Source organism: Flagellimonas amoyensis, from assembly GCF_003058265.1.
Taxonomy (GTDB): Bacteria; Bacteroidota; Bacteroidia; order Flavobacteriales; family Flavobacteriaceae; genus Flagellimonas; species Flagellimonas amoyensis.
In genome coordinates this window covers 403,333-461,003 of record NZ_QBUK01000001.1, presented here as the reverse complement: position 1 = coordinate 461,003, position 57,671 = coordinate 403,333, and the positions used below count along the sequence as shown (strand labels likewise).

Below are 57,671 nucleotides of genomic sequence, written 5' to 3'. Positions count from 1 at the left end.
GAAGTGGAAATGCGGGCCGTTCGGGAATCTGCGGAACGGGTGAACGGAAAAGAAGTATACCTGATCCACGAACCTATGGCTGCGGCCATTGGTATCGGACTGGACATTATGCAGCCCAAGGGCAACATGATCGTGGACATCGGTGGGGGTACCACCGAAATTGCCGTGATCGCGCTTGGAGGCATCGTTTGTGACAAATCAGTGAAAATTGCAGGGGATGTCTTCACCAACGACATCATCTACTATATGCGAACCCAGCACAACCTTTATGTAGGGGAAAGCACCGCAGAAGCTATAAAAATTGAGATCGGTTCCGCAACGGAAGATTTGAAATCGCCCCCGGACGACAAGTCCATTCAAGGGCGTGACCTCTTGACCGGGAAACCCAAACAAGTCCAAGTCTCCTACCGTGAGATTGCCAAGGCACTTGACAAGAGTATCCTACGGGTTGAGGACGCAGTTATGGAGACCCTTTCCCAAACACCCCCCGAACTGGCAGCGGACATCTATAACACGGGCATTTATTTGGCCGGAGGTGGATCAATGCTCCGTGGATTGGACAGAAGGCTTTCACAAAAGACCGACCTTCCCGTGTACATAGCGGAAGATCCTTTGAGAGCTGTGGTACGTGGTACAGGGATTGCCCTTAAAAACTTGGAACGCTATAAAAGTATTTTGATCAAATAGTTCCGTCTTCAAGACGGTTCCATTACCTTGAAGGCGTTCAAAATTTTCTTAACGATACGATTGCATGCAACGCATCATCAACTTTATCCTACGCTATAGAAATGCATTTCTCTACTGCTTTCTTGCGCTCATTTCGTTGGTGATGACGGTCAGGTCACACTCCTACCATCAGTCCAGGTTCTTCAATTCCTCCAAATGGATTTCAGGAAGCATCTACGCTTCGGGAGCGGATGTATCCTCTTATTTTGGCCTTCGCGAAGAGAACAGAAGATTGGTTGGGGAAAACGAGTACCTGCGGAAATTGCTCTTCAATTTGGAGAACGACAGCGTTCAGCCATTGGATTCCAGCATGGTCAGCTATGAGGTGATCAGTGCCAAGCTGATCAAGAACAGTTTTGTTTCTCCCAGAAACTATCTTACCATAGACAAGGGAAGGAATCAAGGCGTGAAGCAGGACATGGGTGTCATCACATCCCAAGGCATCTTGGGGATTGTGGAAAATGTTTCCAACAATTTCTCCACGGTCCAGAGCATCCTCAACTCAAAGTCCAACATCAACGCCAAGATCAAGGACACCAATTATTTTGGATCCCTGATCTGGACCAGCCAAGACTACACCATGGCCCAACTGATCGACATCCCACGTTTGGTACCTTTGGTAGTGGGCGATACCATTGTGACCGGGGGAATGTCCAGCATCTTCCCAGAGAACATTCCCATCGGGACCATCAAAAAATATGACCTGAACGAATCCAAGAGTTTCTACAATATTGATGTGGAACTCTTCAACGATATGGCGAACATCAAAAATGTGTACCTGATCGAGAACAAAAACCGAAAGGAGATCGAAGAACTCGAAGCAAAGACGACCAATGAATAGCACCATTTTATTGAACATATTCCGTTTTGTGCTATTGGTCCTCGCCCAGGTCTTGATTTTCAACACCTTGAATTTCATGGATTTCATCAACCCGATGGTCTATGTCATCTTCTTTTATTGGTACCCCCTCAAAAGCAACAGGGCCCTTTTTATGGTTGTTTCCTTCCTGTTGGGTTTCATCATCGATGTTTTTTCAGACACTCTGGCCCTCAATGCCATTGCATCTTTGACAGTGGCCTATGCAAGGCCCGTGATCATGCGGTTCTGCTTTGGGGTGAACTATGAGTTCCAGAATTTCAGTTTCAAGAACACCACCAAGATCCAACGGGTTACCTTTTTGGCCCTTTTGATTTTGATCCACCATTTGCTATTCTTTTCGCTGGAAATTTTAAGTATCGCCCACTTCCTTTTAATTTTGAAGAAGGTTTTTGCCACAGGTATCGTAACTTTAATACTTTGTACGCTGTTCAGCTCACTTTTTAGTCCCAAAAGCGAATAAAATTGAAGTTGCTTCGTTGAAATACAAAGAACTGAGAGCTCAACTCCAGTCAATTGATTATGAAAAAGCTGTTATTGTCATCCATTATCGTCATCATAGGGTTCACCTTCATTGGGAGGCTCTCCTATTTACAGCTTTTTCGTTTTTCCCCAGATCAGATATTGGAGGACCCTGCCATCAAAAAAATCTATGATTATCCGGAACGTGGGTACATCTATGATCGGGACGGGAAACTCATGGTGGGCAACCAACCTGCCTATGACGTCATGGTCATCCCTAGGGAAGTCAAGCCTCTGGACACCCTTGAATTCTGCACGCTCTTGGGCATAGACAAGGCCACTTTTGTGTCCAAGATGAATGTTGCTCGGCACTATTCGCCCCGTCTGCCCTCTGTACTGGTCCCCCAACTTTCCAAGGAGGACTATGCCAAGCTCCAAGAAAAAATGCGCCATTTTACGGGCTTCTATATCCAAAAAAGATCGTTGCGCTATTACAATACCCACAGTGCAGCCAATGTACTGGGCTATATCAGTGAAGTGAACGAATGGGAGCTCAAGAACAATCCCTACTATGTGGCCGGGGAACTCAAGGGACACACCGGCATTGAAAAACAATATGAAGAGGAACTAAGGGGCAGAAAAGGCGTAAAGCATATCCAAAAAGACCGTTTTAATCGTGATATCGGCCCTTACAAGGAAGGTAGATTGGATACCTTGCCCATGCCTGGAAATGAGATACAGATCACATTGGACAAAGAGCTCCAGGAATATGGCGAGCAACTCATGCATGGCAAACGGGGTGGCGTTGTCGCCATAGAACCCAAGACAGGTGAGATTTTGGCCATGATTTCCGGCCCCACCTATGACCCTGCGCTACTGGTGGGCAGGGAACGCTCCAAAAACTACAGCAAACTGCACTACGACTCCATCGCAAAGCCTACTTGGGACCGTTCCATTTTGGCACAACCCTCGCCCGGATCGCCCTTCAAGACGCTGAATGCCCTGATTGCCCTTCAGGAAGGGGTGGTGACCCCAGAGACCACCTTTAGGTGCTACCATGGTTTTTATGTGGGGAACACGTTGAGGGGCTGCCACTGCGGCGGTGGGATAAAGAATATGAACTCTGGAATATATGAATCCTGCAATGCCTATTTTGCCGGGGTGTTCCGAAAAATCTATGAAAAATACCCTACCACAGATCAGGGAATGGATGCTTGGGAAAAACACATGAAGAGTTTTGGCCTTGGCGGTTATTTGGGCACCGATCTTCCTACAGGGGCTCCAGGCAGGATTCCGGACAAAACCTATTATGACAAATGGTATGGTGATGGGCGATGGGCCGCATCCACTATCATTTCCAATTCCATTGGGCAGGGGGAAATTGCCGCGACCCCATTGCAATTGGCCAATATGACGGCCGCCATTGCGAACCGCGGCTATTTTTACACCCCCCACATCATCAAAAAAATAGGAGGCTCCGGGGCTATAGATCCCAAGTACACTGAACCCAATTATACCACGATTGACCGAAAACATTTTGACCCCGTTATCGAGGGAATGGCCAATGTGTATCAGTATGGTACCGCAAAATGGCTCAAGATTCCTGGAGTGGACATTGCAGGAAAGACCGGCACGGTGGAAAACTTTGTGCGGATAGACGGTGAACGCATGCAGCTCACGGACCACTCGGTATTTGTTTGCTTCGCTCCGGTGGAGAATCCACAAATTGCCATAGCGGTTTATATTGAAAATGGCTATTTCGGCGCACGTTATGCAGGGCACATTGCCTCTCTTCTCATTGAAAAATACATCAACGGGGAAATCACACGGACCGATCTGGAAAAAAAGATGTTGGAAAAAACCTTGGAGCACGAATATGCCAAACCCTACAGTGGGGAACCTTTCAAAATAAATCAGCGTGAGTGGTAAGGGTCCCTTTGGAAGAATTGACTGGATATCGGTTATTTTGTATTTGCTTTTGGTCTTTATTGGGTGGATCAATATCTACTCCACTTCTTTGACCGACTCCGACGGTTCCATTTTTGATTTCTCCACACTTTACGGAAAGCAACTTTTCTTTTTCGGCATTGCCGTGCTTGGGATTATTTTGGTGCTCTTTGTGGAATCCAATTTCTTTGAACGGTTTTCGTCCATTTTTTATATGGTTTCCATTGCACTGCTATTGGGTCTCTTCGTATTTGGAAAAACCATAGCAGGGGCCACTTCATGGTACAATCTTGGGTTTTTCAACCTACAGCCCTCCGAGTTGGCAAAAGTGGCAACGGCACTTGCACTGGCAAAGTTCCTCAGTGATATTCAGACAGACATTCGGACCCGAAAGCACCAAATGTACGCCTTGGTGATCATCCTGTTGCCCGCATTGCTCATACTGCCGCAACCCGATCCCGGTAGTTCCCTGATCTATTTCTCCCTGTTCTTTGTACTCTTCCGGGAGGGATTCCCCATTTATTATCTGGGCATCCTGTTGGTCATGGTAGCGCTGTTCGCTACCACGCTGATGTTCGGGACGGTCTGGGTGAGCATTGGGTTGGTGATACTCGCCCTACTGATCTATACCTTCAAAAAAGCTTCCGTAAAGATTCCCATCCTGCCTGTGGTCGGGGCCATCATCGTGTCCATTCTCTTCTCACTTTCGGTAAACTTGGTGTTTGAGCATGTTTTTGAACAGCGCCACAGAGATCGCTTTGCCCTTTGGTTGAGTTTGGAAAAGGATGAAAAGAAGTTGGAGGAAATCCGAAAGACCATTGGGTACAATACCTACCAGTCTGAAAAAGCCATTGAATCGGGCGGCTTTTTTGGAAAGGGTTTTCTGGAAGGCACCCGGACCAAGGGCGATTTTGTGCCGGAACAGCACACGGATTACATTTTCAGTTCCGTGGGTGAGGAATGGGGGTTTTTGGGGACCATGACCGTTATTTTACTGTTCTCCATTTTCTTTTTACGGCTCATCCATCTCGCGGAGCGTCAAAAAAGTGATTTCAGCCGGATGTATGGGTATGGGGTCATCTCCATTTTGGTGTTCCACTATTTCATCAATATCGGAATGGTGATCGGACTGCTCCCCACCATAGGTGTTCCCCTTCCTTTCTTCAGTTATGGAGGCTCTGGGCTCATCTTTTTCTCCATGCTGCTGTTCATCTTCCTGAAACTGGATTCCAACCGTCTAAAGGACGGTATCTAGAAATCCCAGCCCGAAGCATCGACTGTTTTCTCCACCCGGTCTTGCCAAGATTGAGGCTGTTTCTGGAAAAAATCCACTCCTGTCCGCGTTTCCAAAGTGGCAATGGGCACCAAAAAAGTATCCAATGGGGCTTGACTTTCCCTAGCGTCCATCAAAAAGGCCAAGGCCTTTACCTGCTCCCCCTCTTTTCGAAGGACTATTTTATAAAACGCTCTGGGCACATCCACATCCTCTTCCCCTATCTCTTCCAATCCATCTTCCAGCACTCCACCAGTGATGACTATCAGGTCCCCATATGTTCTGCACCAATTGCGGACCTGCTGCTCCAACCGGTTCCATACGCCTGCATTGAACTCCCTGTCCTGCGGGCTGATGTTGCTGGTGTAGAAGGTCTCATTATATGCCTGTTCCGAAAAACGTCTGTCTCCTGCTGGACACAGATGCCCCCTATCGTAGCCTGAGCCCCTGTAGTTTCGCCAATCCGCAGATTTGGTGGAGACCTCGGGGTCTTCAATAAAATAGGGCCGTTTTCGGTCATCATTGGTCAAATGGCTTTTTTTGAGTTCATAGGCCACCCACTCCGCTTGTTCGTGCGGTTCACTATAGGAAAGGGTATAAAATTCATGGTTGACCACTTCTCCCGTGGTGGAACTGGGCAAATAATCCATTTCTATTTTTGAAGTGCCGGTACCCTTCGGATTAGAATAGGTATCCGGGGTATAAAAATTCTCAAACAACCAAAAGCCGATGATACACAGGGCAATAAGAAATGTATATGTGGTCTTCTTTTTCATTTATTTGCAAATAAGTCTGTAAGTTTAATAGATATTGTACTTGATTGTCCGACCGTTAAACTCGAAACAAAACCATGAAACATTTTCTGCTCATTTCCATCTTGACCCTTTTTCTGATGTCCAACGTTCCAGCCAATGCACAAACATACCAACCTTCTGCGGAAAATCTGAAAAATAGGGAGTGGTTTCAGGATGCCAAGTTTGGAATGTTCATCCACTGGGGGATCTATTCGGTGCTCGGGGTGCATGAATGGGTCATGGAAACCCAGTCCATTGACAAGAAAACGTATGAAAAGGTGGCCTCGTTCTTCAATCCTACAGCATTCAACGCAGAAGAATGGGTGCTGCTGGCCAAGGCCACTGGGATGAAATACATCACCGTAACCACCAAACACCATGATGGGTTTGCTCTATTTGACAGTCAACTCACCGATTGGGACATCATGGACAGGACCGTTTACCAACAGGATGTGATCGGGGCATTGGCCAAGGCCTGTGAAAAGCATGGCATAAAGCTCTTTTTCTACTATTCGCAACTGGACTGGCACCACAATGACTATTTTCCCAGAGGACAAACCGGAAAGGCTGCTGGAAGGTCGGACGCCGGAAATTGGAACAACTATATTGACTTTATGAACGGCCAGCTCACCGAACTACTGACCAACTATGGCGATGTAACGGGGATTTGGTTTGATGGTTGGTGGGACAAAAAAGATGCGAATTGGCAATTGAGAAAAACCTACGACCTGATCCACAAGATACAACCCCAGACATTGATCGGCAGCAACCACCACCAGACCCCAAAAGAGGGTGAAGATTTCCAAATGTTCGAAAAAGACCTGCCCGGTGAAAACAAGGGTGGGTTCAGCGCAGAGGCGACGATAGGCCGATTACCTCTTGAGACGGCGGAGACCATGGCCCACAGATGGGGCTTTTCCCTTCAGGACAAGGCTTATAAATCTTCCAAGGAATTGATCCATTATTTGGTGAAGGCCGCGGGGCACAACAGCAACTTTCTTCTCAACGTAGGGCCCATGCCCAACGGCAAGATACAGCAGGAATTTGTAGACACCTTGAATGTGGTCGGTCAATGGACTTCCAAATATGGCGAATCCATTTTTGGCACTCGGGGAGGCCCTATTGCACCCCAGACCTGGGGCGTTAGTACACAACGGGACAACACTGTCTTTGTCCATATTCTTGATTGGCGGTCCAATACTTTCCTGATCTCTGGGTTTGACAAAGAAATAAAGTACATAAAGGCGTTCGAAACCAAAATGGACCTGCCTTTTGAGGTTACCTCCTATGGCATTTTGGTGGCCTTGCCCAAAAATTGGGAAAACCAGACTGATTATATCCTCGAAATTGGGACAGAATAAATCTCATGTTTCCCAATATGTGGAACAGGATGATTCCTGATTTCACACGGAAAATCACAAACAAAAAAGGCCGACCCTAAAGGGTCGGTCTTTATATTTTATGGGAAACTGATCATCCTTTTACGCTGGCCAGTTTTCTTTCTCCATTCTTGATGTTGTTCATGTGAAGGTCTTTCAACACATTCACGGCCTCTTCCACATAAATGTCCTTGGCCAGTTCCTTGTGCCATCTGTCCCTTTTCTCCCTAAGCACAGAATCCTGCACGAAGAGTTCGGTTTCATACCTGAGTGAACCGAAGGACAGTTTGGAATCATAATCCCTTAGGCTCTTGAACTTATCGGAACGCTTTTTGGCTTCATCCGCTTTTTTCACGTATGCATCATAGCTCAAAGGAATCACATTTTCATCCTGTTGCTCCTTGATCCATTTTGCGTTTTCCTCTATCAATCTGATCTGTTCATTGTTGGCCATTCGTTTCTTGCTGTTTTCCACGGCAGTCTCAAAATCGATATAACCATCCCAGACTTTGTAATCTGCAGGGGTAATCTTGTCCCAGCCCAACGGATTCTGTTGATCCCTCTCACCCAGGTCGATGTAACTGTACCGGTCCGGAACAACGATATCACTCTTGACACCTTCCAACTGGGTAGAGCCCCCATTGATCCTATAGAATTTTTGGGTGGTCAACTTAATGGCCCCAAGATCCCCATGTTCATTGCTTCGCACGATGTTGTCCAAAGGAATCACATTTTGTACGGTTCCCTTACCGAAGGTCTGCTTGCTGCCGATTATGACCGCTCTTTTATAGTCCTGCATGGCCGCTGCCAAAATTTCCGAAGCGGATGCGGACAGTTCGTTCACCAATATCACCAACGGACCATCCCATTGGATGCGTTCGTCCTTGTCCTCATGGATCTCTTTTCGCTGTCCGGAAGAGCGAACCTGCACAATCGGGCCGTCCTTGATGAACAGTCCTGCCATTTCCACCACAGTCTTCAAGGAGCCACCTCCATTGTCCCTAAGGTCCAAAATAATGCCTTCCGCGCCTGCTTCTTTCAAACGCTCAACTTCCATGGCCACATCGGTAGCTGCATTGCGCTCGGTATAATCTTCAAAATCCACATAGAATTTTGGAAGATTGATCAACCCGTATCTGATGTCGTCCCTATCTATCGTAGCTGATTTTGCGTAGGATTCCTCAAGCTCCACAACGTCCCTGGTAATGGAAACGGTCTCGATGGTCCCATCCACTCTTCTAACGGTAAGGTCCACGATGGAACCTTTAGGGCCCTTGATCAATTTTATGGCATCGTCAAGGCGCATTCCCACAATGTTGATGGGTTCCTCTCCTTCTTGTCCCACTTTCAATATCTCATCGCCCACTTCAAGGGTCTGGTCTCTCCAGACCGGACCGCCTGAAATGATCTCGACAATTTTGGCGCCTTCGGGCTTTTTCTGCAACCTGGCCCCAATCCCTTCAAACTTACCGGACATGCCAATATCGAACTTCTCCTTTTCATCGGGGGCAAAATAGAAGGTGTGGGGGTCAAATTCCTCCACTATGGTATTGAGGTATTGCACAAACCAATCTTTTCTCTCAAGGTCGTCAACAAAATCGAAATACTCGTCCAAAGTGGTCTCAGTCACCTCTCTGGCCTCTTCCTCGGTAAGTGCCTTATCCACGCTTCCGGGGATATCGCTGAATGCCAAAGAAAAATCGCCAGGGGTTTCGGTGTTATCCGCAGCATCGGAAATCCTATTCTCTATCTTGTCCTGAAAAACGGTCAAGGTGTTGTACTTGAGCTGCTTTCTCCAACGTTCCTTAAGCTCCTTTTTGTTGGAGGCAAACTCTTGGTCGGCATAATCAATGTTGATGGTTTCGTCCGCAGTATAGTCAAAAGGCTCGGAAAGCACTTCTTTGTATATTACCTTGGCCTCTTCCATACGGACCATCAAACGTTGGTACACGATATTGAAAAAAGTGATGTCGGTGTTCTTGATCTCGTCATCGATCATGAAGCGGTATTTTTCAAATTCCTTGACATCGCTTTCAAGGAAATATCTTTTTGTGGGATCCATGATATCGATGAAATCATCAAATACATTGGAACTGAAACTATCGTTCAAATCCTTGGGCTCATAGTGTCCCCTTTCCAAAACATAAGTGATCAATTCCAGCAATAACTTGTCCTTGTCATCATTTTCAAAGGACTTATTGGTAAAACTACAAGAGGCAACTGCCACAAGAATTACCAAAAGTGCCAAGATGAAGTTCTTTTTCATAAATATGGTTTTATTCGGGAGCGAAATTATCTGACCTCATACCGTCAAATCTTCATTACGTCATCCGTCGTTTCTACTTGTACGAATTCCCTAAGATACAGAAAAAACCATGCCAGTTCTGTATGGAGGTTCAAATTTTTTGTTAAACGACCAGGGCTTCATATCCTTTTGAAAAACGTATTTTTATGCCAATAATTATACGGAATGGAAAAACCGCTCATACTGGTCACCAATGATGATGGAATAACCGCCCCGGGGCTCAGGGCCTTGATACGCACCATGAAGGAACTGGGCGATGTGGTCGTAGTAGCGCCGGACAGTCCACAATCGGGCATGGGGCACGCCATTTCGGTGGACAGCACCCTTTTTTCCAAAAAAGTAGTAGTGGACCAAAAGGAAGGCGCCCCCATTGAATACAGTTGTAGCGGCACTCCTGCCGATTGTGTAAAACTGGCCCTTCGGGTCATTTTGGACAGAACGCCGGACATCTGTGTGAGCGGCATCAACCATGGGTCCAATTCATCCATAAACGTCATCTATTCAGGTACCATGAGTGCTGCCATCGAGGCAGGGATCGAGGGAATCCCCGCCATCGGTTTTTCCCTGTGCGACTATTCTTGGGAAGCCGACTTTGAACCATCGCTGGGAGCCATCAAAAAAATTGTTTCGGAGGCGTTGACCAATGGGATTCCCAAGGGAACCGTGCTCAATGTGAACATTCCCAAGACCAAGACAGCGCCCAAGGGCATCAAAATCTGCAGACAGGCCAGGGGCAACTGGAAAGAGCAGTTTGACAAGCGCACAAGCCCCTCTGGGAAGGACTATTATTGGCTCACCGGCGAGTTTGAACTATTGGACAAAGGAGAGGACACGGACGAATGGGCCTTAGGCCAAGGCTATATTTCGATTGTCCCCACACAATTTGACCTAACGGCACATCATGCCATACCACAAATAAACAACTGGAACTTAAATGGGTAACAATAAAGAGATTTTGATCGGTTTTATCGTAGGCATCATCGCAAATACCTTTGGCACGCTACTTTATATACTGCTATTTTCGGACCTCGGCATCGTGGACACCTTCAATGCAGCCGTAAGCCAAGGACATATTGGCAGTTTATTGGCCCTAGGAGCCATCTTGAACCTGATTGCTTTTTTTGGCTTTCTGCGGATCAAACGGGACCTTAGAGCAAGAGGGGTCATGCTGGCCACCTTGATCACAGCTTTGGTAATTTTGATCTATAAGGTAATGGCATAAAGCCTAAAAACCAGCACAAGTTCAACGATAATAGGACTTTCCTAAATTTACTTTTGAACTTGATGTTTGAATTTGACAGTTACAAATGAAGTATTACATCATAGCCGGCGAAGCATCTGGGGACCTGCACGGGTCCAACCTCATCAAGGCCTTGAAAAAGGAAGACCCATCGGCCGAAATCCGTTGCTGGGGCGGTGATCTGATGCAAAAGGCCGGCGGCGAATTGGCCAAACACTACAAGGACATGGCCTTCATGGGTTTTTTGGAGGTGATCAAGAACATTCCCACTATCTTTAAAAACATTGCCTACTGCAAGGAGGACATCCAGAAGTTCCAGCCCGATGTCGTTATTTTCATTGACTTTTCCGGATTCAACCTTCGGATAGCCAAATGGGCCAAGGAAAACGGGTTCAAGACCAACTATTACATTTCTCCACAAATCTGGGCCTCAAGGGAAGGTCGGATCAAAAAAATCAAACGGGACATCGATGCCATGTATGTGATCCTTCCCTTTGAAAAGGATTTTTATGAGAAAAAACACAACTATCCCGTTCATTTTGTGGGCCACCCATTGATCGATGCCATTGCGAGCACCCCTCTTCAGGACAATGAAACTTTTAGAAAGGAGAACGGCCTGGACCCCGATAAACCTATCATCGCGCTGCTTCCTGGCAGTAGAAAACAGGAAGTACAGAAAATGTTGGACGTAATGCTCTCGGTCAAAAAAGATTTTCCCGACCATCAATTTGTCATTGCCGGAGCGCCGAGCCTTTCGGACGATTTTTATGCGCCATTTCTGAAAGGGGATACCGTGAACTATGTTTCCAATAAGACCTATACCCTGCTCAAGCATTCGCATGCTGCATTGGTCACCAGCGGAACGGCAACCTTGGAGACCGCTCTTTTTGGCATCCCCCAAGTGGTCTGCTACAAGGGTAACTGGATTTCGTACCAAATCGCAAAGCGAATCATCACTTTGGACTACATATCCTTAGTTAACCTCATCATGGACCGTGAAGTTGTCAAAGAATTGATTCAGAATGAATTGACAACAAAAAATCTTCAAAAGGAACTCTCCAAGATTGTTGAAGGTCCCGAACGTGAACGTATCCTTTCCGATTACAAGCTGCTTAAAGAAAAATTGGGTGGAGAGGGAGCCAGTCAATTGGCGGCCCGATTAATCGTTGAAAATGCGTAGTTTTATCATCCAAGAAAGTAAATCTATTCTTGGATGTTACGAAAAACCATAATCTTACTACTTATTTTTACCGTTGCGGCCTGTGGTCCCGGTAAAAAGAAACGAACCTACAGCAAGACCCGGACCATTACGGTAGAGGGGTCTACCCAAGACACTATCTCCTTACCCAAACCCAAAAAGGAAGAGCGAAGAAATGGAAAGGCCGAGGCCATTATTTCCACCGCGATGACTTTTTCTGGCACCCGGTACAAGTATGGAGGTATCACCAACAAGGGCATGGACTGCTCTGGTTTGGTGTATGTTTCCTTAAAGGAAAATGACATCCTTTTTCCGAGAGCTTCCCATCAAATGGCCTTGGAGGGCCAAAAAATAAATGTGGAAGAGGTGCAAAAGGGCGATCTACTCTATTTTCAGACCTCAAAAACAGGTAATCGTATCAACCATGTGGGCCTTGTGGTGGAAGTGGACGGCGATGACATACAGTTCATCCACGCCACGACCTCAAGGGGCGTCCTGGTATCCTCGTTACGGGAAGGGTACTGGAACCATGCTTTTGTAAAGGCGATGCGTATCCTTTAGTGCAGCAACTCAATTTTGTGTCCATTAAACTCACGCTGTGGGTCATTTTGGGCATTGTTGTCGGTTTTTATGCCGATGTCGCACCGCTCGTGCCCTTGGCCTGTTTGGTCTTCTTGCTGCCCGTTCTTTTTTGGACAGGCAAAAGACAAGCTAGGGAAGGGGTCCCGTATTTTGAGCTGGTGACCATGGCAACTTCATTGTGTCTGGGCATCTTCGTTGTTGGAATGGCAACATTGAATGGTATGCCGCGCCATTATTCCGACCAAGAGCTGGTCAAAGAAAGCCTGTGGCACCTGAAGGTGAGGGAAGTGCTGAAGCCCAATCCCTATACCCAGCGCTATATGGTCCAAGTGAATTCCGTAGGGAATGAAGAAAAAAAGGGCAGCCTGCTCTTGGTGCTTCCTTCGGATTCGGGAAGGACCAAACTCAGGGTCGACGATGAAGTGTTTGTACTGGCAAGACCAGAGACCATCCAACCACCCTTGAACCCATATCAGTTCAATTACAAGGACTATCTGAAAAAACAAGGGGTCTATCATCAGATCAGGTCCAACCGTGAATCCATTGTCCTAGAAAAAAATCCATCCCCGACTCTTTTGGGTAAAGCCCAAGGATTCAGGGGACACATTATTTCAAAATTGAAGAAGGAAAATTTCGGGGACGATGAACTCGCAGTAATCCAAGCTCTCTTGCTGGGCCAACGGGACGACATTTCCGAAAGCACCTATGAAAACTACAAAAATGCAGGCGCGGTACATATCTTGGCGGTTTCTGGGCTCCATGTGGGGATTTTGCTGCTGTTGCTGCAATTTCTTTTGACCCCATTGGAACGTTTGCCCAAAGGCAAAACCTTAAAACTGGTCTTGATTGTACTATTGCTCTGGACCTATGCCTTTGTGGCAGGGCTATCCCCTTCCATTGTACGCGCAGTGACCATGTTTTCCTTTTTGGCCTACTCCATGTCCCTCAACCGTCCCACCAACTCGTTCAACATTATTGCGCTTTCCATGTTGTCCATATTGCTGGTGAAACCATTGTTCCTGTTCCAAGTGGGATTCCAGATGAGCTACGCGGCGGTTCTCGCCATTGTCTGGATCTATCCAAAACTGCAACGGTTCTGGTTTCCGGAAAATATTGTTATCCGAAAAACGTGGCAGTTACTTTCGGTAAGCGTCGCGGCCCAGTTGGGGGTGCTGCCCATCAGTTTGTTCCATTTTCACCAGTTTCCTGCACTTTTCTTTGTTTCCAATCTGCTCATTATTCCTTTTTTGGGATTGATCTTGGGCCTCGGGATTTTGGTCATCACATTGGCATTGACCAATTTGCTCCCCGTTTTTTTGGTTGATGGGTTCAACTGGACCATCCGGATGATGAATTCCATTGTGGGATGGGTGGCCCGGCAAGAAGGTTTTATCATCAAGGATATCCCGTTCGATGGTGTACAACTGGTGTTGGGCTATTTCATCGTCATAGCCTTGGTCGGCTATTTGTCCAAACCCAAATGGAAAATGGCCTTGGTACTCTTTGGCGGGATCATCGCTTTTCAAACTTGGAACATTTGGAACGAGATCCAACTGCAACAAAAAGAAGCTTTGGTGCTTGCCCATAAATCCCGGAACACCGTCCTGTTGCACCAAACGGGCAGGAATCTCAAGGTCTTGTCTGCCGACACTACCAATCTGGGAAGTCTGACCATGGACTACGCTGTTGCGGAGCGCATCGAAAATACGAACCTGTCACCACTCAAAAACAGCTATCTGATCGGTCAAAAAAAGCTCTACATTATGGACAGCCTCGGTCTATTTCCTTTGGAAAAACGGCCCGATTATGTGCTGCTGACCCAATCGCCAAAAATCAACCTGGGGCGTTTGTTGGATTCCATTGGTCCTAAAATGATCTTGGCCGATGGCAGCAATTACAGGAACATGGTCCGCCAATGGCAAAGGACCTGTGCCCAAAAAGAAATCCCTTTCCACTACACGGGTGAAAAGGGATTCTATATTTTCGATATGGAGGATGATTAAGCCCTTTCTATGGTCTCGACCTCATCTTCAACAGAGACCGTGGTCTCATTGTCTTCCGCTCCATGTGTCAATCGTTTCAATGGTTTCATTAGCAGTAGCACCAATATTCCAAATAGCACAGCAAAAACAAAGAGTCCTCCAAAGACCTTCAGTTCGCCTGCCTTTACCGAACTCTCCCCTACTATTCCGGCCACTTTGTTCCCCAATCCGGTCGCGGCCCAATAGACTCCCATCATCAAGGCCATGTACCTCGCTGGAGCCAATTTGGTAAAGAACGATAAGGAAACCGGTGACAAACATAGCTCTCCAAGGGTATGAAAGAGATACGTCAATACCAACCAATACATTGCGGAAGAACCTGAGCTTTCATATTGCAACGACGCAAAGACCATATATATGAACCCTACACCCATGATAATGACACCGACGGCCATTTTGAACAAGGAGTTGGCCTCCTTACCCTTAAGTTTTCGTTTTGCCCAAAAGTTGGCCACCAGTACAGCAAAGAGAATGATAAATCCAGCATTTGCCGCTTGGAACAATGCTGCCGGCACCTCCCATCCAAAGAACATCCTATTCGTTTTCTCCTGTGCATAGAGGTTCATGAGCCCCCCCATCTGCTCAAAACTTCCCCAAAAGACGATGACCATCAAAAGGGAGATGAGCAACACCACATACCTGTCCTTTTCTACTTTACTTTTCAGGTTCTTATAGATCATCATCATCATCCCGGTGATGAGTGACAAAAAGATATAGAGTATCCCATAACCCCAATTGTCCGGCCCCTCATAGGTAAAGCCTGCATAAACGGAATAGGCCAATAAAATGGCCACAATGCCCAATTGCAGGGGAGACTTGAACAATTGCGCAAACAATTGCCCCAAACTTATATCAGATGCCTTTTCTTCCATGGTGGGTTCATTGCCCACATGGACTAAAAATCGTTGTCCGTACAGGTACACCAACAGCCCCACGAACATTCCTATTCCTGCAAGTCCAAAACCATAGTGCCAGCCATAGACCGCCGCAACTATACCCACCGTGATGGAGGCAAGAAACGACCCTAGGTTTATCCCTACATAGAATATACTAAAGCCTTTGTCACGTCTAATATCGTTTTGTTTGTAGAGTCCTCCTACCATAGTGGAAATGTTGGGTTTCAACATCCCGACACCTAGGATCACAAAACCCAAACCTGTATAATAGGCCCATAAAGCATCTATTGCCAAAACCCCATGCCCGATAGTGAGGAGAACGGCCCCAATGGTCACCGCTTTTTTCTGCCCCAGATACCTGTCGGCCAAAAAACCCCCCGGTATACTCATCACATAGACCAACATGGTGTACCATCCGTAGAGTGCCAAAGCTTCCGTGGTTGTCCATCCCAATCCACTTTGTGGATTGCCGTCCAAGGTCTGGGCGGTCATGTACAAGGTAAGAAGGGCCCGCATTCCGTAATAGGAGAATCGTTCCCACATTTCGGTAAAGAAGAGGACATACAATCCCACGGGATGGCCAAATAACTCTCTCTTATGGGCTGGTTTGGTTATTGCTGACATAGTTTTAGTTTTTGATTATAGATTTTCCTTGACGAAGTTGGTCAGTTTGTTGAAGAGGTGCAATCGGGTATTGCCGCCAGAAATCCCGTGGTTTTTATCGGGATAGATGGCCCAATCAAAAGGCTTGTTGTCCTGCACGAGGGCCTCGATCATGCGCATGGTGTTCTGGACATGCACGTTGTCGTCACCCGAACCGTGCACCAATAGGTATTTCCCCTTCAACAATTCTGGATAGTTGAACGGGGAATTGTCATCATACCCGCTGGGGTTTTCCTGTGGGGTCTGCATATATCTTTCGGTATAAATGGAATCGTAAAATCTCCATGAAGTAACAGGAGCAACCGCAATGGCCATCTCAAAAACATCGTTGCCCTTCAAAATACAGTTGGTGGACATAAAACCACCATAGCTCCATCCCCAAATACCGGTCCTGCCCTCATCAATATAGGGAAGCTCGCTCAGTTTCTTGGCGGCCGCAATCTGGTCCTCCACTTCGTATTTCCCCAATTCCTTTTGGGTCACCTTTTTGAAGTCACGACCCTTCAGTCCAGTGCCCCTACCGTCCACACAGGCCACAATGTATCCCTCGGAAACGAGAAGTTGGTGCCAGTAATCGTTGGTGCTGATCCAACTGTTGGAAACGGATTGGGAACCGGGTCCACTATATTGGAACATAAAAAGGGGATATTCTTTGTTGGGATCAAAATCGGCGGGCTTCATCATCCACATGTTCAGGTCATTGCCATGGATGTTGATCGTGGAAAATTCCTTTGGTGAGGTTTCGTAACCCTCCAATTTGGTCAGCAAAGCTGAATTGTCCTTGATCGCTTTTACCAATTTGCCATCCGATGCCTTGTGCAAGGTAAACTCGTAGGGTGTGACAGCATTGGAAAAGGTATTGATGTAATACGTGTAGTCCGCACTGAAAGCAGCGGAATTGGTGCCCTCTTTGGTGGAAAGGCGTTTCTTTTTCTTCCCTTTGGTGGAAATACTGTACACATCCCTATTGATGGAACCGTTCTCCACGGATTGGTAAAAAATACGGTCGTTTTTTTGATCGTATCCGTAGTATCGGGTCACTTCCCAAGGACCTTGGGTAATCTGGTTCTTCAATTTTCCATCCCTTCCATAGAGATAAAGATGGTTATATCCATCGGCCTCGCTGGTCCAGATAAAACTGTCATCAGCCAAAAAGGTAAGGTTGCCATCAATATCCACATAGGCCTTGTCCGTTTCTTCCAACAGGACCGATGCTGTATTGTCCTTTGCATTCACTGCGTAGAGTTTCAAATCGTTCTGGTGCCTGTTCAAGGTCTGCACGCTCAAGTGATCGGGATTGTTCATCCATTTGATCCTTGGGATGTAATATGCATTGTCCAGGTCCACAGCGGAAATCTTACCAGAGGCCACATCATACATGTGCAGCGTGACCAAGGAATTGTTCTCGCCCGCTTTGGGGTACTTGAACTCGTGCTGATAGGGATAAAGCTCCTTTCCATACATATCCATGGAAAAATGGGGCACTTCGGTCTCATCAAACCTTAGGAAAGCGATTTTGGTCCCATTGCGGTTCCATTCAAAGGCGCGGACAAATCCAAATTCCTCCTCATATACCCAATCCGTGACCCCGTTGATGATGGTTCCCTTGCTACCGTCGGTGGTCGCCTGCTTGGTAGCCTTTGCCTTCAGGTCCATGATATATAGGTTATTGTCCAGCACATAGGCCACTTGGCTGCCATCGGGGGAAAGGGTCGGCTCTTGGATCTTGGTGTCCGAGATCTTCACCAAACCTTTGGTGTCAATATCATAAACATAATAGATACCCAACCGTGATCTCCTGAAAATGGGTTCCACCTCGGTGGCCAAAAGCACCTTGGATTCATCATCACTGAAGGAGTAGGATGAAAAATAGGGTACACTCTCCGAAGAAGCGACAATGGTCTCCACCTTTTGCAAGGTCTCGTAATCGTATTTGTCCAAACTGCTGGACTGGGGCGAACGTTCGGTGTTCAAAATGGTGTATTGTGTGCCATTGTCCATGGAACGGAGCACGTCCATGGATTCGGTCCGAAAGGCTCCACCCCAAATTTCCTCGAGGGTCAATTTCTTTTTTTGTGCAGTGGTTGAAGTCAAAAATCCCAAAAGGGACAGAAACAGGAAAAACGGTTTCTTCATGTGGCAAGAATTGATTAAAAACTCCCAAGTTTACTAATATTTATCGGAATAATAAACTTTACTGTTGCAAATGCAACAAAGCAAGTGTTTTTGGAACACACAAAGCACCGTGGAAACCGAACGCAAGTATCCCATCAAGCTCAATCAAAGATTGTATGCTTATATTTGGTTCCTTTAACCGAACACATATGAAAACTCCCGTTGAAGGATTTTCTAAACTTTCCAAAGCGGAAAAAATAGATTGGATCGCCCAAAATTGTACGGAAGACCCCGAGACCTCCAAACAACTGTTGGAGCGTTATTGGAACACGGATCCCCAAGTGCAAAAGCTGCATGATGAATTTATAGAGAACACGCTTTCCAACTATTACCTGCCCTTTGCCGTGGCCCCCAACTTTTTGATCGATGGGGAGCTGTATGCCATTCCCATGACCATTGAGGAAAGTTCGGTCGTGGCCGCCGCGAGCAAAGCTGCCAAATTTTGGTTGGACAAAGGCGGTTTCAAAACAGAGATCTTGGGCACGGAAAAAGTGGGGCAGGTCCATTTCATCTATAAAGGTGATTCCAAAAAGCTGACCCGTTTTTTTGCAACACTGAAACCAGAACTGCTGCAAAGCGTTTCCGCCATCACCCAGAACATGGAAAAACGGGGCGGAGGCATCAAACATATTGAACTTCGTGATCTCAGCGATAAAATAGAGGGATATTATCAACTGCACTGCACTTTTGAGACCTTGGATGCCATGGGGGCCAACTTTATCAACTCCTGTTTGGAACAATTTGCCCAAACCTTGAAGGAAAAGGCCAAGTTGCATGCGGCTTTTTCGGAAGAAGAAAAGAACATCGAGGTGGTGATGAGCATCCTTTCCAATTATGTGCCCCATTGTTTGGTAAAGGCAGAAGTGAGTTGCCCGATTGCCCAATTGGAAACCAAAGACATGCAGGCAGAGGAGTTTGCACTAAAGTTCCTACGAGCTGTGAACATTGCCAAAGTGGAACCCTATCGTGCCGTTACGCACAACAAGGGCATCATGAACGGTATTGACGCCGTGGTGCTGGCAACGGGGAACGATTTTAGGGCCGTGGAAGCCGGGGTGCATGCCTATGCCGCGAAGGAAGGCCGCTATTCCAGTTTGACGCATGCCAAAATCGAAGATGGGATTTTCAAGTTTTGGATCGAAGTGCCCCTCGCACTGGGAACGGTAGGTGGTTTGACCTCGCTGCATCCTTTGGTCAAATTGGCCCTGGAGATCCTTCAAAAACCTTCAGCAAAGGAATTGATGCGGATCGTGGCCGTGGCGGGACTGGCCCAGAATTTTGCTGCGGTACGCTCTTTGGTGACCACGGGCATCCAAAAAGGACACATGAAGATGCACCTGCTCAACATACTCAACCAGATGGGGGCTTCGGAAAATGAAAAGCAGCAACTTGTGGAATATTTCAAGAACCATACGGTAACGAATGCCTCGGTCAAGGAGGCACTGGAGAAAATCCAATCACAAAAATGAAAAAAGCCTTTTACAGTAACGGTAAACTATTAATCTCTGGGGAATATGCCATTTTGGACGGTGCCCTGGGCCTTGCCATTCCCACGAGTTATGGGCAATCCCTCGAGGTAGCGCCCAACGCTACGGGAATTTTGGATTGGACCAGTTTTGATGAGCAAAGCAAGGTGTGGTTCACCGCAAAATTTGATCTGGAAAATTTTGCCACACTTTCCACTTCCGATGAGGCGACTTCCCAAACATTGACCACCCTACTTTTGGAGGCCAATGCAAAAAACCCTCTTTTGTTGACGGACAGTGATGGCTTCTCGGTGGAGACCCATCTCAGTTTTCCACGTTCTTGGGGACTGGGCACTTCGTCCACACTCATCAACAATTTGGCCCAGTGGGCAAGGGTAGATGCCTACCAGCTCCTATGGGACGCCTTTGGCGGCAGCGGGTATGACATTGCCTGCGCCCAGCACCATTCGCCCATTACCTATCAATTGAAAAAAGGTACTCCGGATGTGAAGGAAATCGATTTTGATCCTATTTTCAAGGATTCCCTTTTTTTTGTACACCTCAACCAAAAACAGAGTAGTAAAAAGGCCATTGCAGCGTATAGGGAACAGGCGTTTGACAAGGAAGCCTTACTCCGAAAAATCACCCATATCACCCAAAAGATGATCTTGGCCCCCACCTTGACCGATTTTGAGCTATTGCTAGAGGAGCACGAGATTCTACTGTCCGAAGTTTTGGGAATCCCCCCCGTGAAACAACTCCTTTTTCCCGATTATTTTGGCGTGGTCAAAAGCCTTGGAGCCTGGGGCGGAGATTTTGTGTTGGCTACGGGCGATGAAAAATCCTTGGACTATTTCAGGGCAAAAGGGTATGAAACCATTCTACCCTATTCAAAAATGATCCTTCGATGAAAAAATGGGCGCTTCCCTTGCTAGTTGCCCTTATCCTATTTTCGTGCGGTAAGAAGGAAAGGCAGATAACCCTTAAAACGGATACACTGGAGATTGTACAGCTCTCGGAACACACTTATGTCCATATCTCTTACTTGGAGACCGAAAGTTTCGGAAAAGTGTCCTGTAATGGGATGATTGTACTGGATGATGGAGAGGCCGTGGTACTGGATACCCCAGTGGACGATGCGGTTTCCAAAGAACTCTTGGGTTGGTTGGAGATACAGCATGTTTCGGTAAAAGCGGTTGTGGCCACCCATTTTCACGATGATTGCCTTGGTGGGTTGCGCACCTTTCATGAAAAGGGGATTGCTTCGTATGCCCACCAAAAGACGATTGGATTGCTTCCCGAAAAAGAAGGGGAACGCCCACAGAACGGATTTACGGGCCTTACCGAAATTGGTGTGGGAGATAAAAAAGTACTCCTCGACTTTGTGGGTGAAGGGCACACTCCGGACAATATCATTGCCTATTTTCCCTATGAAGATGTTATGTTCGGGGGTTGTTTGATAAAATCCATTGGGGCCAGCAAAGGGTTTTTGGGGGATGCCAACGTAGCGGAATGGTCCCAAACGGTTTCCGATATCAAATCAAAATACCCCAACGCTGCTATCGTTGTTCCCGGACATGGCGAAAGTGGGAACAGCGAGCTTCTTGATTATACCATTGGTCTTTTTAAAGACTGATTTTTTAACATCTACCCCTATTTTTCATCCATCCGTAAACCCAAACCCCTCATCCGTCAATTGGACCCTTCCCATTACGATTATTTTCCCCACTTTGCTTCCTGAAGACACAGGCTGACTCAATAAATCTTCCCAAAAAGAGATACCATGCTGTTTTTTTGGGAATATATAGTATTGTTGATTTTATTTTTTGGGTTCCTGATGTCATCTTTTTTATTGATTAAAAAGAAGAAAAGGTTATTAAAAAACAAACTCTTTTTTCTCTTATCCTTTCTGTCTATTTATAATATTTTTTTGACCTTTTATAGTTGGATACCAACAAGTAAGCAGACACATAGTTCATTTATATACGCTCTTTTAATCCCTCTATCCCTTTCCATCCTCCTCCTCTATTTTTTTATTGTGCGTCTAGGTATAAAAAATAGACGTCGCCATACCATTTCATTGGTGCATAAAAACATTAAATATGAAAAGACAGGGCTTTCCAAAGCATTCTCGTTGGAGCTAAAAAACAAATTGGAGAATCATATGCATACCCAAAAACCTTATCTAAAGCACGAACTTCGATTGGATGACATTGCTGAATTCCTTGATGTTTCCAGACATCATGCTTCCCAAGTGATCAATGAAAACTTCAAAATGAGTTTCTATGAATATGTGAACACTTACAGAATTACGGAAGCCAAAAACAAATTATGTTCCGGCCTTAACAGTTCGGCCCAATCTATTTCGGACATTGCCTATCAATGTGGTTTCAACAACAGGGTGTCATTTTATAAGGCTTTCAAGAAAATTACAAACACCACTCCAACTGAATTTATAGCAAAGGCAGCATAATTGTCCAACATTCCAGTTGACATCATGGCATACATGAAAATCAAAGCTAGCAACCTTGCTTATACCCATTCTTTTCATTGTTGAATCTTTAGGCCCTCCTAAAATGGATTTCACATTCCTCTCCGTGTCAAGATCTATGATATTACGGAGCAAATGTGCTTCTGAATTTTAGTGGGATGTCAAGAGCCGATCCCATCATTTACAACAATTCACAGACCTTGAAGTAAAATGAAAATCCTTATGGATGAACACTGCCATAAGTGTTAATCTATATCGGCACATCTGTAAAGGTTCTTAAGCCTTTACAAGTAACAATCATTCTTTTGTTTTTTTTGCTCGGCAATCTACAAGGTGGGAGCTCTGAAACTTACTCTTCCCTAAACTTAGTTTTCATTGTTGGAAGATTTTTTGAATTAGCCTACAAAAGATTTTATCTCCTGCCTTGCTTGATTGCACTAACTAACTTTAAAATACTCTCTATGAAATCTAAAAATTATTGGATGGTGCTTGTGCTGCTCATTTGTGTTTTCACAACAGCACATGCTCAGGAAAAGAATGTTTCAGGTAAAGTCACTGATGAGGGTGGCTTGCCCCTTCCCGGCGTTTCGATCATAGTGGTCGGGACCACAAATGGCACACAGACCGGTTTTGATGGCGAGTATGTTGTTTCAGTCAGTGCCGGACAAGTACTCCGCTTTAGTTATCTGGGACAAAAGACAGTTGAAAGGACTGTTGGCGTCTCAAACACAATAAACGTACAAATGGAAATAGATGCACAAGCATTGGAAGAAGTTGTAGTGGTCGGTTATGGCACCACAACCAAGCAGGCTTTTGCAGGTACGGCTTCCGTTGTTAAAGCCTCGGCTTTGGAGGTAAAGTCATTTTCCAATGTGTCTCAAGCACTAGCAGGTGAGGTTGCCGGTGTAACAGTGATCAACCAGTCTGGTCAGCCAGGAACCTCTTCCACCATTAGGATTCGGGGATATGGTTCTGTCAATGGCAACAGAGACCCTCTATATGTTGTTGACGGGGTACCCTTTTCAGGAAGTATTAATTCCATCAACCCTGCCGACATCCAAAGCACCACTGTGCTCAAGGATGCCACAGCAACCGCTATCTATGGTTCTCGGGGAGCGAACGGAGTGATCCTGATCACCACAAAAACAGGTTCTGCAAGTGAATCTTTTGTTGAAGTGGATGTAAAGTCGGGGGTTAATATGCAATTGATACCAAGGTACAATGTCATTACTTCCCCCGAAGAATACATTGGTTATGTATGGGAAGGCATCTATAATAGGGCTGCAATTGACGGAGAAGCAGACCCTGTGGCCGTTGCAAATGCAAGTTTATTCACGGCCAACTATGTGCATCCAGGTTATAACATGTGGAATGTTGCGGACGGAGGTGAACTAATTGACCCTGTGACAAGAACTGTCAGAGCCGGTGTTTCCAGAAAGTATACCCCAGAAAGATATGAGGACCTTGCCTTTGGCTCTGCCATAAGGACCGAAACCAGTCTTAGGATGGGCGGTGGAAATGAAAATAGCAAGTACTTCACTTCCATAGGCTACCTTGATGATAATGGATATGCCCTCAATACTGGTTACAAAAGGTATACTGCAAGATTGAATGCGGATTCTCAAGTGAAGAAATGGTTAAATGTAGGTGTAAATGCCGGATACGCATATTCCAAGAGTGTAAACAATGGACAAACCAATGGCGCAGAGAACTTGTTTGAGTTTTCGGATAAAATGGCGCCTATATTCCCTGTTTTTTTAAGGGATGAAAATGCTCAGTTGGTGGTAGACCCTATTTTTGGTGGATACCAGTACGATTATGGCACATCCTCTGGGTACAGATCAAGACCGAATTCCGATCAGTTGAACCCAATTGCATCAGCTCTTTATGATTATGTGGGAACCAATAGACATGAAATAAACGGAAATTTTTCAATTGATTTCAACCTGGCAAAAGGACTTACTTTTGAAACACGTTTTGGTGCCCAGTTCGCTACAGAGCGTTTCAAGACCTTCAGAAATCCATTCTATGGGGCTGGTATTTCTACAGGCGGAAGTTTATTTCAACGGGATAGAAATTTCTTGACACTGAATTTTTTGAAACTTCTCCGGTATCGTACAGAATTTGGCAACCAGTCCTTTGAGGCCCTCATAGCCCATGAGAACAATCAGTATGAGATGTCAGAAGATGCCGCTTCCAAAAGATTGGCCGTCCACCCTAAAATATATGAGCTGAACAACTTTGTTGTTTCACAAGGACCGCCATCAGGATTCTCGGAAGGATATTCCATCGAATCATATTTCGGACAGATCAACTATGATTATGGCAAAAGATATTTCTTGACCGCATCCGTTCGTAGGGATGGCTCGTCTAGGTTCATCAACGAAAAATGGGGCACTTTCGGTTCTGTTGGCGCTGCCTGGGTCATTTCCAATGAAGACTTTATGGCCAACAGTAATGTCTTCGATTTTTTAAAAATCAAGGCTTCTTATGGTCTGACCGGTGATCAAGCTGTTGACGATGATTACTATGTAGCCTACGACTCTTACAACATAAACAACCTAAATGATCAGATTTCCCTTTCCATTAGGGACAATGGAAACCCAGATCTTACTTGGGAAACCTCAAAAATGTTCCAGACCGGTGTTGAGTTCGGCCTTGGGAAGTATTTGGATGCTTTGGTTGATCTGTACAGCAAGAAAACGGACAATCTGATTTTCTCAAGACGGGTTGGTCCTTCGCAGGGCATTGCCATCATTACCGTAAATGATGGAGAATTGCTCAACCAAGGAATCGAGTTTGACCTGACTGGGCATATTTTCAACAAAGAAAACTTTAAACTGGACTTGTCGTTCAATGGTACCCACATCAATAATGAGATTTTGACCATGCCCATAGAACCTTCTACTGGTGAACCAAGAATTTTAGATACCTCTTCTGCCCCTTATGGATATTCCAAAGGAAGTTCCATCTATGACTTTTATATAAGGGAATGGGCCGGGGTAAACCCAGATAACGGTGTTGGGATGTATTACCAGTACTTCAATGACACCAATGGCAATGGCACTTTGGATGATGGTGAAGAGGGGATAACCGATATGGTAGCCTATCTTGATGAGAATCCTGATGCCACCGTGGCCAAACAGACTACGGAAACATATGCCAATGCGACCCAAAAATATATCGGAAAATCCGGCATTCCCGATCTGATGGGTGCGTTTAGATTGGCTGCCCAGATCAAAAATTTTGACGTATCTGCCCAATTCACCTATAGCTTGGGAGGATGGGCCATGGACAACCAATATTCTGAGTTGATGAGTGACAACTTCGGTGCCGCTTCGACCAACTTTCACAAGGATATTTCCCAAAGATGGCAGAACCCTGGCGATGTTACGGATGTCCCAAGACTTGATGATGCCACTGGCCAAGATCAAAGGGTAGCTTCGACCAGATGGTTAATCAGCACTGATTACTTGACCTTCAATAATGCCAAGATTGGATATACTTTGCCTCAAAAGCAAATTTCCGGAATGGGTTTAAAAAATGTGAACATATGGTTGTCTGGGGACAATTTGGCCATCAAGACAGCTAGGACAGGTTACAATCCGTCAATCCGTGAGAATGGTAGTTCCGGAAGGCAGATTTATGCTCCTTTGACAACAGTGACCATGGGTGTAAGAGTTAAATTTTAGAAAAAAGTTATGAAAAGTATACATGTAAAACTAGCAATTGCGATCCCTCTAATGCTTTTAGTGGGATGTGGCAAAGATTATTTGGAAGAAACCCCATCCGAATTCCTGACGCAGGAACAAGTTGGTGAAGCGGCCTCTGTGAACCCAGCCGTAATTGAAGGAACCATCTCTGGCATATATTCAACAATGTTCGAAGTAGGTAGCGGCGGTACCACAGGTCATGATGATTTTGGACATAAGGGATATGACATCTATTCTGATTTCCTTTCAGGTGATATGGCCCTATCTGTAAGCACTTACGGTTGGTACAGGGCAGATATTACCGAATTTCAAGCCACAACCGATTATACAAGAACCAGAAACTACATTGTTTGGAGATACTATTATCGCATCGTTCGGTCAGCAAATTTGGTCATTGATGCGCTGGGGGGAAATGATTTTGTCCCTGAACTGGAAGAGAACAAATACCTAATGGGGCAGGCCAAGGCCATCCGTGCACATTCTTATTTCTATCTTACCCAATATTTTGCCAATTCCTATGATCCTTCTGCCGAAATATTACCTCTTTATGATGATCCAGCAGACCTTAATGGTCCAAAGGTGACCACTTCGGAAATCTACGCATTGATGGAGAAAGACCTAGATGACGCCATCTCTTTATTGGATGGTTTTGCCAGGGGATCAAAGAGCCAGGTCGACAAATCTGTCGCCCAAGGTATTTTGGCCTATGTCCTTGCTTCAAAGGGTGATAGTCATCAAGAAGTAATGAATCTTACCGAAGAGGTCATCAACAATTATGGCTACACCTTGATGAGTGCCGAAGAAATCACGGGAGGTTTCAACAATCTCAATACACCTGGATGGATGTGGGGCGTTGACTTGACGGTTGATAGTGGATTAGATCTGGTTTCTTGGTGGGGTCAGATGGACCTGTTTACCTATAGTTATGCGTGGGCAGGTGATGCCAAGGCAATTGACATTGACTTATACAATGCTATTCCAGCGAACGATGCACTAAAGGCCCAATTTTCAGAACCTGTTGGAGCCTATGAGGATTTAATGCCACTCAATAAGTTCTATGATCCAAATCGTGTTATAGGCGGACAAGCAAATATTACAACAGACTATATATACATGAGAGTAGCCGAAATGTACTTGCTCCATGCAGAGGCAGCGGCCAAAGCTGGCAATACAAGCGCCGCACAAACCATGCTCAAAGCTTTGCTAAATGAAAGGTTACCAAGCACCGCTTATGTGGATGGACTTTCTGGACAGGCTCTTTTGGACGAGATATATCTACAGACCAGGATAGAGTTATGGGGGGAGGGCAAGAGTTATCTTTCCCTTAAAAGAAACCAAGGCACAGTGGTACGAGGTGCCAACCACCTTTCCAATGTTGGGGTACCAATTAGTTATGATGATGAAAGGTTGACTTTTGAAATTCCTATCTCGGAAATACAAAACAATCCGTTTATTTCCACACAAAACTAGTTTTTGAAAAATAGCTTGAAGCGAGGAGTTTGTCTTTTTGGACAAACTCCTCGCTTTTTTATTGTGAATCAACACTAAATCAGCTGTTCAAAACCCTAATAAATCTGCATAATTCCTCCATCCGTCAACCCAAACCCCGCATCCGTCAATTGGGAGCCGATCATCTGGATTATTGATACTATGTTTGATAGTTCCATCAATCCAATTGATCGATATGACCCAAATCCATAAATCATTGGTACACAGACCCCTTTTAGGGATTCTTTTTCTATCATCCTTCATTTCCCTTGCCCAACAGGATGTACCTTCCACCAATCGTCTCGATACCTTTATGAATGAAAGCTGTGAAATGACCTATAGGGAAATCCCGACCGATTCCATTGCACAAATCCTGAAATACAAGGTGTATCACATTACCCAAGAAATCAAAAATCTATATGGGACAAAAGAATCCGATGCACATAAGTTTATTGTGATCGACAATGGGGAAAAGGTAAGTTGCTTTGAGCGCATCCACGGAAACACCGATCTTCCGAAATTCCAAAGTTACATCCGGGAAGATTTCAAACTTACGGACCAAACGGCCCCTTTTTTTCAAGGGATGCTGGACCTGACCTACCCTTTACCTTCCTGGAAACCGGACAAAAGGGAATTCTTTTTCACCAACGGCAAGTGGTATTTTCTTCGGGATGCCTATTTCCGGACCAAGCAAGGCTTTGAAGTCACTGTTGATGCTGATGGTAAAGTCCTTTCCATTTGCTATAAGATGAAATGGGACGAGCCTGAGAGTAGGTAACAGCAAATCTTCGACATAAAAAAAGCCCCATTAAAATGGGGCTTTTTATTTTGTTTGTCCACAATCCTAGTAGAAGGTTGCGCGGTTGTCCTCTATCTCTGCCTTGTCCTTAAGGGCATTGTATACCGAGCCGCTCACCCTAGCTGCGGTGCTGGCCCGCAAACTGTTGGCATAGGTGCTATAGTTCTCTACATTCGGTGCTTCTGTCTTTTTGGTTACTTTGAGCATATAGACCCCAGTCTCCCCTTTGATCAATCCGGAAGTCTGTCCTTCACCCAAGGCAAATGCGGTACCGACCACTATGGGCTCCCTACCTGCTCCTGGCAAAGTGGGGGACTTTACGGTCAGTGCCGATGCATTGCTCGTTGTCACATTGTTGCTGGAAGCGATGGCATCCATGGCCTTTCCTTTATTGGCTGCCATGATCTGCTCGGCCTTGCGCTCTTTTCGTATTTCCGGCAATGCTGTTGCAGAAGCGTCCTCAGGGGCCATAAGGCCTTTATCGTATTTTTTGGTCAACTGCACCACGGCATAGCCATTGTTCACATTGAAACGTCTGATATCGCCCACCTTGGTGTCATCATTGAATGTCCACTGCACAACACTTCGCTGGGAACCAAGCCCTGGAAGGTTTTCGTCCATTTCCTTGATCTTGTTCACCGGTCTTACAGTGTAGTTGCTTTCCCTTGCAATGTCCCCAAAGTTCTCCGCTTTAGCGTCCAAAGCTGCCATCTCGAACTTGGTGGCATCGGTGAAAAGTGTATTGATGGTCTCTTCGGAAGGTTCAATTTCCCTGGTCAATGTGGCCACTTGGATCACATCTTGCTTGTCATCCACTTTGATGATATGGTAACCAAATTGGGTCTCTACCAATCCAATGGTGCCTGTTGGGTTTCCAAAGCAAAAATCGTTGAACTCATCAGCCATCACACCTTCTTGGAAATAACCCAAATCACCTCCTCGCGGTGCTGAAGGGCCGTCTGAATTGTCCCTGGCCAAAGCCGTGAACGCAGTACCCTCTTTCTTGGCCTCGGCCAAAAGTTCCTTGGCCCTGGTCTCGGCTTCTTCCTTGGTCCTTGTAACGGCGGGATTGGCACGTTCGGCCCCTTCCCAAGTAATCAAGATATGGCTGGCCTTAACGGTTCCGTTGGCCTTCCTGTCCATCACCTTGGAGATCTTAAAGAAATCCCCGTCTTGGTACGGACCATAGATCTCTCCCACTCCCATGGCCATCAACGTATCTGCGGCAACTGAGGGAAGGTCATTCTTTGCCTTGTATATGGTATCGAACTTGGCATCTGAATGCCTGTCCAAGAACGCGATCATATCGGTAGTGTTCCTGAAACCGGCAATGGTATCATTGGAATCGGTTTCCTTGGAGTATTCCACAGTGTCATCCAAAAGTGCAGTAATGGCCACTTTTACTCCATTTATATCTTCAGCAGATGGCTTTTCTTCAAAATAGATGAAACGGATGTCACGGGCCTTGTCCTGCTCAAACCTTTTCTTGTGGTTATTGATGTATTTTTCGATTTCGCTCTTGGAAACTTCTATGGTGCTGTCCGATATGGAAGAATAAGGAACACGTACATATTGGATATCCATTTTGTCATTGGCCAATTTGTAATCAAATTTTCCTTCGGAAAGTGTGGCCCCAACGCCTCCTTTGATCAAGTTGAAGTACAAACGCTCCTTGGCAGCCTCTATAATGGCTTTTTCGTCCTGCAACCAAGCATCGTAACGAAGGGGGTCATTGGCCCTCCAATCGGCAATGGCACTTTTGAACACAGCTTCGTTGAAGATTCCGTTATCATCCTGAAAATCGGGTATCTGTGCGTATCCTGAAGTCCGTACAAATTCGATGATCTGATCGCTTTCCACATCGATGCCCAAATCTTCGAACTGTTGGCTCAAAAGGGCTTTGCGCACTTCTTGGTCGTACACCATGTTCACCAATTGCGTGGAAGAAAAGTTTGGACCGTAGCTTCTGGAAGCGGTCTCCACTTTGTTCCTAAATTCGTCAATGGAAATATCCTCCCCATTTACCTCGGCGATCGAGGAACCTACTTTGCCGCCAGTAAAATCATTGTTGCTACTGAAGACACCTGATATTACAAATGCGAACAACGCCAAACCGATGATTAGGATCAGAACGGTGGTCCGTTTTCTAATATTCTCTAATATTGCCATTATACTGCTAGTTTTCTTTAAATTCAGTGGGCGAAAATACCACTTTCTTTTCAAATAGGAAAGCGCAAAAAGATGCGGAAATCATTAATCCTCAGTATGGACCCGCACGCTCACCAAGTCTATTTTGGTATTGGACACCTCTAGGATCTGAAAGGTGAAATTATCTATGGTGACCTCGGAGTCCTGCTCGGGGATATGCCCTGTCTTGTTCACGATGAGTCCGCCCAGGGTTTCGTATTCTTCGCCTTCGGGCAGTTCCAGTTTATAGTTTTCGTTGATATAGTCCACTTCCAACCGGGCCGAGAACTTGTAGAGGTTTTCCTCGACACGTTCTTCATGGAAGTCAATGGTGTCGTGCTCGTCCTCTATCTCCCCGAAAAGTTCCTCAATAATGTCCTCCACGGTCATGATGCCGGCCGTTCCGCCATATTCGTCCAAAACCACGGCCATGCTTTTCCGCTTTTTGGTGAGCACATTGAGGATGTCCTGGATCATCATGGTCTCCGGCACAAATTCCACCGGCATCAAAATGCTCTTGATGGTCTTGGGCTTTTTGAAGAGTTCGTAGGAGTGCACATACCCTATGATCTCGTCTATGCTGTCCTTGTAGACCAATATTTTTGAATAGCCGGTCTCGGTGAAAAGTTTGGTCAGGGTCTTGGGCGTTTCGTTCAGCTCCACTGCGGTGATCTCGGTGCGGGGCACCATCACCTCGCGTGCCTTCACGGTGGAAAACTGGAGTGCGTTCTGGAATATCTGTATTTCCGAATCCACCTCGTCCTCCTCTTCCACGGTCTCCATATGCTCGGTGATGTAATCCCCCAGTTCCAATTTGGTGAACGAGAGCTGTACCTCATCGCCTTCCGTCTTGAAAAACACGCGCAGGATAAAATCGGAGACCTTGATGACGAACCAAGATATGATGGAGAAAAGCACATAGAAAAAATAAGCGGGTATGGCCAAAATCTTCAACAAGGTGTTGGCATAGACCTGAAAAAGTACCTTGGGCAAAAATTCGGCGGTGAACAGGATGATCAGTGTTGAGATCACGGTCTGGGACACCAAGCTGAAATCCGTCAACAGCGCATCCAGAAAAGCAACGCCTGTGGGCACCAAGTTTTGGAACCAGTCCATGAGCAGTTCTCCCATGAACATTCCGTAGATGACCAAGGCAATATTGTTGCCGATGAGCATGGTGGCAATGAACTTGGATGGCTTTTCGGTGAGCCAAGTAAGCACCTTTGCCAAGATACCCTCCTGTTTTTTTTCAATCTCGATGTGGATCCTGTTCGCGGAAATGAAGGCTATCTCCATTCCTGAAAAGAATGCCGAGAACAATAGGGAAAGGAGTATAATGATGACCGAGGTGTCCAAGGCTATTTCTGGTTTTCCTTTTGGCGTTGTTCAAAACGTTTCCGATATTTTCTCCTAAAGAGGAACATGGCTATGGACACTACTGCGAAGAAGATAAAAATATAGGTTTCCTTGGGGTCGATGCTCCACAACGTGACTATCTGGTAGATGGATACGACCGCAACGGCCAAGTAAAGGTATTCGGTGTATTTTAAAATATTCATCATTGGTCTTCTTCTTTTATAGTCATGAGTCCAAAGGTCTTGTGGGCTTTGAAAAAGGTAAAATCTTTATTGAAATCCATTCCCATTCCATCCATCACGGTTCCGTCCTCTGGATTAGTATACGTGAATTCCCCTTCGGTAAAGATCCAGTTGTTCTTCCTATCAAAAAACAATTGATCGGTTTCCAATTTTTTCCCATCATGGCTTTCGATCACCACATTTCCCTGCAAATCTATCAAATTGGTCTGTGTATATACAATGCCATAGTTTGCCGTAATGACACTTTTCTGGTCTTTATCGTCAAAAAAGTCCACTTTGAGCCCTTTAGGAAAGGTACGCAATTTAAAGGCTTGGTTGTCAAAATCCTCTGAAATTGGACTGCTGAGCACAGCCACCACCCTAGATTGCGCTGAATCTTGGGAGTTCATGGCCTCGACGGTCTCGGTATAGGTAAGTGTGAAATTCTGTGCCACCCCTTGTGGAAAAATGGGTTTTACTGCTTCCTCCCCGACCCTTTCATAGTCGTCCCCACAGGACATAAAAAGGATTGCCACGGTGGATACCGTGGCAAAACACTTTAAAATATTTTTTGACTTTCGTTTCACACTATAGGCTTGGTACCGTAACGCTACCTCCTACCCAACAGCTGAAAGTGATGGTCTGTCCGGCCTTACCAGAGCTGAAGATCATTTCCTTGGTAGGTGCCTTGGCATCGTAGCTGGCCGCTGTTTGGCTGGCCGTTCCACTTAGAGCGGGGTCAACCCTTCCTGCTTTTCTGGCCATTTCGGCAGCTTTCCAGTAAATGGCCCTCTTTTCAAAGGCATCGTTTCCACAATCGTTGGCGCTGCTGGCATAAAGGTTGGCGATCAACAAATATGCTTTTCCGTTGGCAGGGTCAGCATCGATGGCCTTAAGGGCATAGTTCCTAGCTTGGGACTTGCTGCTCCTCCTGACCGTGGTCGCAATTTTGTATAGGATATTGGATTTTTTATAGGAATCCGTTTCCAATTCCACTGCCTTGTTGAAATCCTCGATGGCTCCTTTGTTGTCACCGGCCTTTTGCTTCAATGTTCCTCCATAAACGTAAGCGCTAGCAGAAGGATCCAAAGCCAATTGGGCCTCGAACAATTTTTGGAACATGGGGTCATCGATACAGTCTTTGGAGAACATTCTTCCCACAGCACGTTTCACCCAGTTGACGTCACCTTTTTTGGCATCGTAGCTCTTCTCGTATAGGGGAATAAGGTTATCACAATCAGCAAGGCTTCCCAATTTGGAGTCGATGCTGGTCGCAATCTTACCAAAAGACTCTGAGTTGGTATTGGCCACCCTGAGCTGGTTCTTTTCCTTGGACGTCAATGTTCCCAAAGAATCCTTTGGAAGTAGTTTAGTGACAATATCGGTCCACTCCTTGTTTTCTTCCTCGATTTTTTCTGTGACATCATCGTAGGTATCAAAGACATCTTGAAGGTCTTTTTTTCCTGCTCCATGAAGGTCTACCAAACTTGAGAAGTAGAGGTAAAGTGCCTTTGGGTTCTTGAAATTGGCCCTGTCCTCTTTATAGGCTGCATCCAGCATATTAAAAATCTGCTCATCGGAAGCCATTTTGTTATCGTACAACAAAAGGGCTTTGTCTATGGCCACTCCCGCTTTAGAGAAATAGGTAGGGAAATATTTTAGACTGTTGTCATGCAACGTCATCAAATCCTGCACGAAGCCGTCTTTGTCCGCGCCTGTAGATTTATCGATCTTATGGGCAAGGATCTTTTCCCCATAGGTAAAGTTGGCCCTATTGATATCGGGGCAACTTTCGTACACCATTTTCCATGGTTCGTAGGCCGCATCGTAGTTCTTCACTTTAGCGTGCTCGGCGTAAATGGAAAGATTCGTCATGCACTCGGGGTTCTGTGCCTGGGCCATACTTAATCCCGTCAACATAACGACCGTTATCATTGTTAAGTAGTGTCTCTTTTTCATCTTACTAGTTTTAAAGTGGTTAAAGTACAAATTTTCATTAAAAAATCCGCTTACCAGATTTCTTATGGGTGGTTATTTATTATTTTTTCAAAAAAAGGGCCTATCAATTTATTTTTGTTTTCCTAAACCATCTATCATTTAGGGATATGCCCATATTGATCTTCAAATAACTTTCCTCGATGAGGTTTGCGTCCGTTGTTCCCCTTCTGCCCAATTCAAAACCAAGGTTAAGGTTGGAGAAGAAGGTATCGAGCGTCGCGCCACTCAACGGTAATCCAAGACCAAAAGTTATGCCAAAGTTGTTTATCTCCTTGTTGTTCACCTCTAGGCCGGTCCTGTCGTAACGCAGACCAGCGCGGTAAGTGACCCTTTTAAAATAGCCGGTCAACGCCGTGTGGTCGGGTATCCAATATCCCCCAAATGCCAATGTGCTGGCATTGTTGTAGACCACATTGTTCAGACCCAAGAACCTGTTCTCAAAATCGCTGAACTGTTGAAAGCTGTATTCCGCTCCCATAAACCATCTTTTGTCCTCTCCAAGACCTAACCCAACTGTGGTGCGTGTAGGTATTTTGAGCTCTGTGTTCCTCAGGTTGGTGGCGTCCAGATCTACATCCACCACTTCGATGTTGCTCCCTGTGGACAGTGAGAACGACCCCAAGGTCTGCGTGTTTTTAGAAACCAGATTTCCCTGTGTGTTCACCAATACGGAAGCGTACAGGGTATATTTGTCCATTATTGTCGGGGTGTAGTTCAGGGCATACTTGAAGTCGTATCCATTTACCCTGGATTCCCTATTGTCCACCGTCCCGAACTGCACATCTTCCACACTTTGGACCCTTTGGTACTCCAATGTCCCGAAGTTAAAGTTGGCCGTGATGCCCAGACTAAGGTTTTTCATGGGCTGATACCCGATAGAGGCATAAATCCGGTTAAGCCCTCCATCGCCGTTGTACACATTGATCACATCCGCCCCATCATTGTTGGTGGTTTCGTCCCTTAGGCTGTACCCTACGGAGGAAAGCGGCATGATCCCGAAGCCCACACCCATATTCTTGGCCACGGGGAACCCAATGGCGATATAATCCAGATTGGTCACCGAGGTATTCTGTTGGGCGGACCAGTCCTTCAATCTATATTCGGTACGGGAAATTCCGGCGGTATAGGCGGTAAGCTTCAGCTTGGAATAGGCCGCGGGGTTGGACAGGTTGATGTGGATACTGTCGCCGTACATACTGACGCCCCCCATCATTTGATTTTCCACGGAACCATTGTCCCGAAGGTCACCGATTCCAAAATATGAATATGGGGATATGGTGGCATTTTGCGCAAAGAGCCCATAGGCGCCCATGCAAAAAAAAGCGATCAATATTTTTTTAACCATCTAGCTTTTGTTGTATTCCAGCAAGTAATTTAGACCCTCCAAGAGAAATTTGGGGTTCGCAAATATGGTGTTTTTTAGCCTTTTGGCAAAAAAATGGGCATCACCCCCTGTTAAAATAACTGTTAAATCTTGAAAGCGGGAACGATACTGGCCTATAACGCCATCCACTTCCTGCGCCACCCCGTTGATCACACCACTGTGCATGCACGCCTGCGTGGAGTTCCCGACAAAGTCCAGAATGTCCTCGGGCTGGAGCAGTGGCAGGCCCGCCGTTTGCTGGTGCATGGCCCTGTACCGCATCTGCACGCCGGGAGAAATGGCCCCGCCGATGTATTCCCCGGAATTGTTCACCATATCGTAGGTGATGCAAGTGCCGGCATCCACCACCAGGGTGTTTCCCCGTGGGTTCTGGTAAAAGGCCGCCGTGGCCAGGGCCAGCCGGTCCACCCCAAGTGTCTGTGGTGTGGCATAGCTGTTCTTGAAAGGCACCTTGGAGGTGTTGGAGAGCACGTGTACCTTGCAGAACAGGGCCAGAATGTCGCGCTCCTTCCCTTCCAAACGGCCCACCGAGGAGATGAGCGAACGGTTGATTTCGGGGAATTTGCCAAACAGCCCTTTTACCTTGGACAAAAAAAGTCCCGACTCCGAGCTTTCGTCATAAATGAGCGTGCCGTTGTCAAAAACCGCATACTTTACCAAGGTGTTGCCAATGTCTATGACCAGATTCATAGGGCAAAGGTCGGGAAATGGAAAAAAATCAATGCCTTTTTTCCAGTTTTTGTTTGTATATCCTATTTTTGAAATTATATTTGCACCCGCTTTAGGGCATGGTACCTTAGCTCAGTTGGTAGAGCAACGGACTGAAAATCCGTGTGTCCCTGGTTCGATTCCTGGAGGTACCACAAAAAAACCCGCAAACATAGTTTGCGGGTTTTTTGTTTTTGGAAAAAATGGAATCGAAGTTTATGCTGAGCAAAACTCTGTTTTTTGTCGAAGCAATGCCTTAGAGGAACCTCAAGATACCAGCTTGCCAGAGTAGTATGGTTTTACAATTCCACGACCCTATATTGTACTTTTTTGGCTTATTTTACATCAAAAAGAAAAATAATGTAATTTTTTTTGTTTTTTTACAACAAAAAGAATGGGATTGTAATTTTATGGGTATATGAGAAGTTTTAAAGCAGGTCAATATATTAATCAGGGGTACTATAAAAGCTTTCAGCCCGAACTCATCAATAGACAATGGTTTTTGGAAGACATGGAGCTTTTACAACTGTTATCACAGGCCGATAGGCAACTAGGACGGTTGGACATGTACAGTGAGCACATACCTGATATTGATCTATTCATTAGTATGCACGTTCTTAAAGAAGCTACCCAGAGTAGTAAGATTGAGGGCACACAGACCAATATGGAAGAGGCCCTGCTTGATAAAGAGGACATTAGCCAAGAAAAAAGGGATGACTGGGAAGAAGTGCAAAACTACATCCTTGCCATGCAAAAAGCGATTGAAATGTTGGAGGGCATCCCTTTTTCCAGCCGCCTTATAAAAGAAACCCATAAAATATTGTTACAAGGGGTAAGAGGAGAGCATAAGCTGCCCGGCCAATTTAGAACAAGCCAAAATTGGATTGGGGGTGCCACCTTAAAGGATGCCGTGTTTATTCCTCCCGTGCACAACAGCATTGGAACATTAATGGGTGATTTGGAAAAATTCACGCACAATGAAGAACTGTTCTTCCCAGACCTGCTTAAAATTGGGCTCATACACTATCAATTTGAGACAATCCATCCATTTTTGGACGGAAACGGGAGGGTAGGCCGGTTGTTGATCACCCTATATCTGGTAAACAAGGAAATTTTAAAAAAGCCCATCCTCTATCTATCGGACTTCTTTGAACGCAACAAGACCTTGTATTACGACAATTTAATGCGTGTGCGGACCCATAACGATATAAAACAATGGCTCAAGTTTTTCTTGGTAGGGATCATTGAAACCGCCAAGAACGGGGTACAGACCTTTAACGACATCCTTAAATTGAAGCAAAAGGCAGAGTTGAACATCCAAACGCTTGGCTCCCGGGCCAACAATGCACAAAAAGTCCTGAATTATTTGCTAAAGCGGCCACTGATAGATGTGAACAAAGTTGTGGAGATAACGGGTGTCTCCCAAAAAACAGGCTACAATTTAATAGATGACCTTGAAGAACTTCAAATACTGACCGAAATTACAGGGGGCAAAAGAGGCAGAGTGTATGTTTTTAAAGAATACCTGAACCTTTTTAATTGATTATCGTCCCAAATTTCGCTTATGTTGCCCATCAACTAAGGGCTACATGCTTTGCAAAAAACATAGTTTTTTTGTCGAGGTAATACCCTGGAGGTACCACAAAAAAAACCGCAAACTATGTTTGCGGGTTTTTTTGTTTCTTACTTTTTGGTCTAGATTAATTTTAGCGAGAGCATATTGATGAAATAAAAAGGTAATGTCCATTTTTTAAAGCCTTATAAAGGCTTCCTTTTTTTGTAAAAGCCACATGCATTTTGTTCTTTCCCGTTAAATGTATTTTTTCACCTTCCATCTGATACAATAAATCTACTTCAAGCACTCCACTCGAAATACCTGCTTTAACACGTATATCCTCAATTCTCACTCTCGCAAAGGTCGAAGAAATCGACGGCAACATATTAGATTCCACAAATTCTAGTGACATTTCAGTGTCTTCATCTAATTCTTGAATAGATTTTATGAATGCTTGCTTGAAATCTGGAAATTTTGAATCTCCATAAGTTGGTATTCCTTCGTATTGGAAGTCCTCAAAATCGCTTCGCTCATCATATGCAAAATAAAAACTTCTATCACAATTAATTTTAGAAGCCAATTTATTTGTTTCCTTATGAGATGCACATCCTAAAACTAAAATCACAAAGGATAGAACTATTGATTTTTTCATTTTCTAATATCTTGCATAAAAGGTGAAGCAGTCTCAACTATAATTTTTCACGGCACCTAACCACAAGATACAATCTTGCGGGAGCGGGGGTTTTATTTTTCCAAATTACCCAAACTATCAATCCACTTCCTTTTGTGTTCTTGAAAGTTTTCTTTGGTCAGTTTTAAATTGTAAAATTCAGTAACGGAACTTAAAAAAATATCCGCATGCCCTATTGCTCCTATATCAATATTATTTGCCACACAATCTTCTGCTGTCAAATAATCAAATTGTTTCTTAGCTACTTCTACGATTCTTTGAATGACCCCCATATTAATAAATCCTATGTTAACAAAGAATAGATTCTTTAGGTCATTTAATTCGTCAATTTCTAAATCTGTTTTATAAATAAGTCTTTGTAGCACATCAACTGAAGTGCTTATGCTGTGCGAAAACTTATTTAGTTCTGACTTATTTGGAGAATAAATTTTTAGCATATTTATAAGCGCAGTCTTCATTTCTGCATTATACTTTTCTTCTGGTTTGTCGTAGGGATTATAAACACGGTTTTCATTTTCATCCAAATATAGTATTGCATCATTTCCTTTAATTATTGTTCCATTGGGCATTTTTATAGTTAATTCAGATAATGCCCTTTCAAATCGACCAAGTTGTTGGTAGACCAAAGAGGTTGTCCTATTTAGCAAAAACTCTTTTCGAGTTTCTTTCATTTCATCCCTTTGCAAACCCAATTCAATTCGCTGATTTTTCAATTCAGTTCGTTGAATTAAAATTGTAACGATTACTCCTGCCAGTGCTAAACCTGAAAACAATGCATTTAAAGCTCCAAATGTGTCACCAAATGTTCCACTTTTTGCCCAGTCAGAAAAGACTTGATTTATAGCAAATGGGAAAACCACAGCAATAACTAAACATACGCCAGCTATTCTTAGAAATAAAGGAAAGTATTTGTCGACTTCTTCGTTATCTTTCATTTAAAGTTTTGATTTTTATCTTGTTGTCAACCTGATTAGATTGACACAAAACTTGCCTAAACTTTTCCAAAATAAGAATAAATACACTACTAATCGGTGTTTTATTGGATTTGTATCACAGTTGAAGATTATAGCATTTTATTCATCAAAACCTTCAGCAAAAAATTCAGTGATGCTTAAATTAAAATAGGTAGAAATTCTTTTGATGGTGCTGAATTTGGGATCCCATTTACCCGTTTCTATACGTCCAAAATGAATTCCAGTGTCGTTGTAGGCGTCTTCTTGGGTAAGATTTCTAGCTTCTCTCAACCCCTTGACCCGTTTGGCTAAGTCTTTTAAAAAATCAACATTTTGGTCGTCGTTGTCCATCATACGACAGCAATGTCAAAATTTTGAATGTCGAAATTAATGACTTAAACGTCATTTTATATATTTTTACAACATCCCAAAATCTAACAATCTACTATGCCACCATCCATTTCATCCACTATTACCAACTTTACCCACCAAAGTTCCCCTGCCCCGTTGCAGATCACCTTTGCCTCTCTGGAAATCTGTAGCCATCAAAACGGGGCATTGCGCCACCGTGTGCAGCGGAAACAGAGCCGCATCCTCCTACAGCAAACCCCACAAAAAGGGCTGGCGGAGCTCACGGTGCTGGACAATCTGGTCTTTAGCTTTTCCTTCCGGTTCCAGTTGCACAGCGCCCCCACCCTCCATGAGGTGGACATGCGCTGCCTTCCCCGCCCCCTGGACCAGGGCAGGTTGTATTTGGATGGCGAAAAATTGCAGCTTTCTTTTCGGATAGATGCCCCGGACCCTTCCCTTCGGGTACAGGTCACGCAGGTGTACCGCGGCATCCTTCACTTGGAACACCGGCAGTCAACGCTTTGCGGGCAACAACGGTAACGGGTCGGGATCAGCCGGCGATGGCCATATCCATTTTGCCGTTCTTGAACTCGCTGGGGCTTATCCCGTACTTTTCCTTAAAGATCTTTGAAAAGTAGCTTCGGCTCGTAAACCCGATAGAGTACACCACTTCGGAGATGTTCATTTCGGTGGTCTCGATATAGTCACGGGCCACCTCCAAGCGGGTGTTGCGGATATATTCGGTCACGGTCATGTCATACAGCAGTTTAAAGCCTTCCTGAAGTTTGGCCTGCGTAAGCCCCGTTTCGTTGGATATGTCCTCCAAGGTGAACTCCTTGGCAATGTTCTTCCCAATTTTTTCCGCATATTCCCGTATCGTGTTCAGCTCCCTTTTCAGCAAGGAAGTCTCCGGGCCTTTGTTCTGCACTTCGTCATTGTGCTGGATGATGTGTGTGGAAAGTATCTGGTACACCAGCCCCTCTATCTGTAACACGCGGATCATGCCCTCGGCGGTGACCTTTTTGATGGAGGACACCAAGTCCGCCATTCTCAAATTGTACGATCCATAATAGGAAAACACATTCTTGTGGTCGGTGTCCAAAAACACCTTGTACAATTGCTCGTTGAGGGCTTCGCCCTTGTTCAACCGTTTGCTCATGAACTGGTTCCTTCGCACCCGTATCACGTTGATGTGCAGATGGATGCCGGCCGGCAAGTACCCGTGGTTGAACCCATCTGCCCTACTGGAAATGATCACCGATTGGTATTGTTCCATGATCTTCAGTTCGGACATTTCCTGATGGCCGAACTTGTGGCCACAGTAGCCCTCCAAACAGTAGACAAAACTGATGGGATTGTATGTGGAAGTGTCCGCGATGAGCGTCACCTCGTCAAAAAAAGTGATATCGTATTCCAAAAGGCTGGCCCCCCAGTCAAAGTTGAGGGTCCTTATTTCTCCCTTGGCTTTTTCATTGTCCACGGAAAGTACGTGCTGCCCCCATTTTTCAGTGATTTCCCCTCCTATAACATTCTTTATCTGTTCTATGGTTCCAGACGTATCCTTGGCGTTTACATGTATTGTGATCATAGGTTGTGCAGTTTTTAAGGTTGATATAGAAAATTGCTCTGTTTAATTATTTACGGTAAAGGGTGGACAAAAAGATGTCCTTTCACAAAACTTTCACATTCCATATCCATTACGATTAATATGTTATGAGTTAAGTTCTCCGATAAAAAATGGGTTCTTTTGTGTTGATGTTGAACATGAAGAATTGAAGATTATGATCTACAAACTTTCCAATGCCGTTGAGAAAAAAGTGATAGAGGCAGAGTTTGGAATACCTTTCAAATATCCGCACATATACGCCCCAAGCCTCATCATCAACGGCTTTAACGAAACTAACCTGAGCGTGGTGACCATGGAGTCACCGTATGAGATCAACTATGCCATTTGGGGGCTCATGCCCCAACACTTCAAGGAAGATTGGCATATTTTCCAGAACAATGCGAACACCCTGAACGTAGGCCTGCGCGAGCTGGAAAACATCCAATGGATGAAGGAATCCCTGGAGCAGCGCAGATGCCTCATCGTCGTTTCGGGTTTTTACACCCACTTGCTCCACAACGGGGGCACATCCACCTACCACCTCTACAAGCCTTCGCAAAAACCGTTCCTGCTGGCCGGTGTGTACAATGTCTTGGAAGATGGGTTTTATTGCGGCGCACTGATCACGAGCAGTGCCGACTCCTCCATATCATCCTACCACGACCTCAGCAACATGGTCCCCGTGGTGATCTGCAAAGAAGATATGGGATTCTGGCTTTCCCAGGACACTTCCTTGGATAGGATAAAGGAATATATTGAACGACCGCCCAAGGTGAACCTCAAAGCCGAACTGATCAGCAATGGCGTCTTTGCCAAAAACCTTTCCTTTACTTCCGACCTCAGGACCATTAACATAAAAAATTGAAGTTATTCTCAACAAAACGCCGTTTCGTTGGATTTTTATCAGAAAAAAATGCGATATGATGTATTTTTTTAGCTTTTGAGTCAAAAGATAACCCATTAAAGACAAGCTTCCCGCTCCAACATTCGCAACTTTGTAATGTACCGCTTAAGAGATAAGTGGACATTAATTTAAAAACTATAGATATGTTACGTTGGACCGTCACCTTTATAATATTGGCCATTGTGGCCGCCATTTTTGGATTTGGAGGAATTGCCGCAGGTGCGGCCAGTATTGCCAAAATACTTTTCTTCATTTTCATCGTACTGTTCATTATTTCCCTGATCTCGGGAAGAAGAAAAATCTAGGACAGAGCATATTAGTATACAACCATAAATAGAATCATAAATCCTAAAAATCAAATATCATGAGAAAGTCGATAAGCCTTTTCCTATTGTTCATTGCAATGGCATTTACCGTGAGCATGAACAGCTGCAGGGAAACCAAAGAAGATAAAGCTGAAGAAGCCGTAGAAGATGTAAAAGATGCCGCCGAGGATGTCGGTGACGAAGTAGAAGATGCCGCTGACGAGGTCGGCGACGAAATTGAGGATGCCACGGACGACAATCCTTAATGGATAAGCATTGGAAAACTCCTTTTTTTAAAACTCTGGTCATATGGCCAGAGTTTTTTAATGTGACAATCCTAGGACCAGACCCTATCTGAATTGCCCCATCACCCTAAAATGGTTGTTTTTCGTAATTTTTGAAGTAGATTGTAGTCTCGATGCCTCCCACCCTATGAAAAGTGTTCTCCTTATTGCCTATATCCTAGTGTCCCTTTGGGCCATCGGTGCCATCATCTATCATGGTAGGCGCCCTTCGCGTTCCATAAGTTGGGTGATCACCATCCTTGCCCTTCCGTTTTTGGGCGCGTTGTTCTACTATCTTTTTGGCATGAACCGCCGAAAGTTCAAGTTTTTCAACAACAAGGAATTTAAACGGCGAAAGCGATACCACTACGAGGGCGACACCAAAATGGAGGGCACCGCCCCCGACTTTGGCTCGGACACCCGAAAAGAAAGGCTCAGCCGCCTTGTAGGCACCTGCTCCGAAACCCGCCCGGCCACTGGCAACTCCATCACGGTGCTACAGGATGGCGGGCAAACCTTCAACGCGCTCTTCAAGGCCATGGAAGAGGCCAAAGAGTCCATCCATGTGCAGTATTATATCCTGGAACGGGGCGACCTGCTGAACAAGATGCTGGAACTCTTCCAAAGGAAGATAGCAGAGGGCGTGGTGGTCAGGATCATCTATGACTCCTTTGGCAGTTACCGGCTCAGGGGCAGGCCCAAGAAAAAATTCAGGGACATCGGGGTCAAGATCCATCCCATAATGCCCATCCGGCTTTCCAACCTGTTGTTCTCCCTCAACTTTAGGAACCACAGAAAAATATTGGTGATCGACAACAAGATTGCATTCACGGGCGGGGTCAACGTATCCGACAAATACATCAAACATGGTGGCGAACTGGGCAAATGGAAAGATACCCATTTGAAACTGGAAGGCCCCATTGTGAACGATATCCACCTCGTGTTCCTGAAGGATTATTTCTTTGCCAGCAAACAAGAGGGTTTCAAGGTAGAGGAGCACCTCACCGAACAGCCCCTTACCGGTGATGTGGCCGCACAAGTCGTGGCCGGGGGACCAGATTCCGAACACCCCACCATCATGTACCAATATATAGGGATGATGAACCAGGCCAAAAAATCCATCTGTATCGCCAATCCCTATTTTCTGCCCGGGGAGGCTTTTTTGGAGACCCTGAAGATCCTGGCCCTCGAAGGTGTTGAAACCTCCCTTTTGATTCCCAAAAGATCGGACTCCATCGCCGCAAAGTTTGCCATGTTCTCCCAGTTTGAGGAACTGCTCGAAGTGGGCGTGAAGATCTATATGCGGGACGACTTTTCGCACAGCAAGATCCTAATCGTGGACGACGACCTGGTCTCCATAGGTTCAGGAAACTTCGATGTCCGCAGTTTTGAGCTCAATTATGAAGCAAACGTCCTTATTTATGATGAAAAGATCAATACCGAAATGACCGAGGAGTTCATGGCCATTTGCGGAAAGGCCGAGCCCATCACCCTGGAGCGGTTCAGGAACAGATCCACTTGGCTAAAATTCCTCGAAGGCCTCTTTAAATTTTTCAAACCTTTGCTCTGATCCTTTAATGAAAAGTTAAAATTTTAGCGCTCTAAAGCGGCATTTCATTGCCCACGCTAAGACCAACGAAAGGTCCCCGATTTTTCCAAAAAAGAAAGACTTCTTAATGTTTTCATAAATATGAAAATCAAATAGTTCCATAGCCATAAAGTATGAAACTAAGGCTTATATTTAAGGCACACAGCATAACTTTAAAACAAAAATGACCCACGAGTTACTAGCAAAGGCAGAAGAGTTTGAAAGCAGACCCATGAGCCACATGTCCACCAGCGACAGGGTAGAGGCTTCTAGGGAAGCAAAACGGTTGATCCTCTCCATCAACGAGATCTATAAAAAGACGAAGGATTCCAAATTGATGGACATCATGAAGAGTCTTACCGCAAAGAAGCGCAAGATTGAAAAGCGCCTCAATGGCACCCCATTGGTCTAAAACCCACTGCACAAAACCATATAACAGGAAGGAATAAGGCATGTTGCCACTTATCTCCTTCCTTTTCTTTTTGTAAAATTCTGATTTACAGCAAATAACAATGTTTTCAACCCCCTGAAAGCAGCCTTGTCCCCCCATTTTCCATTTACAAAGCATTTTTGACCAGTTACATCCAATTTCCTGCAACGAATAAAAATGTGGATTGTAGGCCCAATGTTTTGACTAATTTCGAGGGCACAATCAACTAAAACACCTATTTAAAAATGAACACTGTAGAAGTAAAGTTGGGGTATTTCTTTTGGTATTCCGTGATTGCCATTTCCATACTTTCCCTCATCACCAACCTGTACCATTACATTTTTTGAGCTATACTAGACACCCATCATCAATCAGGAAATTCCCATAATTACCAATGTCTCTCGCAAAGGGGTGCCCGCAAAGGCATCCCTTTTTGCCCTTCTCCAACCCCACTTCCCGATCTATTTCCGCCTAAATAAATATGGCCCGGTGTAAGGGTCACTATCCTAAATCTGACTATCTTTAGAGGGCATTAACGACCTCCCAGAAAACAAGATCAGTTGAGCGACAGCCTTCTTTTGATACTCACCCGAAACCCTGAACTCGGCAAGTGCAAGACCCGTTTGGCCGCCACGGTGGGCGACAGGGCAGCGTTGGAAATCTATCAGTTTCTCCTGCAGCATACCGTTTCGTTCACCAAACACCTCAAAGTGGAAAAATGGGTTTATTACTCGGAAGAGATATGGGAAGATGATATTTGGGACAATGCCCATTATCAAAAAAAGCTCCAAATAGGCAAAGATCTGGGGGAGCGCATGCAAAATGCCTTCAAGGATGGGTTCCATGCAGGGTTTGAAAAGATCATTGTCATAGGCAGTGATATGTACACCCTTGCCCAAGCCGATCTTGAGGAGGCTTTCTCAACATTGGAGGCCCATGATTATGTGGTAGGCCCCGCAGAAGACGGCGGATACTACCTCTTGGGCATGAAATCCTTGAACAAAGCCCTCTTCCTGCACAAGGAATGGGGGACGGACTCTGTTCTGGCCGACACCTTACAGGACCTCAAAGCCGAAAGCGTGGCCCTATTGGACGAGAAAAACGACGTGGATTATTATGAAGACATCAAAGATATCAAGGCCTTTGCGCCTTTCATCAAACATATAAAACAATGACGCAAGAACACCTGAACGAATCTGTTGATTATTTGAAGAGGAAGGGATTTGATTCCCCAGAAATTGGCATCGTGCTCGGAACCGGATTGGGGCAACTGGTCGATGGCATTGAAAACCGTATTGAGGCCCACTACAACCATATCCCCCATTTTCCATTGGCCACGGTGGAATTCCATTCCGGAAAGCTGATCTATGGCACCCTTGCCGGAAAAAAAGTGGTGGTGATGCAAGGCCGTTTCCATCTGTATGAAGGCTATGATTTTGTGGACATCACCTATCCCATTCGGGTGATGCACCAACTGGGCATCCAAAAACTGTTCGTGTCCAATGCGGCTGGTGCCATCAACCTAGACTTCAAGAAAGGCGACATCATGCTCATCGAGGACCACATCAACCTACAGGGAGGGTCGCCGTTGGCCTTCAAAAATGTCTCCGCATTCGGGGACCGCTTTGTGGACATGAGCGAACCGTATGACCTGGACATGCGCAAAAAAATAGAGGCCATTGCCCAAAAAGAGGGTATTTCCATCAAAAAAGGGGTGTATGCTTCCGTGGTGGGTCCCCAACTGGAAACCAAGGCCGAATATCGTATGCTGAAAATGGTCGGTGCGGACGCTGTGGGAATGAGCACCGTTCCCGAAGTAATTGTTGCCAATCATTTACGACTACCCATCGTAGCGGTATCCGTTTTGACCGACGAATGCGATCCGGACAACCTCCAACCTGTCAATGTGGAGGAAATCATCGCCATTGCCGGAAAAACAGAGCCCAAAATGATCCAATTGTTCACCGAACTGATAAAGCAACTATGAGTTACCTAGACGCCACACAAGACCTTTACAAAGAAGCGGCCATTTCCCCCAATGTGGGACTTTGCTGCACCACCACGCCCATTTGGCAGTTTCCCGGACTGTCCATCCCCAAGATCATGCAGGAAATGAACTATGGGTGCGGGAGCACCGTTTCCGCACAGGATTTGGTGAACGAGCCCAAGATCCTTTATGTGGGTGTGGGCGGAGGTATGGAACTGCTTCAGTTCTCCTATTTTTCCAGACAAAAGGGAGGGGTCACCGGAGTGGATTCCGTGGATGAAATGCTGGAGGCCTCCCGAAAGAACTTCAAAATTGCAGAGCAGGAGAACGATTGGTTCAAAAGCGAATATGTGAACCTCGTCAAGGGAGATGCCCTGAACCTGCCCATCCCCGATGAGAGCATGGACGTGGCCGCGCAGAACTGTCTGTTCAACATTTTCAAAATGGAAGACCTGCAAAAGGCCGTTGCCGAAATGTACCGCGTTTTGAAACCCCACGGCCGATTGGTCATGAGCGACCCCATCTGCGAACAGCCCATGAACGATGAGCTGCGCAACGATGACCGATTGAGGGCGCAGTGCCTCAGCGGCAGCATTCCGCTGAAAGACTACGTAAAAGTGTTGACGGATGCCGGATTTGGCACCATAGAAATCAGGGGGCGAAGGTCATACAGGGTATTATCTCCCAATCACTATCCAACGGACGAGCTCATCCATATCGAATCCATCGAGATTGCCGCCATCAAAGACCCGATGCCAGAGGACGGCCCTTGCATGTTTACCGGGAAAACGGCAATCTATTATGGTAACGAGGAGTATTTTGATGACAACAAAGGGCATGTGCTGCTCCAGAACCAACCGTTGGCGGTTTGCGACAAAACAGCTTCGGCGCTTGCAAGGGCATCAAAAGAAATCCATGTGAGCGAAAGCACCTGGCACTATAGTGGTGGGGGTTGTTGCTAAAATCAGTTGGGGTTATTTTGCGGTAAATGTTTTGGAGGATTCATAGTCCAATAGGATGCCTTCGGATATCCATTTGGCCAGTGCCTGTCTGTTATCGGGATCTAAAATACGGCGTTGGTCCTTTTTGCTCCTAATGTTGCCAATTTCAATATAGGCCATGGCCGGAAGCGTATTTTTGACAACGTACAGATTGCTGCGCTCCATAAACGTACCGTTGTACAATCGGTTGGGCTGGAATTTATTGTATTTCCTCAAAAAGGTCTGATGGATGCTCTCGGCCAATTTCTTGCCGTTCTTGCTTTTTTCATGGTGATAGAAGAACACATCGATATTGGTGCCTTCGCCCCTACTGTCCACATGGATCACCAGCAACCGTTGGTGCTTGCCCACATTTTTTCGGTATAGGTCGTTCACGGCTTCGGTACGCTGTTTCAGGCGGGCCAACTGCCCCAACGGAAGGGGTTGGGAAAGCACGGTCTCGTCCGTGTCCAGTTCAAGGACTCTCTGGTCCCTGATGCCGTCATTTTCATCCTGCACAATGATGTGCACTTCCGCCCCATGCGAGATCAATTCACGGGCCAACCTGAGCGTGACATCATAGGCATATTCATCTTCCGCGATGAGCTTGTCATTGTATTTTTCCACTGCCCCGGGATCGGGGCCCCCATGCCCTGAGATCAGGTAATAGACCGTATCGTCCAAACGCTTGCTCGCTATATCCACCTTGGCAAATTGCTCACCAAAAATGGGATACTCGACACTCTTGCCCATTTCCTCCACTTTTTTGGTATCCAGCGTGTCCGGCAGAACATAGGAACGTCCCATCAGCAAGGACTCGTCCTCCCCCAATTGTTCAGCGTTCAGGGCCACGAACTTGTTGTAGAACTTTGTCGGGCTGATGCCATGTCTTCTAAGGAGCGAATAAATGCCTTCCCCTTCCTTGGCCAGTGCCTTCAGATTACCCTCTTGGGCCAGTCCAACTCCTTGAAAATGAATAAAAACAAATAAAACGGATATTCTTAATAACTTCATTTAATTCTCAATCTGCAAATCAACATAATCGTTCATGATGCCGTCACTGATCAAGCTGGCAAACTGCTTCTTGTCCGGACGCACTGCTATTTTTTGGTTCGATGTTTTGGAAGCGTTCTCCAAGGTGAGCAAACTTATGGCGGGAAGAATGTTCCGGGCCAGGTACAGGCTGTTCTTGTCCTCAAAGATCATATTGATATCCTTGTACGACCTATTGGAAACACTGTGCCGCTTGAACATGTTCTGGATGTTCTCCGCCAATCGCTGGCCTTGTTCGCTCTTGTTGTAATGGTAAACGGCAACGTCCATATCCTCTTTGCCGGAAACGCCATCGGCACGTATCACCAACACCCGTTGGTACTTTCCTGTATTCTGTATGTAGCGTTTGTTGATGACCTCAATGTAGCTCCCCATTTTCTGGTTTGCCGTCGCAACTTCCCCACTTGAAGGTTCGGAAACGCCATCCCCCATGATATACACTTTGGCCCCATGGACCATGAGATCGGCGGCAAGGCTCTCCGCCACTCCCTTCACATAATCGTTTTCGGCATTCTGCGGATCTTCGGTGATGATGTAGTATACCGCATCTTTCAACTTATCGCTCTTGAGGGACATTTGGGCCAGTTCTCCATCAAAGATGGGTGCTTCGGCACCTTCGCCGGTGCGGACCACCACCCCTGTTTTTTTGAGGGCATCCGCTGCCTGTGGGATTTTGTAGTCCGTCCCCACTTTCAGGAAACTGCCGTCCTTGATGTTTTCGGAATTGAGCTTGACAAACGCTTCGTAGTGCTTGGCCGGGTCCAGCCCCTGTTTTCGCAAAAGGGAAAAAATCCCGTCACCCTGTTCCGCCTTTACCACATAATAGGATACCTCTTGGGCAAACAACATGGCACAGGAACATACCCATAACAAAAGGAATGATACTGATTTCATTATCGTATTTTAGTTGGGAGGGTGCACTGCAAAGATGGGAAAAAATTGCCAACAACGGCCTTCCATCACGGGAAAAATCCCACATTTTTCGCTCAGCCTTAAAGACTTGACTTTTTAATGGGGGCATAACGCTGCCTGATGACGGATTCGGCAGGCTTGTTCTGCGGGGTAAACCTGTTGTCGGCGAGTCCTCCGGCCCTGTCGTGGTGAATGAACCACTTCCAGACAAAGCCTCCGGCAAACCAGTCCTCATCCCAAAATTCATCAAAAAGCACCTGCGTGGCGTCGGCCTGGGCCTGTAGGTTCACCTTTTCCTCGTTCCTGTCCACCAACCAGGGTTTCTTGCCCGTATAATCCATACTCCTGTACCCAAACTCGGTGAACAGTATGGGCTTGTCCATTTGTTCGGCAAGTTCCATCATCTTTGCTTTCCAAGGCTGCCAACCTGCCCGTAGGGTTTCGGTGGTCGGGTTTTGTTTTTCGCAGAGGGGAAAGTAAGCGTTCACCCCAATATAGTCCAGCTCGCCCCAAAAAGGGGTGTTGGTATACTCGTCCCAATTGGCCGCATAGGTCAATTTTCCCTTATACACCTCCCTGACCTTGCCCACGAGGTCAGTCCAGAATGCGGGTCGGTTTTTCACAAATGTGGCGAGTTCGGTCCCGATGCAATAGATATCGGCATGGGTCTCCTCCGCCAATCCTGCGTAGTGCAAAATAAACTGGGCATAGGAGTCCTCCAATGCTTTCCAATCGGCTTCGGACTGCATGGCCATGTTCCCTGTAAACTCGCCCCTACTGATCCAGATCTGGGGTTTCAGCATCACCTTTACCCCATTTTTATGAAGCATTTCGATGTACTGCTTGGCCCCTTTTCGGGTTTCCCCGAACCATTGCCGGTCCGTGTCAAAAAGAAGGTTGGGTGTGTGGGGATCTTGCATAAAGCCGAAGGGCATGATGGCCGCATGGTTGGCATGGATGTCCAGCACGGGGTCCACATGGGACTGGACGACCTCTTCCCGGGACGCCACAAAGCTCACTCCGTTGATCTTTTCGGGTTTATGACCCGTACAGGAGAGCAGGACCAGACCGCATATCAAAACCAGTTTTTTCATGTTGGGCATTCAAGTACCTCTAAAATAGTGCTTTTAGGGGAAAGAATTGATAACGGATTAATTTGAGTGTTGGAGGCATTGTTTTGAACTGTGAGTATTATCACAATTAAACGATGCCATTATTAGTCAGTTTTGTTATGGCTTGTTTTTATTCTTCTCTAAATCTATCTATTCTTGCAATTAGTTCTTTTAATTCTTCAGGGATAAGAGCTATATCAAGTGCATTAATAATATTCGCTTGACTTAGTGATATTCTATAATCTTGTTGTAGTTTACGATTAATGGCTGATAAAAATTCTTTTCCTGGAATAACTTCAAGTCGTGTTTCAAGAGACGTCCACATAATTTCAAATTCGCCTAATATCGATTCTATGATGGTCGATTCATCCAGTTTTGGATTTAGACTTTTCTTAAATTTAAATTGATGAGACTGAAGCTGAGCTTGGGTTCCTATTTTGAATTCATTTGTTAAACTGGCTAAAATCTCATTTATATCACCATCAAACTCTAATGTTTTTCCAGTTCTTTTATTGACTTCCTTGATGCGTTGTTTAATAGCTTTTTCAATTGCTTTAGGAATTAAAAGGAAATTCTCAATCTCTTTTCTTGTATGTATATGAACAAAAATATTACCATTTTTGAGCGCCCTAATTTCAGAATTTATCTCTTCGTTTGTTCTATAATCTTTATCAAATATAATAGCAGATTTTATCTTTGAACCTATTGTTTTTTCTATACCATCCTTGAAAGCATTCAACCTGGTTGGATTAAACCCCTCCACAGGAACAACAGCAAAATCACTTCTATTTGCAACTTGATCATAACCCAAAAGACGACTTATTCTTGAAAAAACTAAAAAGTCCTTTCCTTCAACAAATAGAACCCTTTTAGATTTCGCGATTTGAGTAAGTACAGGATTCAGGTTCGAACCTAAAACTTGAAAAATATCTCGCAACTGACTTGGGTCTTTAATTCTTTTCCCAGATTGGTTGGTTTTATTTATCAGTAAAATATCATTTAAGTCGGCCTCACTAATGAGCTCAGTGGAGTGTGTTGCAATTATGATATCAGGACCTAAGTTCTTTAATATGCCTAGCAACTGGCGTTGTAAGTCAGAGTGTAAGTAAATGTCAGGTTCATCGATTAAAAATAAAGATGATTTTTTGTTCTTTATAATATAAGTTAGCATTTGACACCAAACTTGAAATCCAAATCCAGCCCAGTATATTTCTCTAGGAATTCTTTCCTCTGGACAGAACATATCAAGAGTATTGTCGTTGCCAGAGGTATTTATTTCAGGTGGTGAGATATCTAAACCTGGCCATGTTGTTTGTACAAGCTCCTTAAACTCTTTAAAATCTTCTGGATAGTGAAACCATATGTTTCTGAAGTTTCTAGAAGCTGTATGGGTCAATAAAGCTAGTCTTGCTGCTTCTTTCTGGTAAAGTTTCTCTGTATGTTCTACTGGTCCTAAAATTGGGACGTATCCTATTTCCAATTTAACAAGGTCTTTAAATTCTTTAGGAGATTTTACAATATGATTAGTTGCCTCATAATTGAAATAACAAATATTCCGTTCCGGGAAAAATATTTGTAAATGAGAGCCATCTGATAAGCGAAATCTAATGACCGCCGGGACGGAGTCATCATAATCATGAAAAACATTTTCAGTTGCAACAGGGACTTGACTTAAGTCAATCTCATAGCCTAAAATTTGATTTCCATTAGGGTCGTCTATTCGGTCTGGTTTTCTAGCTCGTGCCTTGCGTAAACCTTCTGCTAATATTTTCAAGGAACCTATTACCGTAGATTTCCCAGCATTATTTGGTCCAACCAGTATATTGAATTCATTAAGCGCAACAGAAAACTTCTTGAAACTTTTATAATTCGAAAACTTGATTGAAGTTATATGTTGTTCCATTTTTTATACTACATGCGTTAAAAATATTATTCATTTTTCTAAGTAATGAAATTGAAGTTAATGATAATCAGAAATCTATGGACAAAAATCTGGTTTTCGAAATAATTTTTCTAAAGAAAATCACTCGAACTGACATTTCTTCAACCTGCTAAATCCCTAAAGAACACCTCAAACACAAATTAAATCCTTTCTAAATTGGGGGACAGGGTTAAGTTCCTATCTTTAGGTACGACACAAGACCCATAATCCTTCTTTCATGGAGCACATTGTCATCATCGGAAATGGAATCGCGGGAGTGACCGCGGCCCGGCACATCCGAAAGCTGTCCAACAAAAAAATCACCATCGTTTCCGCCGAAACGGATTATTTTTTCTCCAGAACCGCCCTGATGTACGTGTACATGGGCCACATGAAGTTTGAGCATACCCAACCCTACGAAAACGCATTTTGGAGAAAAAACAAGATCAACCTTGTCCGTGCATATGCCGAAACCATTGATACCCAAAACAAGAAGATCCATGTGAAGGGTCGCCCCACTAAATTTTACAACAAAAACATCCATGTCCCGACAGTGGATGGGGAATGGATCTCATACGACAAGCTGGTCATTGCCACGGGCTCCAAGCCCAACAAGTTTGGATGGCCCGGCCAGGACCTGGAGGGTGTCCAAGGATTGTATTCCAAGCAGGACCTTGACCTTTTGGAGCAAAATGCGCCCAACAACGACCGTTGTAAAAGGGCGGTGATCGTGGGTGGTGGGCTCATCGGCATCGAGTTGGCAGAAATGCTTCGGACACGTGACATCCCCGTCACTTTTTTGGTGCGGGAAAGTAGTTTTTGGAACGGTATTTTGCCCAAGGGCGATTCCCAAATGATCAATGAGCACATTCGGGAGCACCACATCGACCTTCGGTTGAATGCTTCTTTGAAGGAAATTGTTTCCGATGGGAACGGGAAAGTCAAATCGGTGATCATTGCTGAAACCGGGGAGGGAATCCCTTGCAATGTGGTAGGATTGACGGCAGGCGTGACGCCAAATATCGATTTTCTGAAAGGTTCCGGGATTGAACTGGGTCGTGGCGTGAAGGTGAACCGTTTTTTGGAGACCAGCATAGCCGATGTCTATGCCATTGGCGATTGCGCGGAACAGCAGGAGGCCATTGGCCACCGGAAACCCGTCGAAGCCGTTTGGTACACGGGCAGGATGATGGGCGAGGTACTGGCACAGACCCTTTGCGGCAACCGAATGGAGTACCGTCCGGGCCATTGGTTCAATTCGGCCAAATTTCTGGACATTGAGTACCAAACCTATGGTTGGGTGTTCCCCGAACGGAGGAAAAAGGACTCGGAAATCCATTTTCATTGGCGACATCCCCAGCAAAAAATCTGCATCACCGTAGCTTTCGACAAGGATGCCGAAACCTTTTTGGGCATCAATACCTTTGGTATCCGGATGCGGCATCAGGTCATCGACCATTGGTTGAACGAAAAAAGGGATATCGATTTTGTGATGGCCCATTTGGCAGATGCCAATTTTGATCCAGAATTCTACAAAGGATTTGAACCCGAGATTATTGCCAAATACAATACAGATCTGGGAAAATCCATCACCCTGAAAAAGAAAAGTCTTATACGAATATTTCAATAGGAAAAAATAACCCATGAACAGTAACACACACAACCCGAGCATGGCCCTGACCGGAGAACCTCCAAAAAGCCTGAGTACCGGCCAAAAAATGGCAACCCTTTTGGGAATGGCAGGACTTGGAATCCTGATGTTGGCCATGTTCAATGTCAATTTTCCCAACCAAACCTTTTGGTTGATCGTTTCGCTCTCTGCCATCAGCATTGGGACCCTTTGGTTTTCTTGGGATGCCTATGCCCAAAAATTGCCGGGCATCAAAAATGACGGCGTGTGGTTCAAGTCCATTTCCAACAGGGGTTTTTGGGCCTGGGTCGTTGGGTTGGCACTCACCGGTTTTTACATCGTGCTCTATTTTTATCCCGAATATCTTGGATTGGTGAGCGGTGGGGAAAACCGGGGCGTCATCGCGCTTTTTGATCCTTTGAGCCAATTGCTGAACGGTAATCCCGCCAGTCAATGGTTTGTGTATGGCACCTTGTACACTGTCGCCATTTTGATCTTTGGGGTAAAGTTCCTTTGGAAATACCGTCATAGCCGTTACCAACGATTGCGCACCTTGAGCGTGATGTTTTTCCAGACCGCCTTTGCTTTCATCATCCCGGAATTGATGGCACGTTTGAACGGCCATAAAATTTTGGATGGGGGAAGCCTGCCCTACTACGACCTCAAAAATGTATGGCCCCTCAACTATTATAATTTTGAAGGGTACCGCATTAAAGGGTTTCTCAGTTCTGGGGATATCGGTTTTGCGTTGCTGATCTTCGCCATCCTGTCCATTTTTGTGATCACCCCGATACTGACCTACAAATATGGAAAACGATGGTACTGTTCCTGGGTCTGTGGCTGCGGCGCACTTGCGGAAACTGCCGGGGATTCCTTTAGGCAACTCAGTGATAAATCCACTTTTGCCTGGAAAGTGGAACGTTGGGTGGTGCACAGCGTCGTCGTTTTTGTCACCTTGATGACCACGGCGGTGATTTACTCCTATTTGGGGACGGACACCAGCAAATATTGGCTCACCAAGAGCACTTTTTTGATAGGTGTGGCCGTGTTGCTCACCCTGGTTTTTGGCTGGGCAATGATTTTTAAAAGAGATCAGCTCCAGAAAGATGCCCAGTACGGTGCTATCGGGTATTTCGTCATCATTTTGGCCTTGATCGGGTTCCATTTTTTCAGTGGAGAGGAGCAGGTGTTCCTTTTCAAATCCGAGACCCTTCGGAAATCCTATTCCTTTTTGATCGGCAGTATTTTCTCGGGTGTCATCGGTACGGGGTTCTATCCCATTTTCGGGAGCAGGGTGTGGTGCCGGTTCGGTTGCCCCATGGCGGCCATTTTGGGCTTCCAGCAACGGTTGTTCTCCCGCTTTAGGATCACCACCAATGGCGGTCAGTGCATTTCCTGCGGTAACTGTTCCACCTATTGCGAAATGGGTATCGATGTGCGCGCCTATGCCCAAAAAGGCGAGAACATTGTCCGTGCCAGTTGTGTGGGTTGCGGTATCTGCTCTGCCGTATGTCCGCGGGGCGTACTCAAATTGGAGAACGGTCCGCTAAAGGGTCGGATAGACAGCAACCAGGTGCTTTTGGGGAACGATGTGGACCTCATGGCCTTGATCAATCAAAAATAACGGACAAAACATTTCCTTTACCTTCATTTTATGTGGATGAACCCTAAAAATCCATGGAAAAGTTTAGTTTTGGCCATTTCAAGCAAAAACTAGCTCTTCAGTGGCGGACATCAAGGTCATTATTCCTGCGATCAACGAAGGAGATTCTATCGGAAAGGTGGTTTCCGAACTGCCCAAACACGTATCCGAAATCGTAGTGGTGGACAATGGTTCCAAGGACGACACCGTTGCAAATGCACAGAAAGCTGGGGCCACTGTGATCACCGAAAACCGCAAGGGATATGGGTCTGCCTGCCTCAAAGGATTGAATTATATTTCCGAACAATCCAAAACACCCGACATCATCGTATTTATCGACGGAGATTATTCCGATTATCCCGAGGAGTTGGATAAGGTGGTCGCCCCGATCTTGGAAAATGAGGTGGATTTTGTGGTCGGTGCACGAACAAAAGCCCTTCGTGAACCCGGTTCGATGACCCCGCAACAGGTTTTCGGGAACCAATTGGCCACTTTTTTGATGAAATTGTTCTTTAGGTCAAGATTTACGGATTTAGGGCCATTTAGGGCAATTAAATATGAAAAGCTCAAAGAATTGGAAATGCAGGACACTACTTATGGATGGACCGTGGAAATGCAGTTAAAAATTTTAAGAAAAAAAATGACATATACCGAAGTACCAGTGCGTTATAAACGAAGAATTGGCGTCTCAAAAGTATCTGGTACGGTAAAAGGTACTATATTTGCAGGCATAAAAATATTGGGTTGGATCTTTAAATACAGTTTAAAATAATATGGGACTCACTATCGCTCTTATCATTGTTGCTATTTACAGTACAGCCTTGATTCTTATTTTCTTCTACAGTCTTGCCCAGTTGAACCTTTTGGTCAACTATCTGGGTTATAAAAGACGAAATGAGGAAGCCCCTAAATTCAACTTGTTAGATCCAAAGGAAATTCCCTTTGTCACCATCCAATTGCCCATCTACAACGAAGAGTATGTCATGGAGCGCTTGTTGGACAACATTGCAAAAATAGAATACCCCAAAAGCAAATTGGAGATTCAAGTTCTGGACGACTCCACCGACGACTCCGTCATCGAGACTGCACAAAGGGTAGAAGAGCTCCAAAAAACAGGACTCGACATACAACACATCCGCAGGGAGAACAGAAAAGGCTACAAGGCCGGGGCCCTTAAAGAAGGATTGGCGATTGCCAAAGGGGAGTTCATCGCCATATTCGACGCCGACTTCCTTCCCGAAAGTGATTGGTTGAAAAAGACAGTACCTTATTTTAAGGATAGTGAGATTGGTGTGGTGCAGACCCGCTGGGGACACATCAACCGCGACTACTCCACCTTGACCCGTATCCAAGCCTTTGCATTGGACGCCCACTTTACTTTGGAACAGGTGGGGAGA

At 45.4% G+C, this 57,671-nt stretch carries 51 protein-coding genes and 1 tRNA gene (2 of these 52 only partly in view); 33 read left to right on the top strand and 19 right to left on the bottom strand.

From position 1 onward, the window contains the following. From DB398_RS01935 to rodA, 5 genes are all read left to right on the top strand, one after another. Positions 1–687 carry the 3' portion of a rod shape-determining protein gene (locus tag DB398_RS01935; RefSeq protein WP_072875703.1) on the top strand. 342 nt of this gene lie to the left of the window's left edge, so the window shows 687 of its 1,029 coding nt (coding positions 343–1,029); its start codon lies beyond the left edge, outside the window; the stop codon is at positions 685–687. Between the two features lie 64 nt (positions 688–751). Next, a complete protein-coding gene (gene mreC, locus DB398_RS01930; RefSeq protein WP_108422698.1) occupies positions 752–1,567 on the top strand; it encodes a rod shape-determining protein MreC in 816 nt (271 codons plus the stop codon). Further along, positions 1,560–2,066: a rod shape-determining protein MreD gene (locus tag DB398_RS01925; protein WP_108422697.1), complete on the top strand. Its 507-nt coding sequence runs from the start codon at positions 1,560–1,562 to the stop codon at positions 2,064–2,066. The genes mreC and DB398_RS01925 overlap by 8 nt, the downstream gene beginning before the upstream one ends. Positions 2,067–2,125: 59 nt before the next feature. Then, entirely contained in the window at positions 2,126–3,994 is a 1,869-nt protein-coding gene (locus DB398_RS01920; RefSeq protein WP_108422696.1) for a peptidoglycan D,D-transpeptidase FtsI family protein, read from the top strand. Further along, positions 3,984–5,267 (top strand): rod shape-determining protein RodA, encoded by a 1,284-nt coding sequence (gene rodA / locus DB398_RS01915; protein ID WP_108422695.1) that lies wholly within the window; start codon positions 3,984–3,986, stop codon positions 5,265–5,267. The genes DB398_RS01920 and rodA overlap by 11 nt, the downstream gene beginning before the upstream one ends. Here the strand turns inward: rodA and DB398_RS01910 are convergent. Further along, entirely contained in the window at positions 5,264–6,061 is a 798-nt protein-coding gene (locus tag DB398_RS01910) for a DNA/RNA non-specific endonuclease (protein ID WP_108422694.1), read from the bottom strand. The two genes, rodA and DB398_RS01910, sit on opposite strands and share 4 nt — an antisense overlap. Before the next feature lie 74 nt (positions 6,062–6,135). On the opposite strand from DB398_RS01910, the gene DB398_RS01905 reads away from it, so the two are divergent. Further along, positions 6,136–7,440 (top strand): alpha-L-fucosidase, encoded by a 1,305-nt coding sequence (locus DB398_RS01905; protein ID WP_108422693.1) that lies wholly within the window; start codon positions 6,136–6,138, stop codon positions 7,438–7,440. A gap of 112 nt (positions 7,441–7,552) precedes the next feature. Here DB398_RS01905 and DB398_RS01900 read toward each other — a convergent pair whose 3' ends face one another. Further along, positions 7,553–9,724: a carboxy terminal-processing peptidase gene (locus tag DB398_RS01900; RefSeq protein ID WP_108422692.1), complete on the bottom strand. Its 2,172-nt coding sequence runs from the start codon at positions 9,722–9,724 to the stop codon at positions 7,553–7,555. Between the two features lie 204 nt (positions 9,725–9,928). Here DB398_RS01900 and surE point away from each other — a divergent pair, with 204 nt between their 5' ends. The 5 genes from surE (at position 9,929) to DB398_RS01875 (ending at position 14,786) form a co-directional block, all read left to right on the top strand. Then, positions 9,929–10,705, top strand: coding sequence for a 5'/3'-nucleotidase SurE (gene surE, locus DB398_RS01895; RefSeq protein WP_108422691.1), 777 nt, complete (start codon positions 9,929–9,931; stop codon positions 10,703–10,705). Then, positions 10,698–10,985 carry a hypothetical protein gene (locus DB398_RS01890; RefSeq protein WP_108422690.1) on the top strand — a complete coding sequence of 96 codons (288 nt, stop codon included), beginning with the start codon at positions 10,698–10,700 and terminating at the stop codon, positions 10,983–10,985. Before surE ends, DB398_RS01890 begins: the two co-directional genes overlap by 8 nt. An 85-nt stretch (positions 10,986–11,070) precedes the next feature. Then, positions 11,071–12,183 carry a lipid-A-disaccharide synthase gene (gene lpxB, locus DB398_RS01885; RefSeq protein WP_108422689.1) on the top strand — a complete coding sequence of 371 codons (1,113 nt, stop codon included), beginning with the start codon at positions 11,071–11,073 and terminating at the stop codon, positions 12,181–12,183. 33 nt (positions 12,184–12,216) lie between these two features. Beyond that, the gene (locus tag DB398_RS01880; RefSeq protein ID WP_108422688.1) at positions 12,217–12,762 is read left to right on the top strand and encodes a C40 family peptidase; all 546 of its coding nucleotides are present in this window, start codon (positions 12,217–12,219) and stop codon (positions 12,760–12,762) included. Positions 12,763–12,779: 17 nt separating this feature from the next. Beyond that, positions 12,780–14,786: a ComEC/Rec2 family competence protein gene (locus DB398_RS01875; protein ID WP_108422832.1), complete on the top strand. Its 2,007-nt coding sequence runs from the start codon at positions 12,780–12,782 to the stop codon at positions 14,784–14,786. Here DB398_RS01875 and DB398_RS01870 read toward each other — a convergent pair. Both DB398_RS01870 and DB398_RS01865 read right to left on the bottom strand, forming a co-directional pair. Continuing rightward, positions 14,783–16,345: a peptide MFS transporter gene (locus tag DB398_RS01870; protein WP_108422687.1), complete on the bottom strand. Its 1,563-nt coding sequence runs from the start codon at positions 16,343–16,345 to the stop codon at positions 14,783–14,785. The genes DB398_RS01875 and DB398_RS01870 overlap by 4 nt on opposite strands. A gap of 15 nt (positions 16,346–16,360) precedes the next feature. After that, positions 16,361–18,520 (bottom strand): S9 family peptidase, encoded by a 2,160-nt coding sequence (locus DB398_RS01865; RefSeq protein WP_108422686.1) that lies wholly within the window; start codon positions 18,518–18,520, stop codon positions 16,361–16,363. Positions 18,521–18,708: 188 nt separating this feature from the next. On the opposite strand from DB398_RS01865, the gene DB398_RS01860 reads away from it, so the two are divergent. From DB398_RS01860 to DB398_RS01830, 7 genes are all read left to right on the top strand, one after another. Then, positions 18,709–20,028: a hydroxymethylglutaryl-CoA reductase, degradative gene (locus DB398_RS01860; protein WP_108422685.1), complete on the top strand. Its 1,320-nt coding sequence runs from the start codon at positions 18,709–18,711 to the stop codon at positions 20,026–20,028. After that, positions 20,025–20,936: a GYDIA family GHMP kinase gene (locus DB398_RS01855; RefSeq protein WP_108422684.1), complete on the top strand. Its 912-nt coding sequence runs from the start codon at positions 20,025–20,027 to the stop codon at positions 20,934–20,936. Before DB398_RS01860 ends, DB398_RS01855 begins: the two co-directional genes overlap by 4 nt. Beyond that, positions 20,933–21,661: a subclass B1 metallo-beta-lactamase gene (gene bla, locus DB398_RS01850; protein WP_108422683.1), complete on the top strand. Its 729-nt coding sequence runs from the start codon at positions 20,933–20,935 to the stop codon at positions 21,659–21,661. Before DB398_RS01855 ends, bla begins: the two co-directional genes overlap by 4 nt. A gap of 447 nt (positions 21,662–22,108) precedes the next feature. Further along, positions 22,109–22,498: a helix-turn-helix domain-containing protein gene (locus DB398_RS18285; RefSeq protein WP_159076280.1), complete on the top strand. Its 390-nt coding sequence runs from the start codon at positions 22,109–22,111 to the stop codon at positions 22,496–22,498. A gap of 479 nt (positions 22,499–22,977) precedes the next feature. Continuing rightward, a complete protein-coding gene (locus tag DB398_RS01840; protein ID WP_108422681.1) occupies positions 22,978–26,208 on the top strand; it encodes a SusC/RagA family TonB-linked outer membrane protein in 3,231 nt (1,076 codons plus the stop codon). Positions 26,209–26,217: 9 nt separating this feature from the next. Next, entirely contained in the window at positions 26,218–27,699 is a 1,482-nt protein-coding gene (locus DB398_RS01835; protein WP_108422680.1) for a RagB/SusD family nutrient uptake outer membrane protein, read from the top strand. Positions 27,700–27,913: 214 nt separating this feature from the next. Then, entirely contained in the window at positions 27,914–28,495 is a 582-nt protein-coding gene (locus tag DB398_RS01830) for a hypothetical protein (protein WP_108422679.1), read from the top strand. A 66-nt stretch (positions 28,496–28,561) separates the two neighbouring features. Here the strand turns inward: DB398_RS01830 and DB398_RS01825 are convergent, their stop codons facing one another. From DB398_RS01825 to DB398_RS01795, 7 genes are all read right to left on the bottom strand, one after another. Then, positions 28,562–30,685, bottom strand: coding sequence for a peptidylprolyl isomerase (locus tag DB398_RS01825; RefSeq protein WP_108422678.1), 2,124 nt, complete (start codon positions 30,683–30,685; stop codon positions 28,562–28,564). 84 nt (positions 30,686–30,769) lie between these two features. After that, positions 30,770–32,059: a hemolysin family protein gene (locus DB398_RS01820; RefSeq protein WP_108422677.1), complete on the bottom strand. Its 1,290-nt coding sequence runs from the start codon at positions 32,057–32,059 to the stop codon at positions 30,770–30,772. Positions 32,060–32,061: 2 nt separating this feature from the next. Then, a complete protein-coding gene (locus DB398_RS01815; RefSeq protein WP_108422676.1) occupies positions 32,062–32,265 on the bottom strand; it encodes a hypothetical protein in 204 nt (67 codons plus the stop codon). After that, positions 32,262–32,867: an LPS export ABC transporter periplasmic protein LptC gene (gene lptC, locus DB398_RS01810; protein ID WP_108422675.1), complete on the bottom strand. Its 606-nt coding sequence runs from the start codon at positions 32,865–32,867 to the stop codon at positions 32,262–32,264. The genes DB398_RS01815 and lptC overlap by 4 nt, the downstream gene beginning before the upstream one ends. Position 32,868: 1 nt before the next feature. After that, positions 32,869–34,239, bottom strand: coding sequence for a tetratricopeptide repeat protein (locus tag DB398_RS01805; protein WP_108422674.1), 1,371 nt, complete (start codon positions 34,237–34,239; stop codon positions 32,869–32,871). Between the two features lie 103 nt (positions 34,240–34,342). Further along, entirely contained in the window at positions 34,343–35,623 is a 1,281-nt protein-coding gene (locus tag DB398_RS01800; protein ID WP_108422673.1) for a BamG family beta-barrel-assembly machinery protein, read from the bottom strand. After that, a complete protein-coding gene (locus tag DB398_RS01795; protein WP_108422672.1) occupies positions 35,624–36,352 on the bottom strand; it encodes a type III pantothenate kinase in 729 nt (242 codons plus the stop codon). A gap of 100 nt (positions 36,353–36,452) precedes the next feature. Between DB398_RS01795 and DB398_RS01790 the strand changes: the two genes are divergently transcribed. Beyond that, positions 36,453–36,525: transfer RNA gene (locus DB398_RS01790), tRNA-Phe, on the top strand. 263 nt (positions 36,526–36,788) lie between these two features. Continuing rightward, the gene (locus DB398_RS01785) at positions 36,789–37,913 is read left to right on the top strand and encodes a Fic family protein (protein ID WP_108422671.1); all 1,125 of its coding nucleotides are present in this window, start codon (positions 36,789–36,791) and stop codon (positions 37,911–37,913) included. A 163-nt stretch (positions 37,914–38,076) separates the two neighbouring features. On the opposite strand, the gene DB398_RS01780 is transcribed toward DB398_RS01785, so the two are convergent. The 3 genes from DB398_RS01780 to DB398_RS01770 form a co-directional block, all read right to left on the bottom strand. Then, positions 38,077–38,577 carry a hypothetical protein gene (locus DB398_RS01780; RefSeq protein WP_108422670.1) on the bottom strand — a complete coding sequence of 167 codons (501 nt, stop codon included), beginning with the start codon at positions 38,575–38,577 and terminating at the stop codon, positions 38,077–38,079. Between the two features lie 92 nt (positions 38,578–38,669). Further along, positions 38,670–39,551: a hypothetical protein gene (locus tag DB398_RS01775; RefSeq protein ID WP_108422669.1), complete on the bottom strand. Its 882-nt coding sequence runs from the start codon at positions 39,549–39,551 to the stop codon at positions 38,670–38,672. Between the two features lie 138 nt (positions 39,552–39,689). Continuing rightward, positions 39,690–39,923, bottom strand: a complete 234-nt coding sequence (locus DB398_RS01770) for a helix-turn-helix domain-containing protein (RefSeq protein ID WP_234415983.1) — start codon at positions 39,921–39,923, stop codon at positions 39,690–39,692. A gap of 93 nt (positions 39,924–40,016) precedes the next feature. Between DB398_RS01770 and DB398_RS01765 the strand changes: the two genes are divergently transcribed. Continuing rightward, positions 40,017–40,460: a hypothetical protein gene (locus DB398_RS01765; RefSeq protein ID WP_108422668.1), complete on the top strand. Its 444-nt coding sequence runs from the start codon at positions 40,017–40,019 to the stop codon at positions 40,458–40,460. Between the two features lie 10 nt (positions 40,461–40,470). Here DB398_RS01765 and DB398_RS01760 read toward each other — a convergent pair whose 3' ends face one another. Further along, on the bottom strand, positions 40,471–41,508 hold the full coding sequence (locus DB398_RS01760; protein WP_108422667.1) for an AraC family transcriptional regulator: 1,038 nt from the start codon (positions 41,506–41,508) through the stop codon (positions 40,471–40,473). Positions 41,509–41,701: 193 nt separating this feature from the next. Between DB398_RS01760 and DB398_RS01755 the strand changes: the two genes are divergently transcribed. From DB398_RS01755 to arsM, 8 genes are all read left to right on the top strand, one after another. Further along, complete coding sequence (locus DB398_RS01755) at positions 41,702–42,391, top strand: SOS response-associated peptidase family protein (RefSeq protein ID WP_108422666.1); 690 nt, start codon at positions 41,702–41,704, stop codon at positions 42,389–42,391. 182 nt (positions 42,392–42,573) lie between these two features. Further along, on the top strand, positions 42,574–42,735 hold the full coding sequence (locus DB398_RS01750) for a DUF1328 family protein (protein ID WP_108422665.1): 162 nt from the start codon (positions 42,574–42,576) through the stop codon (positions 42,733–42,735). A gap of 59 nt (positions 42,736–42,794) precedes the next feature. After that, positions 42,795–43,001 (top strand): YtxH domain-containing protein, encoded by a 207-nt coding sequence (locus DB398_RS01745; RefSeq protein ID WP_108422664.1) that lies wholly within the window; start codon positions 42,795–42,797, stop codon positions 42,999–43,001. 166 nt (positions 43,002–43,167) lie between these two features. Then, positions 43,168–44,589: a cardiolipin synthase gene (gene cls, locus DB398_RS01740; protein WP_108422663.1), complete on the top strand. Its 1,422-nt coding sequence runs from the start codon at positions 43,168–43,170 to the stop codon at positions 44,587–44,589. Positions 44,590–44,791: 202 nt separating this feature from the next. Then, positions 44,792–45,019, top strand: a complete 228-nt coding sequence (locus tag DB398_RS01735) for a hypothetical protein (protein ID WP_108422662.1) — start codon at positions 44,792–44,794, stop codon at positions 45,017–45,019. Positions 45,020–45,597: 578 nt separating this feature from the next. Next, positions 45,598–46,212: a TIGR04282 family arsenosugar biosynthesis glycosyltransferase gene (locus DB398_RS01730; RefSeq protein WP_108422661.1), complete on the top strand. Its 615-nt coding sequence runs from the start codon at positions 45,598–45,600 to the stop codon at positions 46,210–46,212. After that, positions 46,209–47,024, top strand: a complete 816-nt coding sequence (locus DB398_RS01725; RefSeq protein ID WP_108422660.1) for a purine-nucleoside phosphorylase — start codon at positions 46,209–46,211, stop codon at positions 47,022–47,024. The genes DB398_RS01730 and DB398_RS01725 overlap by 4 nt, the downstream gene beginning before the upstream one ends. Beyond that, positions 47,021–47,986, top strand: coding sequence for an arsenosugar biosynthesis arsenite methyltransferase ArsM (gene arsM, locus DB398_RS01720; RefSeq protein WP_108422659.1), 966 nt, complete (start codon positions 47,021–47,023; stop codon positions 47,984–47,986). Before DB398_RS01725 ends, arsM begins: the two co-directional genes overlap by 4 nt. A 12-nt stretch (positions 47,987–47,998) precedes the next feature. Here arsM and DB398_RS01715 read toward each other — a convergent pair whose 3' ends face one another. The 4 genes from DB398_RS01715 to DB398_RS01700 all read right to left on the bottom strand — a co-directional run bounded on the left by DB398_RS01715 (position 47,999) and on the right by DB398_RS01700 (position 52,984). Then, positions 47,999–49,018, bottom strand: a complete 1,020-nt coding sequence (locus DB398_RS01715) for an N-acetylmuramoyl-L-alanine amidase family protein (RefSeq protein WP_108422658.1) — start codon at positions 49,016–49,018, stop codon at positions 47,999–48,001. Next, entirely contained in the window at positions 49,019–49,951 is a 933-nt protein-coding gene (locus DB398_RS01710) for an N-acetylmuramoyl-L-alanine amidase (protein ID WP_108422657.1), read from the bottom strand. 98 nt (positions 49,952–50,049) lie between these two features. Then, positions 50,050–51,063, bottom strand: a complete 1,014-nt coding sequence (locus tag DB398_RS01705; protein WP_108422830.1) for a glycoside hydrolase family 113 — start codon at positions 51,061–51,063, stop codon at positions 50,050–50,052. A 148-nt stretch (positions 51,064–51,211) separates the two neighbouring features. After that, entirely contained in the window at positions 51,212–52,984 is a 1,773-nt protein-coding gene (locus DB398_RS01700) for an ATP-dependent nuclease (protein ID WP_108422656.1), read from the bottom strand. A gap of 256 nt (positions 52,985–53,240) precedes the next feature. Between DB398_RS01700 and DB398_RS01695 the strand changes: the two genes are divergently transcribed. The 4 genes from DB398_RS01695 to DB398_RS01680 all read left to right on the top strand — a co-directional run. Continuing rightward, a complete protein-coding gene (locus DB398_RS01695) occupies positions 53,241–54,632 on the top strand; it encodes an NAD(P)/FAD-dependent oxidoreductase (protein WP_108422655.1) in 1,392 nt (463 codons plus the stop codon). Positions 54,633–54,645: 13 nt separating this feature from the next. Beyond that, on the top strand, positions 54,646–56,256 hold the full coding sequence (locus tag DB398_RS01690; protein WP_108422654.1) for a 4Fe-4S binding protein: 1,611 nt from the start codon (positions 54,646–54,648) through the stop codon (positions 56,254–56,256). 100 nt (positions 56,257–56,356) lie between these two features. Next, positions 56,357–57,046 (top strand): glycosyltransferase family 2 protein, encoded by a 690-nt coding sequence (locus DB398_RS01685; RefSeq protein WP_108422653.1) that lies wholly within the window; start codon positions 56,357–56,359, stop codon positions 57,044–57,046. A 1-nt stretch (position 57,047) separates the two neighbouring features. Continuing rightward, positions 57,048–57,671, top strand: the start of a protein-coding gene (locus tag DB398_RS01680) for a cellulose synthase family protein (protein ID WP_108422652.1). Its footprint extends 861 nt past the window's final position; the window shows 624 of its 1,485 coding nt (coding positions 1–624); the start codon lies at positions 57,048–57,050; the stop codon falls past the right edge of the window.

Coding starts and splice junctions, on each gene's coding strand:
- DB398_RS01815 (WP_108422676.1), bottom strand. CDS start 32,265: ATGATGAATATTTTAAAATACACCGAATACCTTTACTTGGCCGTTGCG.
- DB398_RS01760 (WP_108422667.1), bottom strand. CDS start 41,508: ATGATCACAATACATGTAAACGCCAAGGATACGTCTGGAACCATAGAA.
- DB398_RS01900 (WP_108422692.1), bottom strand. CDS start 9,724: ATGAAAAAGAACTTCATCTTGGCACTTTTGGTAATTCTTGTGGCAGTT.
- DB398_RS01825 (WP_108422678.1), bottom strand. CDS start 30,685: ATGGCAATATTAGAGAATATTAGAAAACGGACCACCGTTCTGATCCTA.
- DB398_RS01755 (WP_108422666.1), top strand. CDS start 41,702: ATGATCTACAAACTTTCCAATGCCGTTGAGAAAAAAGTGATAGAGGCA.
- DB398_RS01830 (WP_108422679.1), top strand. CDS start 27,914: ATGACCCAAATCCATAAATCATTGGTACACAGACCCCTTTTAGGGATT.
- surE (WP_108422691.1), top strand. CDS start 9,929: ATGGAAAAACCGCTCATACTGGTCACCAATGATGATGGAATAACCGCC.
- cls (WP_108422663.1), top strand. CDS start 43,168: ATGAAAAGTGTTCTCCTTATTGCCTATATCCTAGTGTCCCTTTGGGCC.
- DB398_RS01855 (WP_108422684.1), top strand. CDS start 20,025: ATGAAAAAAGCCTTTTACAGTAACGGTAAACTATTAATCTCTGGGGAA.
- DB398_RS01910 (WP_108422694.1), bottom strand. CDS start 6,061: ATGAAAAAGAAGACCACATATACATTTCTTATTGCCCTGTGTATCATC.
- DB398_RS01770 (WP_234415983.1), bottom strand. CDS start 39,923: ATGATGGACAACGACGACCAAAATGTTGATTTTTTAAAAGACTTAGCC.
- DB398_RS01905 (WP_108422693.1), top strand. CDS start 6,136: ATGAAACATTTTCTGCTCATTTCCATCTTGACCCTTTTTCTGATGTCC.
- DB398_RS01860 (WP_108422685.1), top strand. CDS start 18,709: ATGAAAACTCCCGTTGAAGGATTTTCTAAACTTTCCAAAGCGGAAAAA.
- DB398_RS01780 (WP_108422670.1), bottom strand. CDS start 38,577: ATGAAAAAATCAATAGTTCTATCCTTTGTGATTTTAGTTTTAGGATGT.
- DB398_RS01880 (WP_108422688.1), top strand. CDS start 12,217: ATGTTACGAAAAACCATAATCTTACTACTTATTTTTACCGTTGCGGCC.
- DB398_RS01785 (WP_108422671.1), top strand. CDS start 36,789: ATGAGAAGTTTTAAAGCAGGTCAATATATTAATCAGGGGTACTATAAA.
- lpxB (WP_108422689.1), top strand. CDS start 11,071: ATGAAGTATTACATCATAGCCGGCGAAGCATCTGGGGACCTGCACGGG.
- bla (WP_108422683.1), top strand. CDS start 20,933: ATGAAAAAATGGGCGCTTCCCTTGCTAGTTGCCCTTATCCTATTTTCG.
- DB398_RS01695 (WP_108422655.1), top strand. CDS start 53,241: ATGGAGCACATTGTCATCATCGGAAATGGAATCGCGGGAGTGACCGCG.
- DB398_RS01870 (WP_108422687.1), bottom strand. CDS start 16,345: ATGTCAGCAATAACCAAACCAGCCCATAAGAGAGAGTTATTTGGCCAT.
- DB398_RS01925 (WP_108422697.1), top strand. CDS start 1,560: ATGAATAGCACCATTTTATTGAACATATTCCGTTTTGTGCTATTGGTC.
- DB398_RS01795 (WP_108422672.1), bottom strand. CDS start 36,352: ATGAATCTGGTCATAGACATTGGCAACACCTTGGTAAAGTATGCGGTT.
- DB398_RS01745 (WP_108422664.1), top strand. CDS start 42,795: ATGAGAAAGTCGATAAGCCTTTTCCTATTGTTCATTGCAATGGCATTT.
- DB398_RS01705 (WP_108422830.1), bottom strand. CDS start 51,063: ATGAAAAAACTGGTTTTGATATGCGGTCTGGTCCTGCTCTCCTGTACG.
- DB398_RS01890 (WP_108422690.1), top strand. CDS start 10,698: ATGGGTAACAATAAAGAGATTTTGATCGGTTTTATCGTAGGCATCATC.
- DB398_RS01750 (WP_108422665.1), top strand. CDS start 42,574: ATGTTACGTTGGACCGTCACCTTTATAATATTGGCCATTGTGGCCGCC.
- DB398_RS01805 (WP_108422674.1), bottom strand. CDS start 34,239: ATGAAAAAGAGACACTACTTAACAATGATAACGGTCGTTATGTTGACG.
- DB398_RS01865 (WP_108422686.1), bottom strand. CDS start 18,520: ATGAAGAAACCGTTTTTCCTGTTTCTGTCCCTTTTGGGATTTTTGACT.
- DB398_RS01725 (WP_108422660.1), top strand. CDS start 46,209: ATGACGCAAGAACACCTGAACGAATCTGTTGATTATTTGAAGAGGAAG.
- DB398_RS01920 (WP_108422696.1), top strand. CDS start 2,126: ATGAAAAAGCTGTTATTGTCATCCATTATCGTCATCATAGGGTTCACC.
- DB398_RS01800 (WP_108422673.1), bottom strand. CDS start 35,623: ATGGTTAAAAAAATATTGATCGCTTTTTTTTGCATGGGCGCCTATGGG.
- DB398_RS01840 (WP_108422681.1), top strand. CDS start 22,978: ATGAAATCTAAAAATTATTGGATGGTGCTTGTGCTGCTCATTTGTGTT.
- DB398_RS01735 (WP_108422662.1), top strand. CDS start 44,792: ATGACCCACGAGTTACTAGCAAAGGCAGAAGAGTTTGAAAGCAGACCC.
- DB398_RS01775 (WP_108422669.1), bottom strand. CDS start 39,551: ATGAAAGATAACGAAGAAGTCGACAAATACTTTCCTTTATTTCTAAGA.
- DB398_RS01765 (WP_108422668.1), top strand. CDS start 40,017: ATGCCACCATCCATTTCATCCACTATTACCAACTTTACCCACCAAAGT.
- DB398_RS01710 (WP_108422657.1), bottom strand. CDS start 49,951: ATGAAATCAGTATCATTCCTTTTGTTATGGGTATGTTCCTGTGCCATG.
- DB398_RS01700 (WP_108422656.1), bottom strand. CDS start 52,984: ATGGAACAACATATAACTTCAATCAAGTTTTCGAATTATAAAAGTTTC.
- DB398_RS01690 (WP_108422654.1), top strand. CDS start 54,646: ATGAACAGTAACACACACAACCCGAGCATGGCCCTGACCGGAGAACCT.
- DB398_RS01835 (WP_108422680.1), top strand. CDS start 26,218: ATGAAAAGTATACATGTAAAACTAGCAATTGCGATCCCTCTAATGCTT.
- mreC (WP_108422698.1), top strand. CDS start 752: ATGCAACGCATCATCAACTTTATCCTACGCTATAGAAATGCATTTCTC.
- arsM (WP_108422659.1), top strand. CDS start 47,021: ATGAGTTACCTAGACGCCACACAAGACCTTTACAAAGAAGCGGCCATT.
- DB398_RS01715 (WP_108422658.1), bottom strand. CDS start 49,018: ATGAAGTTATTAAGAATATCCGTTTTATTTGTTTTTATTCATTTTCAA.